Below are 57,671 nucleotides of genomic sequence, written 5' to 3'. Positions count from 1 at the left end.
AGCTGAGTTAGATCGTATGTTCAAAGAAACTGGACATCAAAATGCGTATTTTCCTTTGTTTGTACCGAAAAGCATGTTTGAGGCGGAGGAGAAAAATGCAGAAGGATTTGCAAAAGAATGCGCGGTTGTAACGCATTACAGATTAAAAAATGACGAGGAAAGACCAGGCAAATTAATGGTTGATCCGAATGCAAGATTAGAGGAGGAGCTTATCGTTCGTCCGACAAGTGAAGCTATTATTTGGTCTACATATAAAGGATGGGTTCAGTCTTATAGAGATTTACCTTTATTAATTAATCAATGGGCAAATGTGGTTCGTTGGGAAATGCGTACGCGTTTGTTCTTAAGAACTGCTGAGTTTTTATGGCAAGAAGGGCATACAGCTCACGCTACAAAAGCAGAAGCTATTGAGGAGTCTGAAAAGATGATGAATGTTTATGCTGATTTTGCTGAGAACTTTATGGCAATTCCGGTTGTGAAAGGTTTTAAAACCGAAACAGAGCGTTTTGCTGGAGCAGATGAAACATATTGTATCGAAGCGTTGATGCAAGATGGAAAAGCATTGCAAGCTGGTACATCTCACTTCTTAGGACAAAACTTTGCAAAAGCATTTGATGTTAAGTTTGCAAATGCTGAAGGAAAACAAGAACACGTTTGGGGAACTTCTTGGGGAGTATCTACTCGTTTGATGGGAGCGTTAATTATGACGCATTCTGATGATCAAGGATTGGTGCTGCCTCCAAATTTGGCTCCAATTCAAGTGGTTATTGTACCTATATATAAGACCGATGAACAATTGGCTCAAATTACAGAAGCAGTTAAAGATTTGACGGCTAAATTGAGAAAATTGAAGATCACGGTTAAATTTGATGACAGAACAACTCAAAAACCAGGATTTAAATTTGCAGAGTGGGAATTGAAAGGAGTTCCTGTTCGAATTGCGGTTGGTCCAAAAGATTTAGAAAACGGAACTTTTGAAGTGGCAAGACGTGATAATTTGACAAAAGAGGTTGTTGCTAGCGAAAAAATCGTTGAACATGTTAATGATCTTCTAGAACAGATTCAAACGGACTTATTTACTAAAGCATTGGATTATCGTAATACTCATATTACGGAAGTAAATAATTTTGAGGAATTTAAAGAAGTTTTGGAAGGAAAAGGAGGCTTTTTATCTGCTCATTGGGATGGAACTGCTGAGACAGAAGAGAAGATAAAAGAATTGACAAAAGCGACAATTAGATGCATTCCTTTGGACGCTGTTGAAGAGGCGGGAACCTGCGTGTTTACTGGGAAACCATCCTCTAAAAGAGTGCTTTTTGCTAAGGCATATTAAAAAAAGACATATTTTTTTGCATTAGGTGTTGCGCAAATAAAAAATAGATGTATCTTTGCATCCGCAATACAGAAGCACGGTCCGTTCGTCTATCGGTTAGGACGCCAGGTTTTCATCCTGGTAAGGGGGGTTCGATTCCCCCACGGACTACAAGTTATAATATATATTGAAAAGTTTCCAACTTAGGAGAATTGAGGTCCGTTCGTCTAGGGGTTAGGACGCCAGGTTTTCATCCTGGTAACAGGGGTTCGATTCCCCTACGGACTACAAAATTAGTTGTAAATAAGTTTTGTAAAACAAAAATTGGTGTCTCGGTTTTTGTTTTATTAGTTAAAACCAAAGTGATTGTTTTACAGTTGTGGGAGGTTTTTCTTTTTTAACTAGTATTTATAATAATTATTACATCTAAAATTAAAAGAAAATGGCAAATCATAAGTCAGCATTAAAAAGAATCAGAAGTAACGAAAAGAAAAGAGTTCTTAACAGATATCAACATAAAACTACTCGTAATGCTATCAAAGCATTAAGATTAGCTACTGATAAATCTGATGCTGCTGCTAAATTATCTACTGTAATCTCTATGATTGATAAATTAGCTAAAAAGAACATCATTCATGATAATAAAGCTTCTAACTTGAAGTCTAAATTAACAAAACACGTTGCTAAATTGTAATTAAAACAATTTACTAAAAATACAAAAGTCCTCCAAAAGAGGACTTTTTTTGTTTTAATTCAGTAAATTCCAATAAAAAATAAATTCCAAACCCCAATTTTTATAAATAGTTGGAATTTGGAATTTTGTTATTTAAGAGACTCAATATTTTAAGCCTATTTTATGTATTCAGATTTTTTTGAATTTAAAACATTGGAATTTAAATTTTATAAATCAATTTTCTTTTTAAGATATTCCAACATTGGCTGGGTAATAGGTTTAGAAAGAAAATCTATTATAATAGGATATTTTTTTGCTTTGGCTAGATCTTCTGGGTCAATTGTAGAAGATAATACGATTACAGGAACCATATTGAATTCTCTATAATCAGGAGAAGTAAAATGATCTAAGAATTCCCATCCACCCATAATTGGCATGTTTAAATCTAAAAAAATTAATTCAGGCCTTTTCTTTGCTTTGTCGTTTGTGTATTTTAAGACATTGAAATGATGAAGGGCTTCTTCGCCGTTTTGAGCTGTAACAACTTCATGTGAAAATGAAGATTTTGAAACGACTTTTTTGCATAACATTAATGTGATAGGGTCATCATCAATGCATAAAATCTGCTCAAGCATAATAATTAATTTTTAAATGTTATCGTAAATGTTGTTCCTTTGTTGACTTCGCTGTCGATAGAGATTGTTCCTCCCATTGTTTCTACCTGCGATTTTACAAGATATAATCCTAAACCTTTGCTGTCAGGATAATTATGAAATCTTTGATAAAGTCCAAATATTTTGTCGCGATTTCGTTCAAGGTCAATTCCGATTCCGTTATCTTTGAAAGTTAAGATTGTTCTTTGTTCTATCTGTTCTGCTATAATAGATATTTTTAGTTTTCTGTTTTCCGATTTGTACTTTATAGAATTGGTTAGAAGATTCAATAAAATGCTTTCAATGTAAGCTTTGTTTGTAATAAGTTCAGGAACTTTATCAAATTTAAGTTTAATTATTGGTTTGTGTAATTCAATTTGAAACGAAAGTTGACTGAAAACATTTTCGAAAACTTCTTTTAAAGACACTTCTTCTTTTTGCATCGAAGGATTATCTTTAATAATAATAACTTTTACTAAATCATTGATGGTTTCATTTAGCAAATGTGTTGATTTTGTGAAGCCGGCTAATATTTCTTCAAGCTCTTCGTTTTCTATTGGGATATCTTCTATTAGATTTAAAAGTCCGATTAAATTAGAAAGCGGCGCTCTAAGATTGTGCGATGTAATGTAGGAGAATTGTTTTAAATCCTTATTGTTTTGAGTTAATTCTCGAATTAGATGTTCTTTTTCGGTTTCGAGCTTTTTCTCATCAGTTATGTCTCTTTGTATTGAGATCCAATGCGAAATCACTCCTTCGTTATTAAAAATAGGAATCATAGAAAAGCGTACCCAATATTCTTCTTTACTCTTGGTGTAAGTAATGGTTTCAATTAGGCATTCTTCTTCATTTTTTATCGCTTTTAGGAGTTTTTTTAATTCATCCGAATCAGATTTTGGGCCTTTAAAAATATTTGGCGATTTTCCAATAATTTCGTTCGATTGATAACCCGACATTTGAGAAAATGCTGGATTCACGTAAACTATTTTTGGTATTTTTCTTTCAGAAGAATTGGCCTCCGTAATTAAAATAGAATCTTTGGATTGTGTAATTACAGTTTCTAAAAGCTTTAATCGTTGCTCTTCTTCTTTTTGCTTTGTAATGTCCTGAATAGCCCCAATCATTCTGATAGCTCTTCCATTTTCGTCTTTCAACAAAAAACCTCGATCCAAAACATATTTATATGACCCGTCTGCACATCTAAAACGATATTGATCCTGCCACTTCTCCGTTTTTTGTTCTATAAAAGAATATAGTTTTATTGACATACGGATACTGTCTTCCGGGTGAATTTTGTCAAACCACCATTTAGAAGTTTTCCCTACTTCTGCTGGATCGTAACCAAAAACACCTTCAATTCCTTTATTCCAATTAATACTGTCCTCTTGAATTTTCCAATCCCAGATTGTATCGCTCGTCGCTTTTGCTACAATGTCATATTTCTCATTCGATTCTTTTATTTCTTCGTTGGTTTGGTTTAGTTTTTCAAAGATGGTTATGTTTCTTTTTTTGTTTTTTGAAAGTATAAACCTGAAAACCAGTGCTGTAATTAGAATAAATATAAAGTCTTTTACTAAAGAGAGATATAAATATTCTGAAGAAGAAAAGTAGGTTGTGAGTAATTTATGACATAAAAGAGCCATAATTATCGAGATGATTGTATAAATAAGAGTAATTTGGAGAGTTTTACTTTTCATCACCTCAAATATAGTTAATTTAACTATAACAGAACGTATCTTAATGTCATTTTGAAAACGATATTTTTATGATTTATATTAACTAATTGATTGTATATACGCAAACTATGACAGAAACATTTTTTTTTAAAAAATAAAGTGTACCTTTGCGCCCATTAAAAATCACAGATGGAATCTATTAGAAACATTGCAATTATTGCCCACGTCGATCACGGTAAAACAACTTTGGTTGATAAAATTATGTATCACTGTCAGTTATTTCGTGAAAACGAAAACACAGGTGATTTAATCTTAGATAATAACGATTTAGAGCGTGAGAGAGGTATTACAATTACTTCTAAGAACGTATCGGTTCAATATAAAGGAACAAAAATCAATATTATTGACACTCCTGGCCACGCGGATTTTGGAGGTGAAGTAGAACGTGTATTGAACATGGCCGATGGTGTATGTTTGCTAGTTGATGCTTTTGAAGGGCCAATGCCTCAAACTCGTTTCGTTTTGCAAAAAGCGATCGATTTAGGATTAAAACCTTGCGTAGTTATCAATAAAGTAGATAAAGAAAACTGTACTCCTGAAGAAGTTCATGAGAAAGTTTTTGACCTAATGTTCGAATTAGGAGCTACTGAAGAGCAGTTAGATTTCCCAGCTGTTTATGGTTCTGCAAAAAACAACTGGATGTCTGATGATTGGAAAGTTCAAACGCAAAACATTGAGCCATTATTAGACATGGTTATTGCTAATGTTCCAGCTCCTAAAGTTTCTGAAGGAACTCCACAAATGTTGATCACATCTTTAGATTTCTCTTCATTTACAGGCCGTATCGCTATCGGACGTCTTGAAAGAGGTACTTTGAAAGAAGGAATGCCAATCTCTTTGGTAAAAAGAGATGGTAAAATCATCAAATCTAGAATTAAAGAATTGCACACTTTTGAAGGTTTAGGCCGTAGAAAAGTAGAAGAAGTTGTTGCTGGAGATATTTGTGCTGTTGTAGGTGTTGAAGGTTTTGAAATTGGTGATACTATCGCTGATTTTGAAAATCCAGAAGCTTTACAAACTATCGCTATCGACGAGCCAACAATGAGTATGTTATTTACAATTAACGATTCTCCTTTCTTTGGTAAGGAAGGTAAATTTGTTACTTCTAGACATATCCGTGAGAGATTAACAAAAGAGCTTGAGAAAAACTTAGCGATGAAAGTTGGAGAAACTGATTCTGCTGATAAATTCATGGTGTTTGGTCGTGGTGTACTTCACTTATCTGTTCTTATCGAAACAATGAGAAGAGAAGGATACGAGCTTCAAATTGGTCAGCCACAAGTTATCATCAAAGAAATTGATGGTGTTAAATGTGAACCAATTGAAGAATTAACAATTGACTTGCCAGAAAACCTTTCAGGTAGAGCGGTTGAATTCGTAACTATCCGTAAAGGAGAAATGCTTTCTATGGAAGGTAAAGGTGAGCGTATGATCATTAAATTCAACATTCCTTCTCGTGGAATTATCGGTTTAAGAAACCAATTGCTTACTGCTACTGCTGGTGAGGCTATTATGGCACACCGTTTCATTGGGTACGAACCATACAAAGGAGAAATTCCTGGACGTAACAACGGTTCATTAATCTCTATGGAAAACGGAAAAGCAATTCCTTACTCTATCGATAAATTACAAGATCGTGGTAAATTCTTCGTTGATCCAAACGAGGATATCTATGAAGGTCAGGTAATTGGAGAAAATACTCGTAGCGATGATATGACTGTTAACGTTACTAAAACGAAAAAACTTTCTAACGTACGTTCTTCTGGAGCTGATGATAAAGCTAGAATTATTCCAGCTATCAAATTCTCTTTAGAAGAAGCTTTAGAGTACATTCAAAAAGATGAGTATGTTGAAGTTACTCCAAAATCTTTACGTTTAAGAAAGATTTATTTAAGTGAAACGGATAGAAAAAGATACAAAATCTAATTCGATTTAAATTTCAATATAAAAAATCCCAAATTCCAATTCAGGAGTTTGGGATTCTTTTTTATGTATTAACAATCGTATTGGAATTTGAAATTTCAGAATTTGGAATTTAAAAGGTTATCTTTTTAAAGAAAAGTGTCCTTTCACGTTTTTTCCATTAACGAAAAGGAGCGTAAACCAATAATCATCAGAAGGCATTTCTCTTCCATTAAAAATTCCGTTCCAGCCTGAGCCGTTTTGATTCATTTGTTTTAATAATTTTCCGTAGCGGTCAAAAATCGAGATGGTATAGTCTGGCATTTGGTCAATGTTTTTAATTGCCCATAAATCATTGTATCCGTCTCCGTTTGGAGTAAAGAAGCGCAGATAATCCAAAACATATATTTGAAATACATTAGACGGACCACAACCATTTTTGTCTCTGGCAATTGCATTGTAGATTCCTGGACTTATTTGTGTGAAAGTAGGATCGTCTTGAAAAGTGTTTCCGTCAAGAGAAAACTCATAATTTCCAACTCCAGTATACAGAATTTTTACAGAATTATCTATTCCAGAAAAATCTTTTACATCTGCTCCCGTAATTGTAGCTGGTTCAGATAAAATTACTTTGAAGGTTTTGGTTTTTTTGCATCCGTTTACATCTGTTACTGTTACAGAATAGTCTCCTGCGCTATTAACGGTAATTGAATTTGTTGTGCCTAAGTTATTGGACCAAGTATAACTGCTAAAGCCAGTGGCAACGGATAATGTTATCTCATCTCCTTTGCAAAGATATTGCGTTACATTTTCAAAATTAGGCGGGTCAAAAGTATGTACAATCAATTCGATCGGAGTTATGTCATAACAGTTTGAGCCATTAGCAGCACGAGCGTAGATAGTTTGGCTATTTGGCGTAGTATTTTTAAAAATATTGGGCAGCTGATTTGTTTCTGTAACTGCATCTGAAGCTGTTAAAAAATAATTGACTACCAGTCCAGCAGGCAAACCTGTTAAAATTTGAGGAGTGACCTCTTGTTCTAAATTAAATTGATACAAACCGTCTTGTACTTCATCTTCGTCACATTTTGCAATGGGAGCCTGATCTGGAATTACAGTATTAGAAACATTTAGTGTAATTTGAGGTATCGCACTACACCCAAAAGCATTTTCAATTCTAGCAAAAACGATTTGATTCGGAGCTTTGTTTGCATAACGCTGCGGATTTAAAATTGGATTTGTTTTTGCCTGTGCATCCACCAAAGTTTCGTAATAACCTTGATTGATAATCTGCGAGTTATTGTTTTTTACAATATTAGCAACTTTGGTTAAATCAAAAATGGTGAAACCGTCTGCATCGTCATCACATTGCAATAAAGAAGTATTGGTTGATTGAATTTGAGGCGTAAACTCAATTGTAATTTCTCCGGTAGAAATACAAGATGTACCAGTCAAATTCGCTTCTACTTTATATGTTCCTGTTGTTTGTACAGTATAAGATGAAGAAGTTGCTCCAGTAATCTCAACATAATTGTTGGAAGCATCTTTTTTGAACCATTTAAAAGTGTAAGCTGTTGAGCTTATATTGGTGTCTAAAACGTAATTTTCGCCAAAACAGATCGGATTGTTGTTTGCTACAGTTCTATCTTCACCAAAATTTATTTTCGTTACAAAACTGCCTGCCTCAATAAAAACTGCCGAATTATACTGTCTTGTAGCATCATCGGCAACAACCAATTTTAAATGGTATTTTTTATTTGGAATGACATCTGTATAAGCATTCATAACTACAGTTTGACCTGCATAATTAATAGGGCTAGAAGCTGTATTGTATCCATTAAAGTAGTTTTCATTAACAGCAGCACACCCAATAAGTGGTTCTCCACCCGCGCCATTCATGTTGTCAATTTTTGGATGGACTGTTGTTGCTGAAACTGGTGTCGTAGTATTGGGTAAAACAGCAAGGTTTTTATAGTTTTCACTGCTTCCAGCTTCTTTAATCAAAAAGGCAAATCCGTCTGAATATATACAAGGGAAATTAAGTTGATATTCATTCGAAGCAAAAATATAATTAAAGCTGATAGAGTTGGTCAATGCTATAAAATCAAATTCCAAAACTGTCGCTTGTGTACTATTGTTAATGCCCAAAGCCTGATTAAGATCCGCATCGCCATTCCATCCGGGAACTTCTACTCCCTTAGATTCTTGTTGCTTATACGGACCTTCTGCTTTTTTGCTTGGGGAAGTGCTTAAAACGATTCCACTAGAGAATGGAAAATTTGCACCTCCCGAAAAAGAACCATAACTCTGCTGGTTTGGTGTTGGATTTCCTGATGCATTTGCACTCTCAGTATCAATACAAGAACTATTTATTAAAACATTCTGAATTAAATCGACTGGTGGCACAGTAGAATTTACAGTAATGCCCTGCGCGTTGATTTTGTTATAAAAACAGCACAAAACGAAAATTAGGAATAAAATTCTTGAAGGACTCATAGTAGCAAATATACTACAAATCTCTATTTTTTAATAATTTGTAAGAAAAATATATAAATAGAAAAGTCCAAATTAAAACGATAAAAACAGCAAAATAATCTACGCTAAAATCAGCATCTGTTTCAATTCCCATTTGTGTGCCAATATTTTTTACAACAGATAATCTTGGACCCGGATTGACAATTAAATTAGACATGGCTTCTAACGGGAAAAATTGCATGATTTTTTGATTAGTGTTGCTGTCGGGAAAAACTTTGAATGCTAAAATAGCTTTAATAATACCTTCAAGAATGTTCCAAACCAAAAGGAAACCCAATGCAAAAGCAGAACGTTTTACTAAGATTCCTAAAAATAAACAGTAAGAGAAGAAACCAGTCAGTTTTACAAAAAAGGCTAAAAGATAATCTAAGTCGCTAAAAACAATACTAAATTCGGTGTAAGAAGAAAAGCAAAATCCTAAAATTAAACTCATTACAAAAACAAAAACCGTTGATGCAAAAGCAAATAAAACTACAGTTAAGAATTTAGATAGAATAAATTCTTTTTTACTAAGACCATCAATTAAGTTTTGTTTTAAAGTCCCGTAACTATATTCATTGGCCATCATCGAAACAATAACAATAGCTAAAAAGAATTTCATCCAAGCGGCAACATAAGTGTTAAAATGCCAGATAAAAGGAAAATTAAAAATCCCCATTTCTGCCAAATGGAATTTGAAAGGTCCTATGTCAAATTTTATAGCTGCAATTAAGGCTATAAAAGAAAGTAAGATAAAATAAGTTAGCGTTAATATTTTACTGGCTTTATTCATCCAGATTTTTTGTAATTCTATAGAAAGAAGTCTTTTCATGGTTTAGTTTTTTTGAGCAATGGCGTTTTTGGTTAATTCTAAAAATTGAGCTTCTAGACTGTTTTTGCGTTTTACTAAATGGCTTAAAACAATGCTTTTAGAAAATAAAAACTGATTTAATTCAGAAGCTGATAAATCAGATTTTAAGTAAACCAGAACTTTTCCATCTTCTTCAGAAATTCTATCTACAGCAGGATGTTCAAGTAAAGCTGTTTTTAAAGCTGAATTGTCATTTGACTGCAATTCGAAGAAACCTTCGTTTGAAGACATTCCGTCAACAGAACCAGAATATAAAACCTCTCCTTTTCTTAAAACAATTACCTGCGAGCAGACTTTTTCTACTTCGTCCAATAAATGAGAAGCAAGTAAAATAGTAGTTCCTTGCGAAGCAATTTTTTTAATGATATCTCGAATCTGATGAATTCCCTGCGGATCTAATCCGTTGGTTGGTTCATCTAGAATTAAAATTTCAGGATCGTTTAATAGTGCCGATGCAATAGCCAGACGCTGTTTCATTCCTAATGAAAAAGTACTGAATTTGCTGTCTTTTCTTTCGCTTAAACCAACTAATTCCAGTTTTTCATTGACTTTAGAATAGTTGATGTTTTTAATTTTGCAAACCAATTTTAAGTTTTGCTCGGCCGTCATGTACGGATAGAAATTGGGTCTTTCTATAATGGCGCCAACTTTTTTTAAGGCATCGTGAGTTTCAACATTGCCATCAAACCAGCGATAACTGCCAGACGATTTATTAACAACATTTAATACAATTCCTAATGTAGTCGATTTTCCGCTGCCGTTTGGCCCTAGAATGCCATAAACACGACCTTTTTGTATTTGAAAAGATACATTTTTCAAAGCCTGGATTCGGCCGTATCTTTTGCTTAAATTCTCAATGGTTAATATGGTTTCCAAATTTTTCTGGTTTTAGTTTTTAGTATGACGAGTCAATTTGATTTTTGTTACTTTAAATTCTTACTTTAAATCGTATTGACGTAAATTTGTAATAAAGATATTCAAAATGAGCGAGCCTTTAATGGTTTTAAAAAAACCGTCTTTTCCTTTAACACAACCACTTTTAAGTTATTTAGAGAGATATGAGCGTATTTCTAAAGTTTCTGTGTTTTATGATGACTTGCTGCGTTTTTCGGGTTCGATAAATGTTTATGATAAAAATGATACTGACACACTTTGGATTCGGGTATATTACGGCGAATTTGAACGTAATGAAATTGATTTAAACCTGAAGAAAATATATTCGCTTTTGCATTCTGATGGAAATAACGAAATTATTCAATACCTGAATGTCGATGCAATTGATTATTGTACTTTCGGAAATTCGAAACCTTTTAGAATTAAAGTTCGAAATATTCTCAACGATAATTATGTCCATTTTTACATCAAAAAAGCAGACGCTTCTCGTATTTACGGACTCGAATTGGAAGATATTCTTTCACCAGATAAAATCAACTTTTTGGTTTATAAAGACACTTTGATCGAAGAGCATATTATCGGAATTCCTGGTGATGTTTTTATGGATACGCTCCTTGATAAATGCAGCGAAATGGAAAAAGCACAGATTGCCAAAGAGTTTGTCAAGTTTAATGAACGCTGTATGATTCGGCTTTTGGGTGACATGCGCGCGTACAATTATGTAATTGTCCCGATTCACGATTTTGATCAAGTAGTCTATAAAATCCGTCCGATTGATTTTGACCAGCAATGTTACGAAGGGAATTTTAAAGTGTATCGTCCGCAATTTTTCAAAGAAAATTTTCCGATGATTCAATTGATTAAAGAGAAACTGGAAGAGCGTTCAATCATTCAATATAAAGATGAAGAAAGAGCGATTTTGGCAAAACGTATTCATTCAGCCGAAACGAGAATCAAAAAATTGCTGAATATTATGTGTCACGATACCATCTCAACACAGGAACATTTACTGCAATTAAAAATGGAATTATACCGTTACACGAACGATATGAAATTTAAAAATGCAAAATCAATGGGGCACATCATGCACGCCGCATTTGAATTTATTACCCGTAATTTTAAAAACACTAACTTAGTTTAAATCATTTTCCCATATAAGTTATATAAGTTCATTTCAGCCAATCTTTTTAAATTAACTGATATAACTTATATGGTTTAAAAAAATAGTTTTATGAAAAAATCATTTTTAGTAGCCGTTTCTATTGTTTTACTAGCTTGTCAGAAACAATCTGGTTCTGATTTGAAAGAACTTTATTCGCTTCCGAAAAAATTAAAAGAAGTCTCTGGAATAACTTATTTTCCTGAAATCAAAACCCTTTATACGTTAGAAGACAGCGGAAATAAAAATGCGATTTATGCAATCGATCATAATGGGAAATTAGCTAAAACAATCACGATTTCAAATGCCACAAATGTAGATTGGGAAGACATTACGAAAGACAAATCGGGAAATATCTACATTGGGGATTTTGGAAATAATGATAACGAAAGGAGAGATTTGTGCATTTATAAAGTGGCAAAAAATGAATTGAATAATGATTTAGCTAAAGCTGAATATAAAATTTCATTTTCGTATCCTGAACAAAAGGAATTTCCTCCAAAGAAAAAAGAAATGTTCTACGATGTTGAAGGTTTTTTTGAGCAAGGCGGCTATTTCTATCTTTTTACCAAAAACAGAAGTAAAGGTTTTGATGGCACTGCTTTTATCTACAAAATCAAAAATGCTGCAGGAACTCAGAAAGCAGTAAAAATTGGAGAATTTAAAACTTGCAGCAATTACAATCACTGTGTACTAACAAGCGCAACGATAAGTCCAGACGGAAAAAAAGTAGCTTTATTAAGTCATGATAAAGTGCTTTTGTTTAAAAACTTTAAAGGAGATTTATTTCATAAAGGAACTCAAACAGAATTAAATTTAAATCACTTTTCGCAAAAAGAAGCAATTGTTTTTAAAGATAACAACACTTTACTTATAGCAGACGAAAAAACAAACAAAATAGGTGGAAAGCTCTATGAATTTAGAATCTAAGATTCTAAGCTGCTAAGCTACTAAGTTTTAAAGCAAAAAAAGTTAGCCACGAATTACATTAATCTCCACGAATTATATTTAAATAAAAATTAGTGTAAATTAGTGTAATTCGTGGCTAAAAAACTTTGTTACTTTGAGTCTTTGCAACTTTGAACCTACAGCTAGAAGCTGTAAGCTGCTCCAAAAATCAATCTTCCAATTTCATCAGGAGATTTAAAATATGAGATTCTTGCGGTAATGACATTTATCGCATTCAGCCAAAGTCCGCCGCCGTAATCTTGGTGCCATTTTTTAGAATCTTCGCCATCAAGCCAAACTCTTCCGTAGTCGAAACCACCTAAAATTCCGTAAGTAAAAGGAACAATCGTTTTGCGGATTTTTCCAATGCTTAAACGCAAATCAGAACTTTGAGAGAAGTACGAACTTCCTAAGAAACGTTCGTTTCTAAAACCGCGTAAATCAGTATCGCCGCCGAGAGAAGCACCTTGATAAAATTCGTAATTATTATTGAAAATCGCTTTTCCTTTTACGTAAGTTGCTAATATCAATTTTCCGTTGTGATCAATTTTATGCGTAAAACCTAAAATACTTTCAAGTGTTGGAAAATTCTTTTTTGTCTCGTCAAGATTTGTTGTCCAAGTTCCTGCAACCATAAAATACATTCCTAGTGTAGGTTTTGCAGCAAAATCTGAATTTTTAAAGACATACTTAACTTTTAAGCTTCCGAAATTCTGGCTGTCAAATACCTCTGGATTTACAATTCCAGGAATATTGATATATCTGTTTTCAGTATCTTCTACGGTCATTCTCTGGAAAATGGGTTGAACGCTAAATTCACTTCCGTAACGGCCAACATGACGAATAGCGCCAGAAGCATTAAATTTTCTAATTCGAACACGATTATAATCCATTCCTAAATCGTCATCGTATTGGGATTCATTTCCGTAACCAAAATAGTTCATGGCAAAATTTGGAGTTGTATACAATGATTCGACATCAATAACCCATTTCCCTAATAAACCTGGAAAATGCGCTGCATAATTAAATTCTAAACCGCCTGTAGCAAAATAGTAGAAAGCATTAAAAATATGTCTTTGTGTGTATGGATTTTGTTTAAAATTATTAACGGTATAATTTACGTTGACTCCAACTTTTACACCATCATCCGGATTATAGCCAATGTTTGGAAGCCCAGAAACTACATTATACTTTGGTCTTTCATAATTGTATGCATTAACTTCGTAATCGTCTGTAAGTTGTGTTTGTGTTTTAGAATCAAGATTGTATGTGTTTTCTTTTGATTTAAAATCATAAACAATAACCTTTTTTCCGTTTTCAATGTTATAAGTGTCGTTGTTCTGACCTCCAATCAAACGAATTTTAATGTTAGATTTTTCGTTTCCTTTTACTTCAAAAACATCATTATCATCTAATCCGTAAATCCAAAGATTTTTGGTCTTAGCATCAGTTACGTTTTTGGTGTAAAGCAATTCATCTCCGTCTTTTTTAATTCTGAAAACCTGAATTTCAATACCTTTCTTTACATTATGATTTAAAACAAACTTGTCTTTTTTGTCTGTTCCCGCAATCATAACGGTTCTATCTAACACTTCAGAATACTCGCGAGCATATTTCTGAAGATCTTTTTTTCTGCTTTTTAGTTTTGCTTTGATTTCATCAACCGTTTCGTCTTGAACTTCTTTTGGCATGTTTTTGAAAGCCAAATCAATATCTGCATCAGTTAAGTTCTCCTGAATATATTTGGCCTGTTCAACCCATTCTTTTTCTCCGGCAGTTTTTAGAAATGCCAAATCCATTGGGTAAGGTTCTCTTCCAAGCCATTTCACGTTGATTCTGTCTCCTTTGAAAGTTCGCATATGACGAAGCGGAGGCATATTCATTATAAGTGAAAGCAAAGCGCCATCATATTTTACAAAAGCCTGATCACGGTCACGCGGAATAGGTCTGTAAATTACTTTTCCATCTTCTTTATATTCAGCCCAGCGCCATTGATCGCTGTGACGATCCCAGTCTCCCAAAAGAATATCAAACAAACGCGCTTTGATATATTCTTTTTCATCAACAGTATATTTTTCATCTTTATGAAGATTCAGCATCATATCATCAGTCCCGATGATGTTACTTGGTTTGCCAAAATTTTTGCCATCAAGATGATTGTCAGCAGGCCTTTCTTCAACCATGTATAATTGGTCACCAAAACTCGCATTAAATTCGCCTAAACCATTTTGTTTCGGAATATAATATAAAATAGGATTTGTATGTCTTAGTCCAATCTGATCAGACATGCTGCCAATTGCAAAAGAAGAATAAGGGTGAGAAGTCGTATAAAAATCAAATAAGAAATCTTCTGCGTATGTCTTTTCGAATTCATTTACCACATATTGATCTTTAAAAGCTACCGACTGTAAAAATGTCGTTGCACTTTTCTTCATAGCACGCATAACATATTCGCGGCCTTGAGGATCAGACATTCTCAAAGAAATAGATTGATGTCCTCCGCCTTCACGAATTGGTTTTAAGCCTCCTTTTAAAGTGTCAACCGTAGCAGTTGTCGCTTCAATTGGCATACTATAATATTTTCTATAATGCTGACCGAATAAAAATCTATGAAACGCACTTTTTTGAGTCATTTTGGGAGAATAAATAGAAGTGGTCACGGTTGAAGGAAACTTATTGGGAATATCTGAAGCCCAGTTAATTTCTTTTGCTTTTATAATTTCGCGTTCAAAAAGCAGTTTTTCTTTGCCGTTTTCATTTCCATAAAAAGAAACTTTTGCATCTCCGCTTTTAAACATAGTTAGTGTAGCATAGCCATTTCCTCCATACGAAAAATCATAAGGGTTGATCGCTCGTGCAGCCTCAGATTTTGAACCTGCACCACTGATAATCTGCTGGATATTTTCTTTGCTGATATATTGCAGATTATGATCGTGACCAGAAACTACAATGACATTTTTTTGCTTTTGCAAAAGCGTTTTAATTCTTTTAGTATAAATCGTATATTGTTTGTTCTGAATATCTTGCGGATTTACACCAGAAGTTTTTCGTAATAAATTGATAAACGAACCAATTATCGGAAGCGGAATTTTTTGCTCTAAAGGAAATAATTGTTTTTCTAATGAAAATTGTCCGCCATGTGTTCCGTTGCTTAGTAAGGGATGATGGATAGCAAGGACAACTGTTTTCTCTTGATTTTTGTTTAAAAGACCTTCAAGCTCTTCAAAAAAAGCTTCTCTGGTTTTAATTTCGCAATTGTCATTTATCGTAGGATGGTCGTTCCAATCTTCAAGAAACCATTCACTATCAACAGCTATCAAAGTAGTGGTGCTGTCAATTTTTACGTTTTCAATCGGACAGGATTTTCTTGGAAGAAAACCTTTTTTATCATTTAAATATTTCGTTACAAAATCAGCCTGACGCTCTAGGCCTTTGATGCCGCTGTACCAATCATGATTTCCTGGAATTACGACTGTTTTTCCTTTAAAACCTTCAGTTAATTTTAATTGATTGGTTAATTTGGTTTCTGCTAAAGCCTTGTCTTCTGGATGCTTATCGCTCGGAAAACCCTTCGGATAGATGTTGTCTCCTAAGAAAAGAAGCGTCGATTTTTTACTTGCTTTTTTTAGTTTTTGGTGCAAAAGTTCCAGCGTTTGTTGTGCTTGTTCTTCGTCTGCATTTCCAGCATCACCAACCAGAAAAAAAGTATGTGCAATTTTTATGGTATCTGTCGCGTTTTCTGTTTCGTTGGCACTTACATTTTTTCCGTATTGCGGTTTTCGCGTTGCGCAGGCGTAGACAATGAATAGGGCAATAATTGCCAAAGAATAGTTTTTAATCTTAGCAATAAAATGATTATCCAAAAACAATTTCATAATTTAGTGGTATAAAAATATTCTTTATGAATCTAATAGAACAATCCGAAGATTTCGTGAGTAATTTACTCAAAGATAAACTTTCTAATTTATATTCTTACCATAATTTTAATCATACTTTTACAGTTGTTACTGCAGTTAGGGAACTTTGCAAAAAAGAAGATGTAAGCGGTGAGGATAAGGAAGCACTTTTGGTTGCTGCATGGTTTCATGATACGGGATATATTGAAGGGTATGAAAATCATGAAAAAACAAGTACAAAAATTGCTACTGAGTTTTTACGAGAAAAAGGAAAATCGGAAGAATTTATCGCGCTTGTTTCGAGTTTGATTCTAGCTACTGTAAAAGAATATGAGCCTAGAACGCACTTAGAAAAGATTATTCGTGATGCAGATTATGCTCATTTAATGGGAGCTGAATATGCGACAACTTGCGAATTATTGCGTTTGGAATTAAAAAATGCAGGAATTGTGAGTTTTTCTAATGAAGAATGGACTAGAGAAAACCTGAATTTTTTATTGAATAAACACAGATTCTACACAGATTATGCCTTGAGAAAATGGCAGCCTCTGAAAGAAAAAAATCTTTTGTTGATTCAGAAAAAAATCAATAAACAGGAATTGAAAGCTGCCGCAGCACTCGAAGAAGAAAATAAGAAGAGAGAGAAAGCTGAAAAAGCTGAAAAACCAGATCGCGGAATTGATACTTTATTTCGTGTCACACTTGGGAATCATACGCGTTTAAGTGGTATTGCAGATAGCAAAGCTAATATTTTACTGTCTGTAAATGCCATTATTATTTCGATAGCTTTATCATCTATTATTCCAAAACTAGATAGTCCGAAAAATGCGCATTTGGTCGTGCCAACCTTTATAATGCTGATGTCAAGTGTAATCACGATTATTTTTGCGATTCTGTCTACGCGCCCAAAAGTAACATCGGGATTTTTTACGCGAGATGATGTAGAAGCTAAAAAAGTGAATTTGATGTTTTTTGGAAATTTCTACAAAATGCCTCTCGAAGATTATGATTGGGCAATGAATGAAATGATGAAAGATCGTGATTATCTGTATTCAACCATGATCAAAGATTTATATTATTTGGGATTGGTTTTACAGCGAAAATATAATTTACTTCGAATTGCCTACAATTTTTTCATGTTTGGAATTATCATAACGGTAATTGCATTTGTGATTGCTTTTAAGTCCATTTAAATTAAAATTTTAAACACCATAGAAACATAGATCTTTTTGTGTAAAAAAGAATAGAGAAAGAAGCTAATTTCTCACACATAGCGCAAATACTGAAAACTTTGTCAAAGTTTTTTTCATATTAGGTGCGACTATGTTTTTTCAAAAAAAATGAAATGCCTTTTATCGGTTTTCAAAATCTATGTTTCTATGTGCTTAAAAACAAAAAAAGCTCAACTATTTAGTTGAGCTCATCTAGTAAATCCTGATAGGTTATTTTCTTAATTCCTGGGTTTGAACTATTGTTGATTACTTTCACACGAATCGCTCTCAAACCAGAAACTCCTTGAAGATCTTCAACTTCAAATTGTTCAATAGAAGGTTCCAAAATTTTCTTGTGCTGCAGGTATTTAATGTATTTTAAATATTCTGCTTCTTCACTATTTTGAGAATAAACAATTGTAATTTTCTCTTTTTCAGTAATTCTTTCGTTTGTTCCTTTAATATGCGATTTGTCAATTCGTTTTTTAACAACTTCATATCTCGCATTATAAGTTCCGTCAACATCAAAACGTTTTTCATCCATTCTGAAACGGATAGAAAGCGCAGAACTGAAAACCAGAATTAGCGAAGTAACATCCAATTCGTATGGCAGAGATTCTTTAAGCTCATGGTGTTCCAATTCCATTTCGCATAAAGTCTGCAATTGCCACAAACGAAGATTATGCAGATACATAATATCGAATGGTTTTGTTGGAGAAATCGAAGCTCCAATATATAAATTATGTTCAACACCATCTGTCTTAAAACGTTCGTAATAATGCGGATAAATCTGTTGAGCTTCAACTTGCTTTCTGTCTAAAACCGTTGCAAGTCGTTTATTGATAATTGACATAGCATTGTCAAACTTCTTTCTTTCCTGATAAAACATTCCTGTTTTTTCATCTAGATTTCCAAAGTATAATTCTATCAGCTTTTCGCTTTTCGCATTACCTTGAGTATTTTTCAAGATTGGATGAATTTCTTCTTCAATATAACGCTGTACATGCTGTTCTGTATCTGCTTTTAGAGGAAAATCTAGTTCACTTCTAAGCGATTCCAATTCAAATTTTCTTTGCTCCAAAAGAACAAGATTTGAGTTTGGTTTCTGATTGTCGAAAATTTCTAAAAGCGCAGTCAACTGGCTTTTTAAATCAATTTTTACCGTTTCATTTCGATGTTCAGACGAACCTTTTATATCTATTTGACCATATAACGGATATACATTCTTAAAAACAATTTCTTTAAAAATATAATCTTTTGTATGATTCATATTCTGAAAGTAGTTTTGCGATTCTCTCTTAAACTTCCAGTATACGCTCGGGTGAATCGTAGTATATTCACGCTGAATAATAGCCTCAATCTGATGCTGCATGTCTGTATTGTAACGATCAATCGTATCAGTTAAATATGGCAGAACCAAATCGAGTTTTGTAGCATTTACACTGTTCAGATCTCTTGCATTTTCTGAAACCAGTTCCACAACGCCCAATAAATGTCCGCTTTTAATTACCGGAGCAAAAATACAGCTCTGAATATTTTGCGATAGTAAATGTTCGCCTAGTCTTTTATTTGTAGATTCCTCAGTAAATTTGCTGACATTCGAAATAACAAAAGGTTCTCTATTGTCCAGTAAATTTTCGAAAGAACATCCAAAAAAAGCATTTTTGCAATCCACTTCCTGATCATCAGAAAGTAGAAAGCTTTTCATATGATTTTCGTACTTCGCAGGTCTGATAAATTTTTCTTCCTCAGAATTATATATAATAAATCCGACTTTTAAGTTTGAAAGATTAAAAATCGACTGAAAAATATTGGAAACTTCTTGGTCTGTTGTAACTGTTTTTGGGCCAGGTTTCAGCAAATTGCTTTTTAGAATAGAAATAGCGCTTTCTGTGGTCGCATCAAACAAAGAAACGATTCCAAAACCTCTTAAAATCCAGCTTCCTTTCGGGAATTTAGATTTCCATAAATTAATATCATTATAATTATCAATTAATTGATCGATATCTTCCTGAGTTAAATGTACCGCATTTTCAGTAGGAATAATTTCCATGAAATCGGCATTGTACAAAATGCGATAATGTTTTTCAATACCATTTTCGTCTGGAATATCATAGAAAAAAGGCTGATTAAAATCGATATGCTGCTTATAATAACTGCTCAAAATTAAACAGCAGTTATTGATATAGAATTGATGGTCGCTAAAGTCACGAATTTCCATATAAAATTCGTCTCCCGCATTTTTTAAGATTTTCTTGAAACGCTCTGTATAATTAAAGGAGATATTTTGAAATGGAATTGTTACCGCTTTTATTTCGTTATGTGTCAATGCAGTTGGAAACAAATCGGCTAAAATATTTTTGATTAAAGCTTCGTTGTTTTTGATAACTGAATAATCCTGGATTCCAGTCCTAAGTTCCGGAATTAATTCAATTTGTTCTAAAATCGCTTTGGCATAGTTTGATCTGTAATCAACATCTGATTGAGCAATTTCTTCAAAAGATTCAATTAGCTTATGAAATGAAATTATTGTGGTAAAAGGACTTTCTTTAAAAAATTGAATATCCATCTGAGTTATTTTTTAATGCAAAATTAAGCATAAATTAAGAATACTCGACATTTTTCAATTTCTTTCCTCTATAGTTAAATAGTTGTTTCCCTTGTAATTAAAGGTTTTTGGGAAGAGCTTTTCTTTTTTAACTAAAAATTAACATTAACAATAATGGAACGATCGTTCCGTTATTGTATCTTTGTACCATAATAATTGAATAATCAATAACTTAAAAAACAAATAACAATGAAAAATTTAGAAAACAAAGTTGCAATAGTAACAGGCGGTAACAGTGGAATCGGGTATGCGGCAGCAGCTGATTTAGCAGCAAAAGGTGCAAAAGTAATTATAACAGGAAGAAACAAAGAAGCTTTGGCAAAAGCCGAAACAGAATTAAACGTTACTGGAATTGTGGCTGATCAATCGGATTTAAAATCAATCGACAATTTAGTTGAAGAAGTAAAAACAAAATTCGGAAAAGTTGATATTTTATTTTTAAATGCGGGAATTGCAGCTTTTGCGCCAGTAGATTCAGCTTCAGAAGATCATTATGACAGTATTATGAATGTGAATGTGAAAGGAGTTTATTTTACAGTTCAAAAAGTGCTTCCAATTTTGAATGACGGTGGCTCAATTATCTTTAATACATCTGTAAATGCTCATGTCGGAATGCCAAATTCTAGCGTTTATGCAGCGAGTAAAGCAGCAGTATTATCCTTAAATAAAGTTTTTGCTGTAGAATTGGCTTCAAGAAAAATTAGAGTAAATGCAGTTTCTCCTGGTCCAATTGAAACACCATTGTATGGAAAAGTTGGTTTAGAAAAAGAAGAAGTAGAAGGTTTAGGATCTGCTTTAGGAGAAAAGATCTTATTGAAACGTTTTGGGCAATCAGCGGAAGTTGCAAAAACAGTTAGTTTCTTAGCTTCAGATGATGCTTCATTTATTACTGGTTCAGAAATTGTCGTTGACGGCGGACTTATCGTAAACACTGTTCTATAATTTTTTTGACTAATTCGGGAACGATTGTTCCGTATTTTCGTATCTTTGTGAAGAATTTAATTTGAATGTCATGGCTAGAACGAAGGAATTTAATGAAGATCAGGCTTTAGATAAAGCAATCGAGATTTTTTGGCACAAAGGTTACAACGGAACTTCTGCGCAAGATTTGGTAAATCATTTAGGATTAAGCCGCTCTAGTTTGTATGATACTTTTGGAGATAAGCAAAAACTATTTGTAAAGTCATTAAAACGATATCAAAAGCAAAATCTAGACAGTCTTACTGAGCTTTTTGAAAATGCTGAAAACATTAAAACTGCATTGACCGAAATATTCAAGCAAGCGGTTATAGAAAGCCTTCAAGATCGAATTACAAAAGGCTGTTTTATGGTAAACTCTGCTGTAGAATTGGCAATGCATGATCCTGAAATTGCAAAAATAGTTCACGATAACCAGAAAGTAGTGGAAGACATTTTCTGCAATGCTGTAAAAAAAGGGCAGGAGTCAGGTCAGATTTCAGATAGACAAGACGCAAGATCACTTGCAAGATTCATCTTTAATAATTATTCTGGAATTAGAGTTTTGGCTCGCGCAGGAGAAAAAGACAAACAAGTTTACGATGATATTTTAAAAGCAATATTTTCTTTGTTTTAGAATATAAAATCTATCAAATAAAAAACGGCGGTTACATTTGTAATCGCCGTTTTTTGTATTAAATAAGTAAGTAATAGAAAATGAAAACTTCTTAGCTTTTTTCTTCTTTGTTGAAGTAAACTAAGTAGTAATACATTTGTTTTTCTTCATCCCAGCCTTTTTCAACAAATTTTTCTGCACTTTCAGGATTGATAAAATCCATTTTAATCTGAATGTGAGTATCTAAATTAATAACGTTTTTAATCGATTTTCTAGCGTCAGAAACTGCTGCGTTGGCAATAGGGAATGAGGTAACATCTTCGATGCTGTATTTTTCTCCTTTATCAACTTTATAGTTTTTAAATTCAGGAATCAAATCAGGATTGTCTAGTACTTCATTCAAGAAATTCTGCTCTTCAAACTGATCGTTTTTAGCGAAATAATTCACAGATCGGTTCATAAACATTACTTCCTCTTTCTTGTCTTCTGCTGGCAAAACAACGTCTTTTGCGAAGTTTTGACAGAATTTTAAATATTTTTTAGTGATGAAATTTTCATCTTCAAAAGCATCAACAGATAAAAAGTGCTCTAACCAGTAACGCGCATCATAACGGTTGCTGTCTACTGTCAGAATTTTGTATCCTTCTTCTTTTTTGTAGTTAAAAATCAAACATCCTTTATCTAATTTACTCAAGTTGATTCCTTGTTGTAAAATCATTTCAAGATTGCTTCCGTTTTCTTCAAACTGTAAAAAGTCGGCTTGTAATTCGCTTTTAAAAATTCCGATTGCATCAACAACATTATTATCGATACTTAGGTTTGTCAAATACGTTACATATACCTCACCATTTTTAATGTGCGGGTGATTGGACTGCTCAAATAAATGTTTTGTGATGTTTTTAGAAACCTCATGAACATTAGCCGGATTAGCAAAAATCTCAGTTGCATATTTAAACATGTCGTTGTAGTCCAAGTCCACTTCGTGTGCAAACTGATAGTAGTTTTCTTCTTTTTCTCTAAAAGGTTTAAAAAAGAATTCTTTAATCAAAGGAACAATCTCGTCATTAAGATTAAAAGGCTGTTCCGATAAAAAAATAGCTTCGTTACGGCTTTTGTTTCCTACGCGGTGTATGGAAAGCGTTTCGATGTGGGTGTTGAATAAGTTGATCATTTTTTTGAGTTGCTGAGATTCTAAGTTTCTAAGATACTAAGTTTTTTAGATAGTGTCCTTTAATTTTTTAATTAACGACGCTAACATTCTCTCGATCTCTCGACTATCCTCATATAAAAGGTTAAATTCTTCTTCGCTTATGTAAATTATATTTTTTGCAATTTCAAGTTGGGTCTGCATTTCAAATAAAGAGCCTAGAGAAATATATAAAAATCGTAAAAAATCTTTATTACTTTCTCTTCCAGATCCTTCTGCAATGTTACTTGGAATTGATATTGAACTTCGACGTATTTGTGAAGTTAATCCAAAAGTCTCTTCTTTTGGGAAAGTTCTCGTTGCTTTATAAACTTTTGTAACTAAGGAAATTGATTTCTGCCAGACCAAGATCTTTCTAAAATGACTCATTAACTTATCTTTTAAATTAAATGTAAAAATAAGAAAAAACTGTCAAAATTTAAAAACTCAGAATCTTAGAGTCTCAGCATCTTAGCAACTTACGTTAGTTCCAATTCTCCTCAAATCCATAATCTTCGAAGCTGTCATCGCCTTCGAACATGTCAAGATCGTCTTCGTCTAGATCGTCTTCAAATTCTCCGTAGATATCGTCGTGCATGTCATCAGCTTCAAAGTTTTTTTCGTGAGCTTCGTCTGGCATTTCACCGTGAGAAAATAAAGTTTCTGGGTAAGTAACTCCAACTTGTTCATCTTCGATAGCAGCCAATTCAACTAAGAAAGTCCACATGCTGATGAAATCATAAACGTAGATAATCTTTGTATTTTCTTTGTCTAAAATACTAGATAACGGATAATCGTTCATGGTTCTCATTTCGCCAGGAACATCTCCTGTATCAAAAAGCGGAATTTCATCTTCTTGATTCCATGTATCATCACAAGTATAAAATGAAGCCACTTCTGATCCGTCAAAGCCAAAAGCGTTGAAGATTGCATTGTGTAAATCCTCAAGTGTATCTTCCTCTAGAATTGCAATGTCTCTAAAAATATCTTCTTCGGCGTCTAGAATAACTCTAAATTTATAAACCATAATCTTTGTTTTTATTGAGAGGTCAAAGGTAAAATATAAAAAATGAAATACGAATCACGAATTGCGATTTGTTGAAAAGATTTTAGAAAATTGATTTTCAATTAGTTTGTCTGGCTGAGCGAAGTCGAAGCCTTTTTCCAATAGGAATACCCTTCGACTCCGCTCAGGGTGACAAAAGAGAGTTGAAAACTGCTACTTTCTCGCCAGTCTTTTTCTAATTTTATGATAATGTTTATGATAAGTACTATGACTTGGATAACTTCTGCTTGAAGTAATATTATTAAAAATCAAAGCGATTACAAATAAAATTAAAACACCAACTAGAACTGGCGAAATCACATACATATAGCCTAAACCTTTTATTTGTGCTGAACCTGTAACTGCGATTAGCGCTGTCGCACCTCCTGGTGGATGCAGTGTTTTTGTAATCTGCATGAAAATAATGGAAAGAGAAACAGCAAGCGGAGCAGAAATCCAGACAATATCAGGCACCAGTTTATTTACCGTAACGCCTATAAAAGCTGAAATAAGATGTCCGCCAATTAAATTTCGCGGCTGCGAAAACGGACTTTGTATAATTCCGTAAATCAAAACACTGGACGCACCAAAAGAACCAATTAAAAAAAGAACATCACTTCCTGCAAATTGTGAAGCTTCGAGATAAGAAAGAATCCCAATGCCGACAAAAGAACCTAAAAACGACCAAAAATGTTCTTTATAGTCAATTAAAGTTTCCTTGTAAAGAATGTAACGTGTTTTGCGATAGCTTCTTTTTATTTTTTCTGTTGGCATTATTGTGGTATTATATTTTGCTCGTTATGTTTTTAAATATACTTTGCTGTATATTAGTTTTTATTGCTTTGTAAATCTATAGATTACTAGTTTGAGATTATTTAATTAAGCTTGGAGAATAACTATAAACGGTATACGGATAAATTGTTTTTGCAGTATATTTTGAAATCAAGCATACGACAAGAATTGGGAAAAACAAAGTATAATCATTTGTTAGACCGCAAACTAAGAAAATTGCTGTGAAAGGTGCATGAATACTGGCACTTAAAACTGCAGCCATTCCGATAACCATAAAATTAACCGGAATTACATTTACATGGAAAAAGCTATTCAAGACAGAAGCTACTAATAATCCTAAAAAAGCACCGATAAATAAACTAGGTGCAAAAACACCACCATCGCCACCGGAAGCGAGCGTAATTGAAGTAACAATTGGTTTTAAAATCAATATAGCTATAAAAGTTAAAGCCAAAGTCATTGTCATGATTTGGTTTGGAGCAATAAAGCTTGTTTTAATAGCGTGATAACCCTCGCCATATAATTGTGGGAAAAAGAAAAGTGAAATGCTTAAAATGGCAGAACCAATTATGATTTTGTAATAATGTTTGTTGATTTTTCCGAATTGTGATTTAATGAATAAAACACATTTAGTTAAGTAAACCGAATTCATTCCCGCCAAAATTCCTAAAAGAATAAAGTACGGAATCGCTTTTAAATTCCATGTCGTAATTGAAACCGCAAATAATGGTTCTTCTTTTAAAATTGTTAGCAAACCAAAAGCAATAGAAACCGCAATTAAATTTGAAATCACAAATGCTCGCGTTACTTTTCTTGAAATTACTTCGAAAGCAAATAAAACTCCCGCAATCGGACTGCTAAAAAGTGCCGTAACGCCCGCCGCAACGCCTGCGCAGATTAGTTCTGTTTTGTATTGGCGAAAAACATTTTCTTTTTCGTGTGCAACAGAACCAATAGTTGCTGTCGCGACAACGGTAGAAACTTCGATTCCCGTAGAACCTCCAAAAATAACCGTTAATAATCCGTTTATGAAATGTGATGGGATTTTATAAGATGGTAGGTTTTTAGATTTTGATGCAGTGCTTTCAAAAACTTCTTTGATTCCTTTGTTTTCTTTTTTCTTAAAAAGATATTGTCTTAAGAAATAAATTACCGACAGACCGAAAACTGGAAATATGATGTAAAATATAGGATGAACTGATACTTCATGAAAGAAGATTTCTTCGTAATATTCAGTTATTTTTTTGAGTGAAATTCCGAGAAAGGCAGAAAGAAAGCCAATTAAAATAGAAACAATAACTAATTTTCGGAGTTTGATTAATTGATGATTTTTTTTGATTTGCGCCGTTTTGTTCATCAGAAGTGAATTTGAAATCGCATTTTTTTTTGCGGATTACAAAATTAAGCATCAAATTCGGTTTTTTATAGGAAATCTTTAATTTAGTGTGTTAAAATGGGTATTAGTAAGAAAAGCTTTCGTGTTAAGGTTTTGCCACAAAGGCGCTAGGACACAAAGTTTTTTACTTAAGAAAACGACTAAACAGGCAGTTTGTCATTTCGACGAAGGAGAAATCTTCACAAGTAACTCCACAATCAAAATCGCCAATCTTTGTAGAGCTTCTCGCGGAGATTTCTCCTTCGTCGAAATGACAAAAAATGAGAGAAAACTTTGTATCTTAGTGCCTTTGCGGCAAAAAAAGCCTATCGCTCATAAAACTCAATAGGTAATAAATCAGGATCTGCAATAAAACTAAAACGCTTTTCAGTCGTTTCATCAATTCTAATTGGTTCTGATTCTATATTTTTTGAAGTTAAAAAAGCAATAGTTTCTTCCAAATTTATAACTTCAAAAGCTAAATGACGCAAACCAACCGCTTCTGGTCTTGAAGGTCTTTGCGGCGGATTTGGAAATGAAAATAATTCGACAACATAAGTGCCATTCAAAGCCAAATCTAATTTATAAGATTGGCGTTCTTCACGATAGATCTCTCTAATAATAGTCAGACCTAAAATCTGGGTATAGAAATATTTCGATTTTTCGTAATCGGAACATAAAATGGCAATATGGTGAACTTTATTAAGGGTAAGCATTATTTTTTGGATTCAGGTTCTTGATTTAATTTTCGAATAACTTTTGCTGGATTTCCAACAGCAAGCGAATTGTCTGGAATATCTTTTGTAACCACAGATCCAGCGCCAATCACACAGCCTTTTCCGATTGTTACGCCTGGGCAGATAACAGAGTTTCCGCCAATCCAGCAATCGTCTCCAATGGTTACTGGATATGCATTTTCTAATGTTTTTCTCAATTCAGCGTCAAGCGGATGAGAAGCAGTATAAATCTGAACATTTGGCGCAATAAATACATTCGACCCGATTGTTACAGGCGCGCAGTCCAAAACCACACAATTCACATTAAAATAAACATTTTCACCAGCAAAAATATTGTAACCATAATCACAGTGAAAAGGAGGTTCAATATAAAAACCAGCTCCAGCGTTTGGAATTAATTCCTTTAAAATTTCTTTTGCTTTTTTGGTAACTCGGTATTCTTTTACATTTAAGCTGTGCAAAAGGTTTTTTGCTGTGCGACGGCCTTTTACCAATTCTGGATCAAAGGCGTTATAGTATTCGCCAGAGATCATTTTTTCTTTTTCGGTTTTCATATTTTACATTTTCGTCTTGGCAATTTTTTCATGCATTTTCGGAATTTCCTGCAAAGATGCTGTACAATACCAAGGCGTTAATTCGGCTTCGAGTAAATTGGCTTTTATTGCCGGATCGGTGGCAACAAGCGCTTTGGCTTCATCAATCGTTTCGACATTAAAGATGTAAATGCCACGATAATTTCTATCATTTTTCATGAAAGGCCCAGCAACAACCAGTTTTCCTTCTTTGGCCAATTTGCCAATATTTTCCATGTGACCTGCGAAAAGCTTTTTGGTTTCTTCTTTAGAAGCTGTGGTATTACTCCCAGATTTTAAAAGGCAAAAAACATATTTTTTCATTCCATATTCGTCGGCATGAAGCGATTTGGCTAAGGCTTCATCGTATTTGGTTTCAGTTTCCTGAGAAAAAGCAATTGTAGTGAAGAATAAAGAAGCTATAAACAAAACAGCATTTTTCATAATATTATGTGTTTAATAACTTTTTTAAAATAACAATCTGTCCTAAATGATATACATCATGCTGAATAATTCCGTGAATGTGTTCGTAGTAAGTATGACCATTATTCACATAAATTTTTGCTAAATCTTCGTCATCAAAATCTTCAAAGAAAGCATTCCATGAATCTTGAGATTTTGCTAAAGTTTGAAGCGATTGTTCCCAAGCAGCTTCAGAAGGATCTATTACAGGAACAAAATAATTATGGTCTGGAGTTATGATTGTTTCTCCTTGCATGCGTTGTAAAATATTTCTTCTCCATTGAATCAAATGATTTACAATTTCCCAAATTGTATTAAGGTTTGGGTTTACTTTTTTATATGCCTGTTCAGCAGTTACATTTTTTAATGTATTGTCTAAATTGACTTCAAGCCAAGGATTTCCGTTATAAATAGACTGATATAGATTCGAAATTCGTTTACTTTCTGACATAAAATAATGATTTTGGTTTTCCTAGCTAAGATACAAATTAGTATTTTACAACTCATCCTCGAAAATCTACAATTGGGTTATTATATATTTTTTAACATGAATTGTTAAAATACATTTGCTTCATCAAAAACCAAAGATGACATGAAAACCAGATTATTTTTTACAGTTAGTTTTTTATTTTTTACAGCTTTAATTTTTGCTCAAAATACTATTTCGGGAAAAGTAGTAGACCAAAAAGGAAAACCAGTTGCAGGTGCAAATATTTATATTGACGGAACTTACGATGGAGCAACAAGTTCTGAAACTGGAGATTTTTCTTTTGAAACTACAGAAACAGGAAACAAGTTTCTAGTGGTTAGTTTTTTACTTTTTGAAACTTACAAGCAAGAAATTGATGTTGCCAATTATAAAGATCAAACGGTAAAATTAAGAGAAAATGTTAATGCTCTAGATGCTGTTGTCATTACAGCGGGAACTTTAGAATCTGGGGATAAGGCGAGAGTTTCAGTTTTAAAACCTTTAGATATTGTTACCACAGCAGGTTCTGCCGGAAATATTGTGGCGGCATTGCAGACTTTGCCAGGAACGCAGACGGTTGGAGAAGACGGACGTTTGTTTGTGCGTGGAGGTGAGGCGAGCGAAACTCAAACTTTTGTGGACGGAATTCGTGTTGCACAACCTTATGGGGCAACTACAAATAACTTGCCTACAAGAAGCCGTTTTTCTCCTTTTTTGTTTAGCGGAATTGCATTTTCTACAGGTGGTTATTCTGCAGAATATGGTGAAGCTTTATCAAGTGTTTTACTTCTAAATACACAAGATGAAGAAGATCACGAAAAAACAGATATCGGGTTAATGACAGTTGGTTTGAGCTTGGGAAATACGCAAAAATTCAAAAAAAGTTCGTTGAGTGTAAATATGATGTATGTGAATTTAGCGCCTTATCAGGCGGTTATTCCTCAAAATGTAGATTGGAACAATCCGTATCAGTCACTTGGGGGAGAGACAGTTTACAGATACAATTTTACAAACGGAATATTTAAACTGTACGCTTCATTTGATTCTGAAAAATTTGATTTGAATCAGAAAAACGTCAATTTCGAGAATCCGATTCGAACTGACATGAACAACAATAACTTCTATTTGAATTCATCTTACAAAGGAAGTTTTGGAACAGGATGGCAGATTACTTCTGGAGTTAGTTACGGTTACAGCAAAAACAAACTGAAATACGATATTACAGGAATTGACAGTCAGGAAAATGCAGCACAACTGAAATTGAAGTTCAGTAAGAAATTTTCAAACTATTTTAAGTTGTCTTTCGGATCTGATTATTTCATCACCAAATACGATGAAAACGTGGCAGACAATATTGCTCTTGATTTTACAAATGGTTACGATTCTAACATTTTTGCAACTTACACAGAAGGCGATATTATGTTTTCTAAAAAATTAGCTTTAAAAGTTGGTTTAAGATATTCAAACAATAGTTTATTAAACGAAAATAATATTGCGCCAAGAGCTTCATTAGGATACAAAGCCTCAAAAAGCAGCCAGTTCTCTTTTGCTTACGGAGATTATTCTCAAACGCCAGTTGTAGATTATATTAAATTTTCTAAATACCATCAGTTTGAAAGCGAGAAAGCAAGACATTATATTTTAAATTATACGTTTACAAGACCAGGACAAACATTGAGAGCAGAAGCTTACTACAAAGATTACAGCAATTTGGTGCAGTACGATACGAGAGATATTCAGTACAATTCGGTTTTCAATAATAACGGATCAGGTTATGCAAAAGGATTGGATTTATTTTGGAGAGACAGCAATTTGTATAAAAACTTAGAATATTGGATTTCATATTCTTATATCGATTCAGAAAGACAGTATAAAAACTTTCCAAACATGGCAACTCCAAGTTTTATTGCCAACCATAATTTATCTGTTGTAGCAAAATATTTTATTACAGACTGGAAATCTCAGGCTAGTTTAACAAATAGTTTCAGCTCAGGACGTCCGTACAATGATCCGAACCAAACGCAATTTATGAACGGAAAAACAAAATCATACAATAGTTTAAGTTTTAGCTGGGCTTATTTATTAACGACACAAAAAATCCTTTACTTCTCTGTTTCAAATGTTTTGGGAACTCAAAATATTTTCGGATATGATTACGCCAAAACACCAGACGCAAGCGGAGTGTATCAAAGACAAGCTGTAGTGCCAACAGCAGATAGATTCTTCTTCGTAGGTTTCTTCTGGACCATTAGTCAGAATAAGAATGAGAATCAGTTGAAAAACTTGTAGTTCGTGGTATAGATTCTAAGTTGCTAAGATGCTAAGAGAAAAACTTAGAATCTTAGCAACTCAGAATCTCAGAATCTTAAAAAAAACAATTCAGTAACCAAAATCAACAACTCAGTATCATTTAATTTTAAAAGACTAAAAGCCAGCATACTTTTGAAGTGTAAATTAAAAGGAACAAAGAAACAAAGCGACAAAGGTTCAAAGTTTTTAAAACATTATTAGTAAGAAAATGAAACCTTTATCCCTTTGCAACTCTGAACCTTTGAACCTTTAAAAAAAAGAGTTTTAATCATCAATAAAAAAAACTTAGAATCTCAGAAACTTAGAACCTTAGTAACTTTAAAAAATAGAAATCATGACCAAAATTATTACAATAACTATTTTATTTATCTGCAGCTTAATGTCTGCTCAAAATGCAAAATTAACTGTGACTGTTTCAGGTTTAAAAAACGACACAGGAGTGGTTAAAGTAGGATTATACAATTCAGACGGAACGTTTCTTAAAACAACTTACAAAAGTTTGGCTTCGGAAATTAAAAACAACAAAGCGGTTGTAACTTTTGATAATCTTCCAGCTGGAGAATATGCAATTTCTACTTATCATGATGAAAATAGCAACGGAAAGCTTGACAGAAACGCAATGGGAATTCCTTCAGAAGAATATGCAGCTTCAAACAATGCAAAAGGATTTATGGGACCTCCATCATATCAAGATGCTAAATTTAGTGTCAGCAAAGATTCAAAAGTTGAAATTGTATTCTAAAAAATAACTAATCCATATAAACAAACCATTAAATAAATTGTAAAATGAAAAAAATCATCACTTTAGTCGCACTATTTGTAGTAGTAATAGGTTCAGCTCAAACACAATTTGAACAAGGAATGAATAAAGCTTTCGGACTTTGGAAAGAAGGAAAAAATGCCGAAGCTTCTGCATTATTTGAAAGAATTGCTGCGGCTGAAAAAAACAGTTATCTGCCAAATTATTACGTAGCTTTAATTAATGCAACGGCTGTTTTTACAGAAAAAGACAAAACAAAAATCGATTTGTTATTGACAAAAGCACAAGATGCCTTAGATCTTGAATTGATAAAAGACCAAGCCAATTCAGAATTGTATGTAATGCAAGCTTTAATTTATACGGGTTATGTTGTGGCCGACCCAATGACAAACGGAATGAAATATTCTAGTAAAGTGATGGAAGCTTATGCGAAGGCTAAAGCATTAGATCCAAATAACCCAAGAGCAGTTTTTGGAGAAGCAGATTATCAATTAGGAGGAGCAAAATGGACAGGAGTTGACACTAAACCTTTGTGCGCACAAGTTGATAAATCTATTGAACTTTTTAATACTTTTAAACCAGCTACGCCTTATTCGCCAAAATGGGGATTGGATAGAGCATTAGAAATTCAAAAAACTTGTAAATAATTCAGTATTATAAATATGATGATATTAAAACCTAATTTGTTAAAAGCATGCTTAGTCGGAGGAATAGTATTTTTGTTTTCTTTTCTAATTCGGTTTGCTTCTTTAGGAACAGCAGTCTTTAACAAGAATCTTTACATTTATTTCTTGTACTGCATGCTTTACAGTGTGGTTTTATATATCGTAAATGTAGTTCTTTTTGATTTTTTAGATAGGGTTTTCAGAGAAAATCCATATTCGGTAAAGAGAATTTTAATTGGTTTTGCAAGTTCTTTTTTAGTCTCAATGATCGTAATTGGAGTATTGCGTTTGTTTACAAGTGTAATAATTGAGAATAAGACTATTATCGGTTTTCTTGCCAATGAAAGGGCAGAAAATTACATAGAATCTGCAGTAATGACTTTTATTGTTTTATTGTTTTTTCATGGACTTAATTTTTACAAACTCTATCAGGAAAACAAAGTAACACAGCAGAAAATTATTGCAGGAACTGCAAATGCCAAATTCGAAAGCTTAAAAAACCAGATCGATCCGCATTTTCTTTTTAACAGCTTAAATGTTCTTAGTTCTTTAATAGAAGAAAATCCAGATAATGCGCAGCGTTTTACTACTTCATTATCTAAAATTTACAGATATGTTTTAGAACAGAAAGACAAAGAATTGGTTTCGGTTGAAGATGAATTGTCATTTGCCAAAACCTATATGAATCTTCTGAAAATGCGTTTCGAAAATAGTTTGTTTTACGAATTGCCAACAGAAAACATCAATCCAGAAGCCAAAGTAGTGCCACTTTCTTTACAGCTTTTATTGGAGAATACCGTAAAGCACAATGTAGTAAGCGAGCAGAAACCGCTTCATATTAGAATTTTTATTGATAAAGATTATCTGGCCATTCAGAATGATCTTCAAAAAAAAGAAGTCTTGCAGGATAGACAAGGTGTAGGACTGCAGAATATTGTAAACAGATACGGAATTATAACAGATAGAAAAGTGAAGATTGAAGAGGATGGAAAGAATTTCACAGTTAGAATTCCAATTTTAACCAAACAAATTGCCGTTATGGAAATGAGTGCAGAATATACAGATGAAGCAAAAGCTTATTATAGAGCCAAAAAACGAGTAGAAGAACTAAAAGGATTTTACGGAAATATAATTTCATATTGTTGTGTAATTCCGTTTTTGATTTTTATTAATTTAAAATTTTCGCCAGGATTTCAATGGTTTTGGTTTTCGGCTCTAGGTTGGGGGTTTGGAGTTGCCATGCATGCTTTTAAAGTTTTTGGATACAGCTCTGATTGGGAAGAAAGAAAAATTCGCGAGATTTTGGAGAAAGATAACAACCAAAAAACGTGGAAGTAATGGAAAAAGATTTCACAGAAACAGTTCGTTATTATGATGCTCAGAAAAAAGTAAAAGAAATAAGAGGATTTTACGAACATTTGACTGTCTACGCTTTATGCAACCCGATTGTGATTGTTGTAAACTACATGACTTCTCCAGAATACCTGTGGTGGATATGGTCTGTAATGGGCTGGGGAATAGCAATTATTTTACATGGACTGAAAGTTTTTAGTCTGCCGCCTTTCTTCAATAAGAAATGGGAAGAGAAAAAAATTAGAGAAATTCTAGAAAAAGAAAACCAGCAACGTTTAGAAAATAATCATGGAAACAAATTTGAATAATGATCAGGAACAAGTAATGCTGGAAGAATTAGCCAGTAAAAAAGTAATTCAGCTGAAATCTTTTTACAAGCATTTGTTCTTTTACACTATTGCATTGATAGTTTTTCTTTTAAAAGAATACACGAATTTGCCATTGCAATTTTTTCCAATTAAATATATCAATTGGGTGATTGTAATTATTTGGACAGCTGTAATTGTAGGTTCTGCAATAGATTTGTTTGCTTCTTATAAAATTTTTGGACAAGAATGGGAAGAACGAAAACTAAGAAGCATTTTAGAAAAAAAATATAAAAAACAAAAATGGGAATAGTTATGGAAAGGAATTTAAGCGACGAAGAAAAATATATCCAAGCCAAAAAAAAGGTTGAAAACATTAAAGGATTTTACGGAAATCTTATATCATACATTTTAGTAAATGCCATTTTAATCTTTATCAATTTATATACATCGCCTCAATATTTATGGTTTTTCTGGCCATTGTTATGGTGGGGAGTAGGAGTCGTTTTTCACGGATTAAAAGTCTTTGAAGTTTTTCCAGGAATGGGTAAGGAATGGGAAGAACGAAAAATCAAAGAGTTTATGGAGAAGGAAAAACAGAATAAAAACAAGTGGAAATAATCAAAATATAGTTATGGGACGTTTTAGAAGAGAAATGTACGAAGATTACGCAAGACACCATTTTGGAGAGTATACAGACGATCCAAATTACAATGCAGCTTATAGAAGAGTAAAAAGGCTTAAAAGATTTTACTCGCATTTGAAGATTTTCATTATTGTAAATATTATCATCATTGTATCAAGCTTGACTCGAGATAAATCTGCTGGTCTACTAGTAATGGATTTAAGCGGTTTAACAAAATGGCATACTTATTCTACTGCGTTTTTTTGGGGAATCGGTCTATTAGCGCACGCATTATCTGTTTTTGGTGCTGATTGGATTTTTGGTTCAGATTGGGAGAAAAGAAAAATCCAAAAATACATGGAAAGAGATGCCGCAAATAAAAATAAATGGGAGTAACTTTGAATTTATAATTTTTTCAAATTTCACATTATAGTAAATGATCACATTAATTATAGAAGACGAAAAACCAGCAGCAAGACTGTTGCAGAGAAAACTTGAAAAGCTAGATGTAACTGTAGAAACCATGCTTCATTCCGTTGAAGAATCGGTTCATTGGTTTGAAAATAATCCGCATCCCGATTTGATTTTTCTGGATATCCAATTGTCAGATGGTTTATCGTTTGAAATCTTTGAAAAAATAGACATTAAAAGCGCTATCATTTTTACAACGGCATATGATGAATATGCTTTAAAAGCGTTCAAATTAAACAGTATCGATTATCTTCTAAAACCAATTGACGAAGATGATTTGGAAACTGCTGTTTCAAAATTCAAATCGCGTCTTCCGAAAGCAGCTTCAGAAACTTCAAACCTGCAATTGGATTTTGAACAGATTCGACAAATGTTATCCAATCCTTTTGAGAAAACTTATAAAAAAAGATTTACAGTTAAAATAGGACAGCATTTAAAGGTAATTACAACTGAGGAAATTGAATGTTTTTTTAGTGAAAATAAAGGAACTTACATTCATACTTACGACAATCGCGATTATTTGATCGATTCGACTTTGGAGATATTAGAACAAGAACTCGATAAAAAGGATTTCTTTCGCGTAAGCAGAAAATTTATTGTTCCGCTAAAAGCAATCAAAGAAATTCAGGTTTATACTAATTCTCGACTTAAAGTGATTCTTCCAACTTATAAAGAAGATGAGGTAATTGTAAGCCGAGAAAAAGTACAGGATTTTAAAGCTTGGTTGGGATAAAATCTTTTATTAAAATAAGAAATTTAGCAGATTTTAATTCATCTGATTAAAGTCGATATCATAAAAAAAGAGCCTTAATTTTAAGGCTCTTTTTATGTTTTAATATTTTTCGTTTTATTTGCTCAAACGGTGTAATGTATATGTCATAGCACTTAAAAGGAAAAACGCCATAATTTGGTGAATTAATCCTAAAGCCAATGGCACGCTGTATAATAAAGTGAAAACGCCAAGCAAGAACTGAATGAAAACAAAAACAACTAAAGTTTTGATTCCGTTTGATTGAGTGTTAGTAAGCGTATATTTTTTGCTTTTGAAGAAAAGGAAAAGAATAATCGCGACAACAACATAAGCAAAAGTTCTGTGTACAAATTGAACACCGCTTTTTCCTTCAATTAAGTTTTTCACTAACGAAGATTGTTCAATAAAAACCGATTCGTGAATAAATTCTCCGTCGCTCATTAAAGGCCAGTGATTGTGAATTAATCCTGCGTTTAAACCTGCCACAAATCCGCCGTAAATAATTTGGATTAATAAAGCTGCTAAAGCATAACGCGCAATATTTCTAAGAGGTAAAATCTTGTTGATATTTCTTTCGGGATAAATCAAATCCAATGCTACCCAAAGTGTGTAAGCGAAAGTGATGAAAGCAAAAGTCAAGTGCAGTGAAAGTCTAAAGTGGCTTACATCTGGATTGTCGATTAATCCGCTTCTTACCATAAACCAACCTAAGAATCCTTGGAAAGCTCCCATTGCCAAAAGGACGATGCATTTTTTAATGGTTGGAGTATCTAATTTCTTTTTAGCTAAAAAGTAAACAAACGGCACAAAGAAAACCAAACCAATAATACGGCCAATGAAACGGTGAAACCATTCCCAGAAATAAATGAATTTATAATCGGCTAATTGAAAATCGTTGTGAATATTTATTTTCTGATATTCAGGAAATTTTTTGTACTCGTCAAAAGCAGCTTGCCATTTGGCTTCTGTTAAAGGTGGAAAGGTATCGGTTACCAAATGCCAGTCGGTCATTGATAAACCTGAATTGGTCAAACGGGTGATTCCGCCCACAACAACCATTAAAAATAATAAAATACAGCCCGATAGTAACCAAATGATTACTGATTTATTCTCTTTTTTCATTTTATTAAATAATACTTATTTCTCAACTTTTTTTAAGCCTAGTTTGGCAGCTCTTTTAATCACAAAATCATAAGCCGCCTGATATTCATTTGGAATATCTCCTTCAAGAATTGCTTCTTTTACCGCTTCTTTTAAAATTCCGATTTCGCGTGAAGGTTTTAAATCGAATATTTCCATAATTTCTTCTCCAGTAATTGGCGGTTGAAAATTACGAACATGATCGCGTTCTTCTACTTCTACAATTTTCTTGCGAACGAGTTCGAAATTCTTATGATATTTTTTGAATTTTGATGGATTTTTGGTTGTGATATCCGCCTCGCACAAAGTCATTAAATTTTCAACATCTTCTCCAGCATCAAAAACCAAACGACGAACCGCACTGTCAGTCACAATATCCTGAGCTAAAACAATAGGTCGCGAACTCATAATAACCATTTTCTGAACGAATTTCATTTTATGGTTTAAAGGCATGTGCAAACGTTCGAAGATTTTTTTTGCCATTTTTCCGCCCAAGAATTCATGACCGTGAAAAGTCCATCCTTGTTTTTTAGTAAAACGTTTAGTTGGTGCTTTTCCGATATCGTGCAATAAAGCCGCCCAACGCAACCAAACATCATCTGTGTTTGGACAAATGTTATCTACAACTTCAAGCGTATGGTAAAAATTGTTTTTATGTGTATGACCTTCAATTTCTTCTACCTGATTCAACGCAGTTAATTCAGGTAAAATAATATCTAAAAGTCCAGTTTTGTATAAAAGTAAAAATCCTGTCGAAGGTTTATCGGTCATGAGAATTTTGTTTAACTCATCAACGATTCTTTCACCAGAAATTATTTTGATGCGATCTGCATTTTTTGTGATGGCATTTAATGAATTTTCTTCAATTTCGAAATTCAATTGAGTAGCAAAACGAATGGCACGCAACATTCGCAAAGGATCATCAGAATACGTAATATCTGGATCCAAAGGCGTTTTGATTGTTTTGTTTTCTAAATCTGTTAATCCATTAAAAGGATCTAAAAGATCTCCGAAATTATTTTCGTTTAATGATAAAGCCAGCGCATTGATTGTAAAATCACGACGATTTTGATCGTCTTGCAAAGTTCCGTTTTCCACAATCGGATTTCGGCTATCGCGAGTGTACGATTCTTTTCGTGCGCCAACAAATTCGATATCGGTATCTTCAAAACGAAGCATAGCAGTTCCATAAGTTTTAAAAACCTGAACTTTTGGTTTGTTCGGGAGTAAATCGGAAACTTTAAGAGCCAATTCGATGCCGCTTCCAACAGCAACTACATCAATGTCTTTTTTTGAACCTCGATTTAAAAGCAAATCACGAACAAATCCGCCGATCACATAAGAGTCAACTTTTAATTCCTGAGAAGCTTTCGAAATGATATCGAAGATTTTGTTTTGTAAAGCAGTTTTATAGTTTGTTTGTATCGCCACGAATTCGCTAATTTTTGAGTAAAAAAGCATTTCTGATTTCAATTGAAATAAAATGCATGCAAATTTACAACATAGAAAATGCCTATTATAATCTAGAGCTCACTTTTTTGAACAATTTCACATTTTGTTGCATTGATTTTTATGAATTGAGAAAGGGTTGCCACGAATTTCGCGAATTTTCACGAATTTATTTTTTCTGCCACTCCCGATAGCTATCGGGATAAAGGATTAAAATGATTAAGAAAATCTCTCAATCTTGATCTATATGTAAATAAATATTATTTACCACAAATTACACAAATTTTCACAAATTGATTTTAATTCTGCTCTAGATTCCAGAATTAAAATGGTTGAAAAATCTATGTAAATCTTTTAATCTGTGACAAAGAAAGTGAGAGAATAATTTGTGAAAATTTGTGGTGAAAAACATTTATACAATAATAAAACAAATCAATTGCAAATAATAATTTTTAAATTTTCAATTTGTATTTTTGAAACATAGAAAAAAGCACACATGAAAATTGTTATATCTCCAGCGAAATCATTGAATTTCGAAAAAGAATTGCCAACATCTCAATATACAGAACCTTCATTTTTAAAAGAAGCAAGAGTGGTTCATAAAGTAGTAAAAACAAAAAAGCCAGCTGAATTATCAGAACTAATGTCGATCTCAGACAAACTGGCTGATTTAAATTGGAAAAGAAATCAGGATTGGAAAACACCTTTTACACCTGAAAATGCACGCCCAGCGGTTTATACTTTCGATGGTGATGTGTACACAGGTTTGGATGCTTATACCATTCCGTTAGAAAAATTAGATGTTCTTCAGGATAAACTGAGGATTTTATCAGGCCTTTACGGACTTTTAAAACCATTAGATTTAATGCAGGCATATCGTTTGGAAATGGGAACTAAAATGCCTGTTGGAGAATCTAAAAATTTGCATGAATTTTGGAAACCAACAGTTACTAAAGCTTTAAATAAAGAATTAAAAAAAGATGAATTATTCGTGAATTTAGCAAGCAACGAATATTTTTCTGCTGTTGATGTAAAAGCTTTAAAAGTTCCTGTAGTTACTCCAGACTTTAAAGATTACAAAGATGGAAAATTAAAAATGATCAGTTTCTTTGCCAAAAAGGCGAGAGGTATGATGGTGCGTTATATTATAGATACCAACGCAGAAACTATTGACGATTTAAAGGGTTTTAATTACGAAGGATATCAGTTTGATGCGAATCTTTCAAAAGGAAATCATTTGGTTTTTACAAGATAGTTTTTTGAGGTGCTGAGGTTCTAAGATGCTAAGGGACTAAGTTTTTTAACCGCAAAGGCGCAAGGTTTACGCAAAGTTCGCAAAGGTTTTACACAAAGCTTTGCGAACTTTGCGTTTTTATCGACTCTTAGAAATAAAATCTTTGCGTCTTTGCGGTTAAATAGAAAAAATAAACGCCGAATTCTAAATGATGAATTCGGCGTTTCTGCGTATTATAAAATTATTATTATTAATGCATTGCGTCGGCTGCACTAATTTTGTTCTTCCCTTTTTTGATAAAGAGAATAATCGGTATGCAACATAAAAACATAATTCCTAGATAAAGGAAAATATCCATATAAGCCATTACGGTGCTTTGCTTCATAACTGAAAGTTCTATTGCCTGATATGCTTTTTTCAAAGCAACATCTGCACTATATCCTTTTGCCATAAAGGCGTGTTGCATTCCTGCAATACGCTGCTGTACGTCAAATTTAGCAGGATCTAGGTTATTAATTAAATCTACTCTATGAGATTGACTAAAACGTGTGATGAAAGTGGTAATAATAGCGATACCAAAAGATCCTCCCAATTGACGCATCATTCCAGTAAATGCTGCTCCTTCACCAATTTGTTTCCCTTTTAATGTTGAAAGCGAAAGCGTTGTAATAGGAACGAAAAGCAACCCTAAACCAATTCCTCTCAAAATTAAAGGCCAATACATATGTTCAACTCCTGTGTCAGGTGTCATACGGCTATACATCATGAAAGTGAAGAAGAAGAAAATTAAAAATCCAACTCCAACCATGTATCCCTGCGGAACACCTTTCTGAATCATATTACCCACAAATGGCATCATAAGCGCTGTGGTGATAGATCCTGGAATCAATAACAACCCCGCATCTGTAGCGGTCCATCCTAAAATAGATTGCGTGTAAATTGGGATAATTAAGGTAGAACCATATAATCCGAAACCGAGAATAAAACACATTACCGTTCCAATTCTAAGATTTCCGTCTTTTAAAACGCTAAGATTTACAATCGGATATTCGTAAGTAAGCTCTCTCCAAATAAAAAGAACCAATCCTAGAATAGTAACAACACTTAAGGCTACAATTGTTGAATCATTAAACCAGTCATCTTGCTGTCCATGCTCTAATACGAATTGTAAAGAACCAATAAAAGCACTCAGTAAAATGATTCCCCACCAGTCAACCTGATTGGCTTTTAATTTTTCTCCATATTTCGGACTTCTAACAAAAGTTAAAGCCAAAATCGTAGCAATAATTCCCAACGGAATATTGATATAGAAAATATAAGGCCAAGAATAATTATCTACTAAATATCCTCCCAAAGGCGGACCAAGAGTTGGACCTACAATTACACCCATTCCGTAAATAGCCTGCGCCATTCCACGTTTTGCTACTGGGTAACTTTCTGTAATAATCGTTTGGGCTGTTACCAGTAATGCTCCTCCACCCATACCTTGTACGAATCGGAAGGCTACAAGTTCCCAAATATTTGTGGCATTACCACACAAAAAAGAACAGACTGTAAATATTATAATGGAAGCCACAAAATAATTACGTCTTCCAAATTGCTGCGATAGCCAGCTCGTCATCGGGATTACAATAACATTCGCAATTGCGTATGCTGTAATTACCCATGCCACATCAGTCAAGGTAGCACCAAGACTTCCGCGCATGTCAGTCAGCGCTACGTTTACAATCGTCGTATCTACAATTTCCAGCAGTGCACAAAGTACTGCTGTAATTGTAATGATAACGCGTCTGAAACCGTATTCTACTAAATCGTCGTCTTGTACTGCTGTTGCCATTTATTTTATTTCAAATGTACATCTACGTCAACGTTCATACCTGGTCTTAAAAGTTTTACTTTTTCAGGATCGTTTGATTCGTCTATGGTAATTTTTACTGGTAATCTCTGAATTGTTTTTACGAAGTTTCCTGTTGCGTTATCAGGAGGCAATAATGAAAAACGAGATCCTGTTGCAGGAGAGAAAGAAGATACAGTTCCTTTAAACTCATAGTTTGGATATGCATCAACTTTTAAGCTTACTTTTTGTCCAACAACCATTTTGTTTAATTGTGTTTCTTTAAAGTTAGCTACAACCCAAGCTTCATTATTGTTGATAATGTAGAATAAAGATTGTCCCGGTTGAACTAATTGTCCTGGCTGAATATCAACTTTAGAAACTTGACCGTCAATTGCAGCTGTAACTACTGTATAAGAAAGGTTTAAGTGAGCTACATCAAGCATTGTTTTTGCTTTTTTGATGTTTGCAGCAGCAACCTCAGTTTGCTTGTCAGAAACTTTAGATTTTGATTGGATAACCGATTTTTGGTAAGAACTAGCTCTTTGTTGCTGTTCTAAAACACGTACTTGGTTTTCAGCTTCTTCTTTTGCAGTTAAAGCCTGCTCATATTGCTGTTTTGTAATAGTATGTGTCTTGTACAAGTTATTGTAACGGTTATAATCGTTTGTAAGCTGTCTCAATCTAATTTTTGCACTTTCGATAGAACCAGTTGCAGATTTCATTTGAGCATCAGAAACTGAGATGCTTGCATTTGCACTTCCGATATCTGCTTTTGCCGCTTCGTATTGTCCTTCTGCGCCCAATAATGCAGCATTAGCTTCATCAATCTTTAATTGATAATCTCTCTTGTCGATTGTAAATAAAGTATCTCCTTTTTTTACATAATCATTATCTTTCACATAAACTTTGCTGATATATCCTGAAACTCTTGGGATAATCGGGTTCATTCTTTTCTCGATCTGAGCATCATCAGTTTCTTCGTGAGCTTGTCCGTGTAGGTATTTAGATATTCCGTAAGTTCCGCCTCCTAAAATCAGAACTGCAAGTATGATGATGAATTTTTTATTTGTTTTTTTCTTTTCCATGAGAGCTATCGATTATATTTTAGAAAGATTGAATGATTGTGATAATTGTCCTGATACTGAAAGTAATTCGTAATATTTTTGAATAATGGTTGCTTTTGCTACAGCAGTGTTAATTTTAGCGCTTAATTGTTCAACATCGGCTTCAACCAAATCATTGGTGTCGGCAAGACCATTGTCAAATTTATCTTTTACCAATCTGTAGTTTTCGGCTGCTTGCTGAAGCGCTTCTTCATAAACCACACTTTGATTAATTGCTAGGTCATAATCTTCAATAGATTTTTGAACCTCTACTTTAATGCGGTCTGTCATAATTGCTTCGGTATTTTTTACTTCCAAAGCTTTGCTTTCTGCTTCTTTTACGTGAACATTATTTTTTAGAATTCCCGATAAATCATAAGATAATCCGATTCCAAAGTTCATTGCATATTTTACAGTTACAATGTCTTTAAGGTCAAATGCAGTGTAACCACCTAAAAGTGAAATTGAAGGATAATATCCAGCTTTTGCAATTTTGACATTAGCTTCAGAAGCTTTGCCTTGTAATCTTATTGCTTCTAAATCTTTTCTGCTTTCAAGTGCAACAGCATCAGATGTTATAGAATTGCTTGTTTTTAGATTAAAGAAATCCTCTTCATTTACCTGAATTTTTACATTAGGATCTAATTTCAGCAAAGTAGTAAGATAGAAGTTGATATTATTGATATTATTGTTAGCTTCATCAATAGATAATTGCGTTTTAGAAACTAATAATTGCGCTTTCAATAAATCATTTCTCGGAATAATTCCGTTTTTCTCCAATTCAGTAAAATCAGTAACACGCTGTTTTGCGCTTTTTTGATTTTCGTTTAAAACATCTAAAGTCTTTTGAGCCTTGTATAATGCTGTATAATAAGTGATTGCTTTTAAAGCAACATCTTCTTTCGTTTTTGCGGCATTAGCAGTTTCTGCTTCATACATTCCTTCATAGGCATCTATGCTGTTTTGAATTTTAAATCCAGCAAAAATAGGAAGGCTTAAATTTGCCATTCCAAGCATTGCACGGTCTGGAGAGGCTAATGAAGCACTTTCGCCTTGATTAGGCATATCAATAGATGCTTTTGTAAGGCGCTGATATTGACCAGAAATTTTAAGATCTGGGTACTGATTATTTTTTACGGTTTTTAATTCGTATTTTTTTGTGTTTACCTTAGTGTTGGCAAGCGTAACTTCGTTACTCTTTTCCCAAGCCATTTGCACGGCCTCGCCCAAGGTTAAACTTGTTTTTTCTTGTGCTTCTATTGAAGATATTCCGATGAAGAAAACTCCAAAGAGCATTAATTGACTAATTTTCATAAACAAGTAGCGCTTTTATAGTTTGTTGAATGTGCTTTGTAAGATCGTTTTTAATGTAATTGTTAAACATTTCTTCTGTTTTTAAATCAAATAATTCTTCGAAGAAAGAGCGATTCATGTGAAAGTGAAAAAAGGTTCCGATAATCGTAGGCGTAATAAGTTGGATATTAACATCTTTTCTAAAAACTCCTTGGGCTTGACCTTGTTTGATAATGCTTTCAACCGATTTTAAATTTCCTTTTTTAAGTTCAGTAAAAGCTTGAAGGCTTTTTTCTCTCTTTTTATTGTAAAGTTCAAAATGTAAAACCCTGTAAATCCCTTTGTTAAGGCAAATTCTGTTGATGTAAATTTCGATTAATTTATTGACTTTTTCAAGAGGTTCTATTTCTTCTTGCAATAAATTTTCGAGTTGTAGTTTTAAATCAACAGTTTTGTGAAAAATAAGAGCTTCAAGTAGCCTTTCTTTTGACCCAAAATAATAAGAGACCATGGCAATGTTAATTTTGGCCTCTTTGGAGATATCCCGTATCGATGTTCCCTCAAATCCTTTCTCAGAAAAAAGCCTTTCTGCAACATTAAGAATCTGAATTTTTTTATCGTTCAATTCGATGTGTGACATGGTATTGTTTCTAATCGGATGCAAAATTAAACACTTGTTTAATTTAAACGCTTGTTTAATTTTATTTTAACATAATATTAACATAAAGCGTTTTCGATAATTTATGTTAATTTGTTCTTTAATTAGTTAAAATAAAAAAGCTGAAACACTTTAGTATTTCAGCTCTTAAGGAGTTTATTTGTCTAATTTTATTTTGATCGGATTTTGTCTGGTGTCAAATACGTTGGTAACATACACAACATTTCTATATTCATCAATCCAGTAAATAATTTTATAATTTTTAAAAACTAAATATCTAAAATTCTGAATTCTTTCTGATAAAAGTTCTTCTTTCTGGCCACCATAAGCATTATATTCAAGAGAAAGAGAAGAATCTACCAAACCATCTATCAATGCTTTTGCAACTTTTATTCCAGCTTTATATTTATAATATTCAAAAATGTCTGTTAGTTTATCCTCAGCAAATTGAGTCCAGTAAACAGTTAATCCCATTTTTGAATTCTTGATTTTAAATCTTTAGCTGAAGTAATTCGACCTTGAGCAACATCATTTATAGATTGATCAATTTCATTATTAAATTGATCTAAACTCATCGGTTTCATTTCCAAATCCAATAATTGAACTTTTTGTTCATGAAGCAATTTTTCGAGCTGATTTACTATTTCTTCATTTTGCAATCTAAGAAATTCTTGTACAAATGATATTTTACGAGCTTCTAAATCCATAATATTTGATTTTATTCAAAGGTATAAAATATTTGAAGAGGTTATGCTTACAGATTCTTAAAATTAAAAAACGGTACTTAAAAATTGTTTTTAAATACCGTCTATGATATGATTTATATATGTTATCTATCGAATCCCTCCAACAAACTCAGCAATTTTTCCGCTTCCGTTTTCTGCTAAGTGTTTAATGAAAGCACTTCCAATAATTGCACCTTTAGCATATTTAGTCGCCTGATTGAAAGTTTCTTTATTCGAAATTCCAAAACCAACAATTTGAGGATTTTTCAAATTCAAATTAGCGATTCTTTCAAAATAACTTTCTTGTACATCACCAAATCCAGATTGAGATCCTGTAACACTTGCAGAACTAACCATATAGATAAATCCGTTTGAAACGCTGTCAATAAAACGAATTCTTTCGTCTGAAGTTTGAGGCGTAATCAAGAAAACATTGATCAAACCATATTTTTCAAAAATTGCTTTGTATTCATCAGCATACACATCAACTGGAAGGTCAGGAATAATTAAACCGTCAATTCCGATTTCAGCACATTTCTGGCAGAAAGCTTCAACTCCGTATTGTAACATCGGATTAAAGTATCCCATAATAATCAACGGAATTTTTACGCTTTCGCGAATGTTCTTCAGTTGATCAAAAAGGATTTGAGTTGTCATTCCGTTATGAAGCGCCTGTGTAGAACTTGCCTGAATTGTCGGTCCATCTGCCAAAGGATCGCTAAAAGGAAGTCCAATTTCGATTAAATCAACGCCGTTTTTTTCTAAATCCTGAATAATCTGCACGGTATCATTTAAGTTCGGATATCCCGCAGAAAAATAGATCGAAAGGATCTTTTTATCTTCTTGTAACTTTTGAGTTATTCTGTTCATTTTTAATATTTTTTATCCTAAAAGGTTTTCAAAACCTATTAGGTATGTTTATGTTTTGCTTTAGCCAAAGATTAAAAGTTTATTTCACGCAGATTTAAAATGATTTAAGCTGATTCAACAGATTTATAATTTATATCTGCTTTAATCTGCAGCATCTGCGTGAAACAAAAAAATACTTATAGTAGTCGGTTAATCTATGGCATTATATTTTAAAATTTTACAATTCGACTTTCCCAATAGTCACCTTGCTTTTCAACCAACAATAATCCAGAGTCAGAGTCATTCATTTGAGCAACTAATTCGCCTTTATTATTCCAAAAAGCGCTTTGACCCGCTGAAGGAGATCCCCAAGATTCTCCACTGAAATTAGACATCAAAATATTCATTTGATGTTTTTCAGCATAATTCTGTAAATCTCGGTACGCATTCGGAATTCCGTTTGGCGAAAAGAAAATGCTCGCAATATAAATGTCTGCGTTATTTTTTGCAGCATTTTCAGGATGTTTCGGATTGTCAATATCAGCACAAATCGCAAATGCAATATTCTGATTTTCAATCGTGACCATCGGATTGTTATCAAACGTAGACTGGAAATATTCGTCTTCACCCTCATGCAAAAACTGCTTTGTATAAATAGAAACTGAATCGTTGGGCGCAATAATATATTCGCCAATAAACAATTGATTTTCAATTAAAATTGGAGCGCCAGCAATAATGACAATATTATTGTCGGTAGCCAAATTTTTCAGATGATCTATTCTGTAATCATCTTCGGCGAAAGCCAATTCCAAAGCATTTTCTCTCTCATATCCAGTAATTGACATTTCAGGAAAAGCGATTAATTGAGCTCCATTTTGTGCCGCCAATTCAATAAGCCTATAATGGTCTAATAAATTTGAAGCAATATTTCCACGTTTTGGTTTAGTCTGTGCGGCTGCTAAAATCATGTTTTAATTATTTATTTTCAGTATAAACCCAAGCAACTGTTCCTGATTTTAGTTTAACCTGAATTCTTCTGTACGAATTAGATTCGAATAAATCTACTTTTGCTAAATCTGCATTAGAAACATTAAAAACAACACCATGAATGGTTTCTGCTGCATTTTCGCTTGGTATCGCAACCACATAATCAGCCATTCCAAATTCTTCTTCTATTTGCAAACTTTTCAGTTTGTGGCCAAGAAGCTGATCTGCAGTTCCTGTTAATACTTTATTGAAAATCTGCATTTGAATTTGTTTAGATCGTAATGTTCCGTATGAAAATAATTTTTCCATAATTATTATTTTTCTCGTTAGTAGTTTTGATTTAGAATAAAATCCTGACCCGCTCAAGCGGTAACACCAAAAGTATAACTTTTATTACAATTTAAAATATTCAATATAATTATCTAAATCTTTATCGCCACGGCCAGAAAGACTAATTACAACAATATCGCTTGGTTTGAATTTTTTCTGGTCTAAAACAGCAAATGCGTGCGCACTTTCAATCGCTGGAATAATTCCTTCCAATTTTGTAAGCTGTAAACCTGCATTCATAGCATCATCATCGGTTACAGAGAAAAATTCGCCACGTCCAGTTTGTGCCAAATGTGCGTGCAAAGGTCCAACTCCAGGATAATCTAAACCTGCTGAAATAGAATATGGTTCTGTAATTTGTCCGTCTGGTGTTTGCATTAAAAGTGTTTTACAGCCATGGATAACACCAACTTTTCCTAATTTGCTCGTTGCAGCACTATGACCGCTGTCAACTCCTTTTCCAGCTGCTTCAACCGCAATGATTCCAACTTCCGGTTCGTGTAAAAAGTGGTAATAAGTTCCCGCAGCATTACTTCCTCCGCCGATACAAGCCACGACATAATCAGGATTTTCACGTCCTTCTTTTTCTTTCAATTGCCATTTGATTTCTTCTGAAATAATGCTTTGAAAACGCGTCACCATATCTGGATATGGATGCGGTCCAATTGCAGACCCAATAATATAATGTGTATCAACAGGATTATTAATCCAATCACGGATCGCTTCGTTCGTGGCATCTTTTAAAGTTCTTGAACCTGAAAGCGCTGGACGAACTTCTGCGCCTAACATTTTCATACGCGCAACGTTTGGTGCCTGACGAGCAATGTCGATTTCACCCATATAAACGATGCATTCAATTCCCATTAATGCGCAAACCGTTGCAGTTGCTACACCGTGCTGTCCAGCTCCAGTTTCGGCAATAATTCTTTTTTTGCCTAGACGTTTTGCTAATAAAATCTGACCAATCGTATTATTTACTTTATGTGCTCCTGTATGATTTAAGTCTTCTCTTTTTAGATATACTTTGGTGTTGTATTTTTCAGATAAACGTTTTGCAAAATACAACGGACTAGGGCGCCCAACATAATCTTTCAGCAATTGGTTGAACTCAGCTTTAAAATCAGGTTCATCCATTATACTTAAATACTTCTGACGTAATTCTTCTACATTCGGATAAAGCATTTCAGGAATATAGGCTCCTCCAAATTCTCCGTAATATCCTTTTTCGTTAACGTTAAAACTCATTTTTTTTAAATTTTAAAAGTTGGCAACATCAAATTTGCGTTTGAAATTGCTAAATAAATTTCTGTTTTTTAGCCCTGGTTCAATTTCAAATTTACTATTTACATCGACAGCGTAGATTGGTAAATTGGTTTTTGAAATTTCTTCAATAGCTTTTAATTCCTTCATTCCGATTCCACCGCTCAAAAAGAAAGGTTTTTTGGAATTGTATTTTTTTAATATGGTCCAATCGAAAGTTGTTCCGTTTCCGCCAGGCAGTTTTCCTTTGGTGTCAAACAAAAAATAATCGCTGACTGGCTCAAAAGGTTTTATAACTTCAAAATCAAAATTTTCATCGGCAGAAAAAACTTTTATGATTTCTACTTTTTTAGGCAATTGTTCTTTTAGTTCTGATAAAAATTCAACGGATTCATTTCCGTGTAATTGAACGGCTTGTAAATTGTATTTTGCGACTTTTTCAAGAATTTCTTCCTGACTTTGATCTACAAAAACGCCTACTTTTTTGACTGTTTTTATAAGTTCAGGAATTGTTCCGTTAAAATATCGCGCGGATTTTTCCCAGAAAATAAATCCCATATAGTCAGGCAAAAGTGCGCCTACTTCGAGGATATTTTCAGGATATTTCATACCGCATATTTTGAGTTTCATTTTTTTATTTGTTTTGCCACGAAGGCGCTAAGACACTAAGTTTTTTTTCTTTGTTTTTGTTGCAAAGGCGCTAAGACACTAAGTTTATTATTTTATAAACTCCCACAAATTAAATTTGCGCCTTTGTGACTTTGTGGCAAACCTTTATTGACTTAAATTGCTAATAAATTCTGCTGCAACCTTACCTGCGTTGTCGGTTTTCATGAAGTTTTCTCCAATTAAGAAACCTTTGTAACCGTAAGGTTTTAGTTCTTGGATTGCTTCGATTGAAGAAATACCGCTTTCCGAAACTTTTACAAAATCATTCGGGATTTGTGAGGCTAATTCTTTACTGAAATCTAAACTTACTTCAAATGTTTTTAGGTTTCTATTGTTTACGCCAATCATGTCTAAACTTGGCATAATTGATTTTTCCAATTCTTCTTGATTGTGAACTTCCAATAAAACTTCTAAACCTAAATTTTTAGCAAATTCAGATAATGATTTAATTTCTTCTCGGGTTAAAACCGCTGCGATTAATAAAATTAAATCGGCTCCGTGAGCTTTTGCTTCTAAAATCTGGTATTCGTCTACAATAAATTCTTTTCGCAAAAGCGGAATATTTACTGAAGCTCTTGCTAAAAGTAAATCGTCAAGAGAACCTCCGAAATATTTTCCATCGGTTAAAACTGAAATTCCGCAAGCGCCAGCATTTTCATAACCTTTAACTACTTCTTCAACAGTAAAATTATTGTTGATGATTGATTTTGATGGTGAACGGCGTTTGTGTTCTGCAATAATCCCAGAATTGCTTTCTTTTAATTTCTGGCTTAGAGAAATAGTCTGTTTTCCAAAAAAAACTGAAGCTTCCAATTGAGAAACTGGAATAATTGATTTCTTCAGAATGACTTCTCTTTTTTTGTCTATTATTATTTTATCTAAAATGTTCATTGTTGTTGTTTTGCCACGAAGTCACAAAGGCGCAAATTTAATTAGTGCTAATTCGTGAAATTTGTGTTTGTTTTTTATTTACTTAATTCTTGTAGTTTCTGTAAAGCTTTTAATCCTTTTCCTGACAATAGACTTTCTTTTGCGATTTCAAATCCTTCTTTTGGAGAGCATTTTGTAACTGTTGCAATTGCCATTGCTGCATTGGCACAAACTACATTATTTTGAGCTTCGTTTCCTTTTCCTGAAATAATATTAGTAAAGATTTGTGCTGATTCTTCGATGGTTTTTCCACCTTCGATTTCTGTTTGAGATAAAAGATGAACACCAAAATCTTCTGGATTCAACATTCCTTCCATATGGTTCGAAATTGTTTTTGTTGGGCCAGTTAATGAAATTTCGTCATATCCGTCAAGCGAATGTAAAATGGTAAAATTTACATCGGTATTTTGATATAAATAAGCGTACATTCTTGCCAATTCTAAGTTGAAAACCCCAACCAATTGATTTTGCGGGAATGATGGATTTACCATTGGTCCTAACATATTAAAGAATGTTTTTACTGCCAATTCTTTTCTAATTGGGCCAACATTTTTCATAGCTGGGTGAAATAGGGGAGCGTGCAAAACACAGATTCCAGCTTGATCAATACATTTTTCTAAAAACGAAGGGTCGTTGCTGAATTTTATTCCCATTTTTTCCATTACGTTGCTTGATCCAGAAATAGATGAAACTCCATAATTTCCATGTTTTGCCACTTTTATTCCTGCTCCTGCTGATACAAAAGAAGCTAAAGTTGAAATATTGAAAGTATCTTTTCCGTCACCGCCCGTTCCGCATAAATCGATTGTGCTATAGGCTGATAAATCGACACGAATGCATAAATCTAACAAAGCTTCGCGAAATCCCGAAAGTTCGTCAATTGTTATGCTTCGCATCATAAAAACAGTCAAAAATGCCGAAATCTGACTTGGATTATACTGACCGCTTGAGATATTAATCAATACTTGTTTTGCTTCTTCTTTAGAAAGCACTTCGTGGTTGATTAATTTATTTAATATAGTTTTCATTTTTTTAAAGTTGCTAAGGTTCTAAGATGCTGAGATTCTAAGTTTTTTACTGTGACTGTAAACTGCGACTGAACACTAAAATTCTGTACACTGATTATTAACTCTTTATCCAATTCTCCAAAATCCTTTTTCCGTTTGGTGTTAAAACGCTTTCTGGGTGAAATTGAACACCTCTTACATCATAATTTTTGTGACGCAAAGACATGATTTGTCCATTTTCATCTACCGAAGTGGCTTCTAAATCTTCGGGTAAATTGCTGTCAACTACCCAAGAGTGGTATCTTCCAACTTCGAATTCTTTTCCTAAACCTTCAAAAAGAATTTCGTCGTCTACTACTGTTTTCACATTTGTAGCCACTCCGTGATATACTTTATCAAGGTTTGAAAGCGTTCCTCCAAAAACTTCACCGATTGCTTGTTGGCCTAAACAAACGCCAAGAATACTTTTTGTTGGACTGTATTTTTCGATAACTGCTTTTAACAAACCTGCTTCGTCTGGAATTCCAGGTCCAGGAGAAAGTAATATTTTCTCAAAAGAAGCGATTTCATCGATATCAAATTCGTCGTTTCTGTAAACGGTTACTTCGCAGTTTAAATCTTCTAAATAGTGCACTAAGTTGTAAGTGAAACTATCGTAATTGTCTATAACTAAAATCTTTTTCATTTTTTTAAGGTGCTGAGTTGCTAAGATTCTGAGATGCTAAGTTTTTTGCTAAAAACTAAGACTGAGACTGGCAACTAAATTTTATTTTTCTCGAACGTATTTTTCTACGATAACACGATCTACTCCTAATTTTTCTACTTTTTCTATTCCTTTTTGAATTAGAGTGTCGTTTTGAACTTTCACCACAAATTCAAATTTGTTGTCTTCCCAATCGCGGTTGTTGAAGAACTCTAAATGTTCTGTATAAACACTGTCTTTTAAAGTATATTTTCCGCCTCCGCCAAAGAATAATGCTGCTGTTGTATCTTTTCCGTGTTTTAAATCATGATTAAAAAAAGCAAAATGTGTATTGTTAATAATCTTAATCATTTTTGTTTTTGAATTGAAAGTCGAGAACGTTGAATCTTTCTCAGTCGTTTCAGCCGATATAAGACGCCAGGTTCCTTCAATCGGATTTTGCTTTTTTTCTGAATTGCAAGAACTAAGGGTAATGATTAAAACTAAAAATGATACTACTTTTTTCATAGTTTGTGGTTTTTATGGTTTGTTTTTAATTGTTTAAGGTTTAACGTTTCAGGTTTCACGTTCCAATAACTTGAAACATGAAACTAAAAAAACTTGAAACTAAATCTGTTCCGCCATTTCTAAGGCTGTATTCAATGCTCTTAATTTATTGTAAACTTCCTGCATTTCGCTTTCTTCGTCAGAACTTGCTACGATTCCAGCCCCTGCTTGACAGTGCAACTGATGGTTTTTAGAAAGGAAAGTTCGAATCATAATGGCGTGGTTAAAGTTTCCGTCAAAATCCATAACACCGATTGCACCTCCATAGAAGTTACGGTTTGTTTTTTCGCATTCTTCAATTAATTGCATCGCTCTGTGTTTTGGAGCACCGCTCAAAGTTCCTGCTGGAAAAGTGTCTGCTACGACTTGCATCGTTGTCGCTTTATCATGTAAATGTCCTGTAACTTTCGAAACCAAGTGAATTACGTGAGAGAAAAACTGAACCTCTCTGTATTTTTCTACATTTACATCGTGTCCGTTTCGGCTTAAATCATTTCTAGCCAAATCTACTAACATTACGTGTTCACTATTTTCTTTTTTGTCTTCTGAAAGCTCTTTTGCTAAAAGTGCATCACGTTCGTCGTTTCCTGTTCTTTTGAAAGTTCCTGCAATTGGGTGAATTTCAGCTTTTCTGTTTTTTACGATAATTTGAGCTTCTGGAGAAGAACCAAATATTTTGAAATCGCCGTAATCAAAAAAGAATAAATATGGAGAAGGGTTGATGCTTCTTAAAGCTCTGTACACATTAAATTCGTCTCCTTTGAAACCTTGTGTAAATCTTCGAGAAAGAACTAGTTGGAAAACATCTCCACGGTAGCAATGTTTTTTGGCTAAAGCCACATTTGCTTTAAATTCTTCATCAGTTAAGTTAGAGAAACCTTCTCCTTCTTTAGAAAATTTATAAGAAGCTATATTTCTTGATTGCAATAATTGTTCGATTTCTGCAATGTTGTTTTTGTTATCTACACTATGGCAGAAGATGTAAGCTTCATTTTTGAAGTGGTTAATTGCAATAATGTTTTGATAAACAGCATAAAAAACATCTGGAATAGAAGTCGCATTGTCTTTTTTTGCAATTGAAACTTTTTCGAAGTAACGAACAGCATCATAAGAAATGTAGCCAAATAAACCATTGTTGATGAATTTAAAATCGTTCTTTTCTGCTTTAAACTGACTTGAAAATTCTTGAATTACTTGCGGAATATTAGTTGAAGCATCAATAGCTGTTTTCTCTGAAGTTCCGTCAGGAAAAGTTTTAGAAATAACTTCGTTTTCGATTTTTATAGTAGCAATAGGATTACAGCAGATGTAAGAGAAACTGTTGTCATTTCCGTGATAATCACTACTTTCCAGCAATAAGCTGTTTGGGAATTTATCTCTGATTTTGAAATAAATGCTCACTGGCGTAACCGTATCTGCCAGAATTTGTTTGTAATGTGTATTAAGAATAAAAGGTTTCAAAATATATAGTTTTTATGTGTTGTTAATTTATGTTTCGGTTTTGATCAAAAAAAAAGGGCTTGTCGTGATGACAAGCCCTTTATATTTTTATATTTCTTACAATACCATAGGAAGCTTCGTTCACGACGTCTGACGTAAATTGCTCCACCACCAAGTATTGTTTAAAATTGTTCTCATTTCTTTATTTTGATGTGACAAAGATATAAATGTAATTTTAATTAGAGTACATAAAATTTGAAAAAAAACTTTTCGAATTTTTAAAATTTGTTAAATTTTGATTCAGAATTCTTCTATAACTCCTTAGTTTCCACTTGCTATCGTGTTGTTTACGTTTAATCTAAAATCTGGATTTCCTTTGATGTTTGGAAGCGAAAATAGCTCGTTAAGTTTCATTTTTGTGTATTCTATTCCGTAAGTTGGATTGCCATAATAGCTTTTTATACCTGGAATATTGCTTCCAGATTCACTTTCAATTTCACCTGTACAATTGTTTGCCACAACGTTTTTGAAACTAATTTTAGACAAATTAGCTTCACCGTTTCCGATATTTCCTTCCAATAAAATAAAAGGAGCAAAACCTGAAATCACACTATTCGTTAAGTTGAAAAATGTATTTTCTTTGATGTAAGCAGATTCTCTAACCAAACCTTGGTTGTTTTCTTCTAAATTAACCAATGTAATGTTGCTTGCATTGATTTTAGTCATCTTTTTGGTCATGTCCGTAGAAGCAACTTTTTCATATGAATCTACCTCAAAACATCTCGAACCTGAAATATCTGAAGAAAACGGATGGCGAATTGCAATACTGTTTGAGATATTAATTTGAGCTCCTTGCGTAAAATCAAAATCATCATCAGTTGTTCTGTACGAAACTAAATTACTTAGATTCAAATCGCCTCCATAACATTCAAAAGAATCATCATTTGAGTAACTGATTTGAACATGGCTGATAGTTGTTTTTCTTCCAACACCAGCAAGAGAAAGACCGTTTAATTCTTTAGAAGCGCTTAATTTTCTTCCTGCATATTCGATTCTCACATATTTCATAATTCCTGAATTATCCTCAGAATCTTGACCTCCGTAATGATTTAAAGTTGGATCTAAATCGAAAGGCAAAGTGTGAATTCCTCCTAAAGAATTTATCGGAGCTTTTCCTAAAATAATAATTCCGCCCCAGTCACCTGGTTTTCTGTTGTTTATTTCATTTTCAGAGGTAAAAACAATGGGGTCAGTTTCTAGTCCTTCTGCCACTATTTTAGAACCATTTGTGATGACAAGAGTTCCGCAAGTTTTATCATCACCCCTTATAACCGTTCCAGGCTCGATCGTTAGAGTTGCATTGTTTGTAACGTACACAACACCAACTAAATGATAAATATTACGCTTTACTAATCGAGTGTCTTTATCAATAGTTCCAGCAATTATATTTGTTGCTTCTCCATAGTCATTGCCAGCAGGTTTAAAGCTCGTCCAGTTAGTCATCCAGTTTGAAGAACCAATAATTCCTTTTGGCTGTTGCTGAGCCTGTACGAAAAAGCTGATAATGAAGATTATGCATGCAAAATGTAATTTTGTTTTCATAACTCTAATTTTAATTTCTAGTTTTTGACTTTTTTTGATTGTCCCAAAAATAGAAGCCGTATGTTAATCAAAGTCCTGATGCTTATTACGAAAGAGTTACTATATTATTAAGAATGTTAAGTTTTTGAAAAGGGTTAAGGTCTTTTTTTGTACTAAAAGTCTATTTTAAAATTATTTGCAATTAAATTTTCATTTAAGGATAATTTGTAACTTTGATAAAAATAAAAGAAATGGATTTAGATACTCGAAAAGTGATTTTTATTAGAGACTTTCTTAAACTTGAAAGTGAGAAGGCAATTTCTCAGTTTGAAAAATTGCTAAAAAAAGAAATTAAAGAAGATTTAGAATTAAAACCAATGTCTATTTCTGAATTTCATAAAAGAATTGTTGGCTCTTTAGACGATTCTAAAAATGAAAGAATAACAGATGTTGATGAGTTAATTTCTGAGATTGAGAAATGGAGTTGAAAATTTATTGGACTGATTTTTCTAAAAGTGAATTAAAAAAGATTTTTGATTATTATAAGGAAGAGGTAAGCCTAACTGTTGCGAAAAAGATTGTACTTGGGATTACGAAAGAAACTCTAAAATTAAAACCAAAGCCAACAAATGCAATAGGACAAAAAGAGGAACTTTTAGAAAGCTACTCTGAAGAAATACGATATTTGGTTTATAAAAATTATAAAATTATTTATTGGATTAATTTAAAGAGAAATTCAATTGAAATTTTGGATGTTTTTGATACAAGACAAAATCCAATAAAAATTACAAGAAGTACGTAAAAAAATAAACCCCAACAGTATAAAACTGTTGGGGTTTATTGTATTTCTGAATTAGTAAGCTTGAAATATTAGAATTTTAAAGCTACAGCTAATTCAAATTCGTCGTTGATAGTTTTATCTCCTAAACCGTCGAAGAAGCTACCTGAACCGTATTTAATATCATATTTAGTTCTGTCAACTTTGAAAGCAGTTGTAGCAGTGTTTCCTTTTACAGTGATATCAAAAGTTACAGGTTTAGTGATTCCTTTGATAGTTAAGTCTGCAGTTACAGTATAAACGTCAGCAGATTTTGCACCGATAGTTTTGAAAACTAATTTTGAAGTTGGGAATTTGTCAGTTCCAAAGAAATCGTCAGCTTTTAAGTGACCGTTTAATTTTCCTTGGTATTCTCCAGTTAAATCTGTAGAAGTTAATGAAGTCATGTCAACCGTAAAGTTACCACCAGCTAATTTTTTTCCTTTGAAAACAAGAGCTCCCTCTTTGAAGTTTACAGTTCCAGAGTGCTCTCCAGTTACTTTTTTACCTACCCATTTAATTGTAGATGCTTTTACGTCGATTTTTTTAGTTTGAGCGTTTACTGAGATTCCAGCTGTTGCTACGAATAATGCTATTGCAATAGTTTTTAAATTTTTCATGTTTTTAAAATTAAATTTGAATTTGATTAATAAATAATTATATAGTGATAAATAATTCCTCGTGTGATTTTCTAACTTTTTTGAAGTGCTGAGATTTGTCATCATCATGTCTGTAACCTACAGTTGCAATAACTGAAGCGTTTAAGCCTAATTTATCGAAACCTAAGATTTCATTAAATTGTGCTGCATTGAAACCTTCCATTGGAGTTGCATCAATTTTTAATTCAGCAGCTGCATTTAATAAGTTTCCTAAAGCTAAATAAGTTTGTTTTGCAGTCCAGATGTGTTTTGCGTCTTCAGATAAATTAGCAATTACATTTTTCATCATATCGCTAAATCCGCCTAAAGCCTCAGCTGGAAGACCTCTTACTTCGCTGATGTTGCTGATATATTTGTCAACTGAACCAGCATCAAGGTTTAAGTCATTTGCAAAAATGAATAGGTGAGAAGCGTCGGTAATTTGAGTTTGTCCCCAAGCAGCACCTTTTAATTTTTCTCTTAATTCTGGATTTTCAACAATAACTACTTTATAAGGTTGTAATCCGTATGAAGAAGCACTTAATCTAACGGCTTCTTTTAATGTATTTAAATCTGCATCAGATATCTTTTTTGAAGCATCAAACTGTTTAGTTGCGTATCTCCAATTTTGATTTTCTAAGAAATTG

57 protein-coding genes and 2 tRNA genes (2 of these 59 running past the window's edge) are annotated in these 57,671 nt (G+C 33.2%); 22 read left to right on the top strand and 37 right to left on the bottom strand.

Annotation, left to right across the window (positions count from 1 at the left end):
• The 4 genes from proS to rpsT all read left to right on the top strand — a co-directional run.
• Positions 1 to 1,333, top strand: partial view of a proline--tRNA ligase gene (gene proS / locus ACNRYB_RS22525; protein WP_129745190.1) — the 3' portion only. Its footprint begins 146 nt before the window's first position; the window shows 1,333 of its 1,479 coding nt (coding positions 147–1,479); the start codon falls outside the window, past its left edge; it ends in the stop codon at positions 1,331 to 1,333.
• Between the two features lie 78 nt (positions 1,334 to 1,411).
• Positions 1,412 to 1,483: transfer RNA gene (locus ACNRYB_RS22520), tRNA-Glu, on the top strand.
• 45 nt (positions 1,484 to 1,528) lie between these two features.
• Positions 1,529 to 1,600: transfer RNA gene (locus tag ACNRYB_RS22515), tRNA-Glu, on the top strand.
• Positions 1,601 to 1,754: 154 nt separating this feature from the next.
• Positions 1,755 to 2,006, top strand: coding sequence for a 30S ribosomal protein S20 (gene rpsT, locus ACNRYB_RS22510; protein ID WP_091492106.1), 252 nt, complete (start codon positions 1,755 to 1,757; stop codon positions 2,004 to 2,006).
• A gap of 206 nt (positions 2,007 to 2,212) precedes the next feature.
• Here rpsT and ACNRYB_RS22505 read toward each other — a convergent pair whose 3' ends face one another.
• A complete protein-coding gene (locus ACNRYB_RS22505) occupies positions 2,213 to 2,620 on the bottom strand; it encodes a response regulator (RefSeq protein ID WP_343707997.1) in 408 nt (135 codons plus the stop codon).
• A 5-nt stretch (positions 2,621 to 2,625) separates the two neighbouring features.
• Positions 2,626 to 4,335, bottom strand: a complete 1,710-nt coding sequence (locus tag ACNRYB_RS22500; protein WP_473728819.1) for a PAS domain-containing sensor histidine kinase — start codon at positions 4,333 to 4,335, stop codon at positions 2,626 to 2,628.
• A 168-nt stretch (positions 4,336 to 4,503) separates the two neighbouring features.
• Here ACNRYB_RS22500 and typA point away from each other — a divergent pair, with 168 nt between their 5' ends.
• Positions 4,504 to 6,300, top strand: coding sequence for a translational GTPase TypA (gene typA / locus ACNRYB_RS22495; protein WP_129745196.1), 1,797 nt, complete (start codon positions 4,504 to 4,506; stop codon positions 6,298 to 6,300).
• Between the two features lie 117 nt (positions 6,301 to 6,417).
• Here typA and ACNRYB_RS22490 read toward each other — a convergent pair whose 3' ends face one another.
• The 3 genes from ACNRYB_RS22490 to ACNRYB_RS22480 are packed head-to-tail and all read right to left on the bottom strand — an operon-like array spanning position 6,418 to position 10,537.
• A complete protein-coding gene (locus ACNRYB_RS22490; protein WP_473728818.1) occupies positions 6,418 to 8,772 on the bottom strand; it encodes a choice-of-anchor L domain-containing protein in 2,355 nt (784 codons plus the stop codon).
• Positions 8,773 to 8,785: 13 nt separating this feature from the next.
• On the bottom strand, positions 8,786 to 9,622 hold the full coding sequence (locus ACNRYB_RS22485) for an ABC transporter permease (RefSeq protein WP_473728817.1): 837 nt from the start codon (positions 9,620 to 9,622) through the stop codon (positions 8,786 to 8,788).
• Positions 9,623 to 9,625: 3 nt separating this feature from the next.
• Positions 9,626 to 10,537, bottom strand: a complete 912-nt coding sequence (locus ACNRYB_RS22480) for an ABC transporter ATP-binding protein (protein ID WP_473728816.1) — start codon at positions 10,535 to 10,537, stop codon at positions 9,626 to 9,628.
• A 106-nt stretch (positions 10,538 to 10,643) separates the two neighbouring features.
• On the opposite strand from ACNRYB_RS22480, the gene ACNRYB_RS22475 reads away from it, so the two are divergent.
• Together ACNRYB_RS22475 and ACNRYB_RS22470 are read left to right on the top strand one after the other, a co-directional pair.
• Positions 10,644 to 11,696 carry a hypothetical protein gene (locus tag ACNRYB_RS22475; protein WP_129745202.1) on the top strand — a complete coding sequence of 351 codons (1,053 nt, stop codon included), beginning with the start codon at positions 10,644 to 10,646 and terminating at the stop codon, positions 11,694 to 11,696.
• A 90-nt stretch (positions 11,697 to 11,786) separates the two neighbouring features.
• Positions 11,787 to 12,644 carry an SdiA-regulated domain-containing protein gene (locus ACNRYB_RS22470; protein ID WP_129745204.1) on the top strand — a complete coding sequence of 286 codons (858 nt, stop codon included), beginning with the start codon at positions 11,787 to 11,789 and terminating at the stop codon, positions 12,642 to 12,644.
• 161 nt (positions 12,645 to 12,805) lie between these two features.
• Here the strand turns inward: ACNRYB_RS22470 and ACNRYB_RS22465 are convergent, their stop codons facing one another.
• Positions 12,806 to 16,537 (bottom strand): metallophosphoesterase, encoded by a 3,732-nt coding sequence (locus tag ACNRYB_RS22465; protein ID WP_473728815.1) that lies wholly within the window; start codon positions 16,535 to 16,537, stop codon positions 12,806 to 12,808.
• 26 nt (positions 16,538 to 16,563) lie between these two features.
• Here ACNRYB_RS22465 and ACNRYB_RS22460 point away from each other — a divergent pair, with 26 nt between their 5' ends.
• Positions 16,564 to 17,751, top strand: a complete 1,188-nt coding sequence (locus ACNRYB_RS22460; RefSeq protein ID WP_129745208.1) for a Pycsar system effector family protein — start codon at positions 16,564 to 16,566, stop codon at positions 17,749 to 17,751.
• 217 nt (positions 17,752 to 17,968) lie between these two features.
• Here the strand turns inward: ACNRYB_RS22460 and ACNRYB_RS22455 are convergent, their stop codons facing one another.
• On the bottom strand, positions 17,969 to 20,338 hold the full coding sequence (locus ACNRYB_RS22455; protein WP_473728814.1) for a GAF domain-containing protein: 2,370 nt from the start codon (positions 20,336 to 20,338) through the stop codon (positions 17,969 to 17,971).
• Between the two features lie 228 nt (positions 20,339 to 20,566).
• Here ACNRYB_RS22455 and ACNRYB_RS22450 point away from each other — a divergent pair, with 228 nt between their 5' ends.
• Together ACNRYB_RS22450 and ACNRYB_RS22445 are read left to right on the top strand one after the other, a co-directional pair.
• A complete protein-coding gene (locus ACNRYB_RS22450; protein WP_129745212.1) occupies positions 20,567 to 21,319 on the top strand; it encodes an SDR family oxidoreductase in 753 nt (250 codons plus the stop codon).
• A 70-nt stretch (positions 21,320 to 21,389) separates the two neighbouring features.
• Positions 21,390 to 21,971 (top strand): TetR/AcrR family transcriptional regulator, encoded by a 582-nt coding sequence (locus ACNRYB_RS22445; protein ID WP_129745214.1) that lies wholly within the window; start codon positions 21,390 to 21,392, stop codon positions 21,969 to 21,971.
• 91 nt (positions 21,972 to 22,062) lie between these two features.
• On the opposite strand, the gene ACNRYB_RS22440 is transcribed toward ACNRYB_RS22445, so the two are convergent.
• The 9 genes from ACNRYB_RS22440 to ACNRYB_RS22400 form a co-directional block, all read right to left on the bottom strand.
• Entirely contained in the window at positions 22,063 to 23,121 is a 1,059-nt protein-coding gene (locus ACNRYB_RS22440; RefSeq protein WP_473728813.1) for a nucleoid-associated protein, read from the bottom strand.
• 45 nt (positions 23,122 to 23,166) lie between these two features.
• Entirely contained in the window at positions 23,167 to 23,526 is a 360-nt protein-coding gene (locus ACNRYB_RS22435) for a four helix bundle protein (RefSeq protein ID WP_473728812.1), read from the bottom strand.
• 94 nt (positions 23,527 to 23,620) lie between these two features.
• Positions 23,621 to 24,163, bottom strand: coding sequence for an IS1096 element passenger TnpR family protein (locus ACNRYB_RS22430; RefSeq protein WP_129745220.1), 543 nt, complete (start codon positions 24,161 to 24,163; stop codon positions 23,621 to 23,623).
• Between the two features lie 192 nt (positions 24,164 to 24,355).
• Positions 24,356 to 24,955 (bottom strand): HPP family protein, encoded by a 600-nt coding sequence (locus ACNRYB_RS22425; RefSeq protein ID WP_473728811.1) that lies wholly within the window; start codon positions 24,953 to 24,955, stop codon positions 24,356 to 24,358.
• A gap of 97 nt (positions 24,956 to 25,052) precedes the next feature.
• Positions 25,053 to 26,330 carry a chloride channel protein gene (locus ACNRYB_RS22420; protein WP_473728810.1) on the bottom strand — a complete coding sequence of 426 codons (1,278 nt, stop codon included), beginning with the start codon at positions 26,328 to 26,330 and terminating at the stop codon, positions 25,053 to 25,055.
• 344 nt (positions 26,331 to 26,674) lie between these two features.
• The gene (gene gloA2, locus ACNRYB_RS22415; protein WP_473728809.1) at positions 26,675 to 27,064 is read right to left on the bottom strand and encodes an SMU1112c/YaeR family gloxylase I-like metalloprotein; all 390 of its coding nucleotides are present in this window, start codon (positions 27,062 to 27,064) and stop codon (positions 26,675 to 26,677) included.
• Positions 27,064 to 27,639, bottom strand: a complete 576-nt coding sequence (locus tag ACNRYB_RS22410; RefSeq protein ID WP_129745225.1) for a sugar O-acetyltransferase — start codon at positions 27,637 to 27,639, stop codon at positions 27,064 to 27,066. Before ACNRYB_RS22410 ends, gloA2 begins: the two co-directional genes overlap by 1 nt.
• Before the next feature lie 3 nt (positions 27,640 to 27,642).
• Positions 27,643 to 28,101 (bottom strand): YciI family protein, encoded by a 459-nt coding sequence (locus tag ACNRYB_RS22405; RefSeq protein WP_129745227.1) that lies wholly within the window; start codon positions 28,099 to 28,101, stop codon positions 27,643 to 27,645.
• A gap of 4 nt (positions 28,102 to 28,105) precedes the next feature.
• Positions 28,106 to 28,570 (bottom strand): DinB family protein, encoded by a 465-nt coding sequence (locus ACNRYB_RS22400; protein ID WP_129745229.1) that lies wholly within the window; start codon positions 28,568 to 28,570, stop codon positions 28,106 to 28,108.
• Between the two features lie 141 nt (positions 28,571 to 28,711).
• Here ACNRYB_RS22400 and ACNRYB_RS22395 point away from each other — a divergent pair, with 141 nt between their 5' ends.
• The 9 genes from ACNRYB_RS22395 (at position 28,712) to ACNRYB_RS22355 (ending at position 35,810) form a co-directional block, all read left to right on the top strand.
• Positions 28,712 to 30,877, top strand: a complete 2,166-nt coding sequence (locus ACNRYB_RS22395; RefSeq protein ID WP_473728808.1) for a TonB-dependent receptor — start codon at positions 28,712 to 28,714, stop codon at positions 30,875 to 30,877.
• A 355-nt stretch (positions 30,878 to 31,232) separates the two neighbouring features.
• Complete coding sequence (locus tag ACNRYB_RS22390) at positions 31,233 to 31,640, top strand: DUF2141 domain-containing protein (RefSeq protein WP_202393927.1); 408 nt, start codon at positions 31,233 to 31,235, stop codon at positions 31,638 to 31,640.
• A gap of 44 nt (positions 31,641 to 31,684) precedes the next feature.
• Positions 31,685 to 32,305: a hypothetical protein gene (locus tag ACNRYB_RS22385; RefSeq protein ID WP_473728807.1), complete on the top strand. Its 621-nt coding sequence runs from the start codon at positions 31,685 to 31,687 to the stop codon at positions 32,303 to 32,305.
• Between the two features lie 18 nt (positions 32,306 to 32,323).
• Positions 32,324 to 33,661, top strand: a complete 1,338-nt coding sequence (locus tag ACNRYB_RS22380; RefSeq protein WP_129745760.1) for a 2TM domain-containing protein — start codon at positions 32,324 to 32,326, stop codon at positions 33,659 to 33,661.
• Positions 33,661 to 33,984 (top strand): 2TM domain-containing protein, encoded by a 324-nt coding sequence (locus tag ACNRYB_RS22375; protein WP_343707981.1) that lies wholly within the window; start codon positions 33,661 to 33,663, stop codon positions 33,982 to 33,984. The genes ACNRYB_RS22380 and ACNRYB_RS22375 overlap by 1 nt, the downstream gene beginning before the upstream one ends.
• The gene (locus tag ACNRYB_RS22370; RefSeq protein WP_129745237.1) at positions 33,965 to 34,294 is read left to right on the top strand and encodes a 2TM domain-containing protein; all 330 of its coding nucleotides are present in this window, start codon (positions 33,965 to 33,967) and stop codon (positions 34,292 to 34,294) included. Before ACNRYB_RS22375 ends, ACNRYB_RS22370 begins: the two co-directional genes overlap by 20 nt.
• Positions 34,285 to 34,602, top strand: a complete 318-nt coding sequence (locus tag ACNRYB_RS22365) for a 2TM domain-containing protein (RefSeq protein WP_129745239.1) — start codon at positions 34,285 to 34,287, stop codon at positions 34,600 to 34,602. The genes ACNRYB_RS22370 and ACNRYB_RS22365 overlap by 10 nt, the downstream gene beginning before the upstream one ends.
• 13 nt (positions 34,603 to 34,615) lie before the next feature.
• Positions 34,616 to 35,002 carry a 2TM domain-containing protein gene (locus tag ACNRYB_RS22360; RefSeq protein WP_129745241.1) on the top strand — a complete coding sequence of 129 codons (387 nt, stop codon included), beginning with the start codon at positions 34,616 to 34,618 and terminating at the stop codon, positions 35,000 to 35,002.
• 40 nt (positions 35,003 to 35,042) lie between these two features.
• On the top strand, positions 35,043 to 35,810 hold the full coding sequence (locus tag ACNRYB_RS22355) for a LytR/AlgR family response regulator transcription factor (protein ID WP_343707979.1): 768 nt from the start codon (positions 35,043 to 35,045) through the stop codon (positions 35,808 to 35,810).
• Between the two features lie 114 nt (positions 35,811 to 35,924).
• On the opposite strand, the gene ACNRYB_RS22350 is transcribed toward ACNRYB_RS22355, so the two are convergent.
• Complete coding sequence (locus tag ACNRYB_RS22350) at positions 35,925 to 36,950, bottom strand: COX15/CtaA family protein (RefSeq protein ID WP_473728806.1); 1,026 nt, start codon at positions 36,948 to 36,950, stop codon at positions 35,925 to 35,927.
• A gap of 15 nt (positions 36,951 to 36,965) precedes the next feature.
• Positions 36,966 to 38,429, bottom strand: coding sequence for a CCA tRNA nucleotidyltransferase (locus ACNRYB_RS22345; RefSeq protein ID WP_473728805.1), 1,464 nt, complete (start codon positions 38,427 to 38,429; stop codon positions 36,966 to 36,968).
• Between the two features lie 484 nt (positions 38,430 to 38,913).
• On the opposite strand from ACNRYB_RS22345, the gene yaaA reads away from it, so the two are divergent.
• Positions 38,914 to 39,672: a peroxide stress protein YaaA gene (yaaA, locus tag ACNRYB_RS22340; protein ID WP_473728804.1), complete on the top strand. Its 759-nt coding sequence runs from the start codon at positions 38,914 to 38,916 to the stop codon at positions 39,670 to 39,672.
• 229 nt (positions 39,673 to 39,901) lie between these two features.
• Here the strand turns inward: yaaA and ACNRYB_RS22335 are convergent, their stop codons facing one another.
• The 17 genes from ACNRYB_RS22335 to ACNRYB_RS22255 form a co-directional block, all read right to left on the bottom strand.
• The gene (locus ACNRYB_RS22335) at positions 39,902 to 41,488 is read right to left on the bottom strand and encodes an MDR family MFS transporter (RefSeq protein WP_473728803.1); all 1,587 of its coding nucleotides are present in this window, start codon (positions 41,486 to 41,488) and stop codon (positions 39,902 to 39,904) included.
• 5 nt (positions 41,489 to 41,493) lie between these two features.
• On the bottom strand, positions 41,494 to 42,573 hold the full coding sequence (locus tag ACNRYB_RS22330) for an HlyD family secretion protein (protein ID WP_343707976.1): 1,080 nt from the start codon (positions 42,571 to 42,573) through the stop codon (positions 41,494 to 41,496).
• Positions 42,574 to 42,585: 12 nt separating this feature from the next.
• Positions 42,586 to 43,905, bottom strand: a complete 1,320-nt coding sequence (locus ACNRYB_RS22325) for a TolC family protein (RefSeq protein WP_473728802.1) — start codon at positions 43,903 to 43,905, stop codon at positions 42,586 to 42,588.
• Positions 43,895 to 44,524 carry a TetR/AcrR family transcriptional regulator gene (locus tag ACNRYB_RS22320; protein ID WP_111363359.1) on the bottom strand — a complete coding sequence of 210 codons (630 nt, stop codon included), beginning with the start codon at positions 44,522 to 44,524 and terminating at the stop codon, positions 43,895 to 43,897. The genes ACNRYB_RS22325 and ACNRYB_RS22320 overlap by 11 nt, the downstream gene beginning before the upstream one ends.
• A 174-nt stretch (positions 44,525 to 44,698) precedes the next feature.
• Entirely contained in the window at positions 44,699 to 45,016 is a 318-nt protein-coding gene (locus ACNRYB_RS22315) for a type II toxin-antitoxin system RelE/ParE family toxin (protein ID WP_473728801.1), read from the bottom strand.
• Positions 45,007 to 45,249, bottom strand: coding sequence for a hypothetical protein (locus ACNRYB_RS22310; RefSeq protein ID WP_473728800.1), 243 nt, complete (start codon positions 45,247 to 45,249; stop codon positions 45,007 to 45,009). Before ACNRYB_RS22310 ends, ACNRYB_RS22315 begins: the two co-directional genes overlap by 10 nt.
• 126 nt (positions 45,250 to 45,375) lie before the next feature.
• Complete coding sequence (trpA, locus tag ACNRYB_RS22305; RefSeq protein WP_473728799.1) at positions 45,376 to 46,137, bottom strand: tryptophan synthase subunit alpha; 762 nt, start codon at positions 46,135 to 46,137, stop codon at positions 45,376 to 45,378.
• 209 nt (positions 46,138 to 46,346) lie between these two features.
• Positions 46,347 to 47,084: a carbon-nitrogen hydrolase family protein gene (locus tag ACNRYB_RS22300; protein ID WP_473728798.1), complete on the bottom strand. Its 738-nt coding sequence runs from the start codon at positions 47,082 to 47,084 to the stop codon at positions 46,347 to 46,349.
• A 7-nt stretch (positions 47,085 to 47,091) separates the two neighbouring features.
• A complete protein-coding gene (locus ACNRYB_RS22295) occupies positions 47,092 to 47,412 on the bottom strand; it encodes a gamma-glutamylcyclotransferase family protein (protein WP_473728797.1) in 321 nt (106 codons plus the stop codon).
• Between the two features lie 84 nt (positions 47,413 to 47,496).
• Positions 47,497 to 48,678 carry a tryptophan synthase subunit beta gene (gene trpB, locus ACNRYB_RS22290; protein ID WP_066033846.1) on the bottom strand — a complete coding sequence of 394 codons (1,182 nt, stop codon included), beginning with the start codon at positions 48,676 to 48,678 and terminating at the stop codon, positions 47,497 to 47,499.
• 12 nt (positions 48,679 to 48,690) lie between these two features.
• A complete protein-coding gene (locus tag ACNRYB_RS22285; RefSeq protein ID WP_354589311.1) occupies positions 48,691 to 49,323 on the bottom strand; it encodes a phosphoribosylanthranilate isomerase in 633 nt (210 codons plus the stop codon).
• Between the two features lie 144 nt (positions 49,324 to 49,467).
• Positions 49,468 to 50,253: an indole-3-glycerol phosphate synthase TrpC gene (gene trpC, locus ACNRYB_RS22280; protein ID WP_473728796.1), complete on the bottom strand. Its 786-nt coding sequence runs from the start codon at positions 50,251 to 50,253 to the stop codon at positions 49,468 to 49,470.
• Positions 50,254 to 50,327: 74 nt separating this feature from the next.
• A complete protein-coding gene (trpD, locus tag ACNRYB_RS22275) occupies positions 50,328 to 51,320 on the bottom strand; it encodes an anthranilate phosphoribosyltransferase (protein WP_473728795.1) in 993 nt (330 codons plus the stop codon).
• A 97-nt stretch (positions 51,321 to 51,417) separates the two neighbouring features.
• A complete protein-coding gene (locus tag ACNRYB_RS22270; RefSeq protein ID WP_473728794.1) occupies positions 51,418 to 51,984 on the bottom strand; it encodes an anthranilate synthase component II in 567 nt (188 codons plus the stop codon).
• An 81-nt stretch (positions 51,985 to 52,065) separates the two neighbouring features.
• Entirely contained in the window at positions 52,066 to 52,509 is a 444-nt protein-coding gene (locus ACNRYB_RS22265) for a lipoprotein (protein WP_473728793.1), read from the bottom strand.
• 99 nt (positions 52,510 to 52,608) lie between these two features.
• Entirely contained in the window at positions 52,609 to 54,009 is a 1,401-nt protein-coding gene (locus ACNRYB_RS22260) for an anthranilate synthase component I family protein (protein ID WP_473728792.1), read from the bottom strand.
• Between the two features lie 300 nt (positions 54,010 to 54,309).
• Positions 54,310 to 55,590, bottom strand: coding sequence for a hypothetical protein (locus ACNRYB_RS22255; protein ID WP_473728791.1), 1,281 nt, complete (start codon positions 55,588 to 55,590; stop codon positions 54,310 to 54,312).
• A 230-nt stretch (positions 55,591 to 55,820) separates the two neighbouring features.
• Between ACNRYB_RS22255 and ACNRYB_RS22250 the strand changes: the two genes are divergently transcribed.
• Positions 55,821 to 56,057 carry a hypothetical protein gene (locus ACNRYB_RS22250; RefSeq protein WP_473728790.1) on the top strand — a complete coding sequence of 79 codons (237 nt, stop codon included), beginning with the start codon at positions 55,821 to 55,823 and terminating at the stop codon, positions 56,055 to 56,057.
• Positions 56,048 to 56,371, top strand: coding sequence for a type II toxin-antitoxin system RelE/ParE family toxin (locus ACNRYB_RS22245; RefSeq protein ID WP_473728789.1), 324 nt, complete (start codon positions 56,048 to 56,050; stop codon positions 56,369 to 56,371). Before ACNRYB_RS22250 ends, ACNRYB_RS22245 begins: the two co-directional genes overlap by 10 nt.
• Positions 56,372 to 56,439: 68 nt before the next feature.
• On the opposite strand, the gene ACNRYB_RS22240 is transcribed toward ACNRYB_RS22245, so the two are convergent.
• A complete protein-coding gene (locus tag ACNRYB_RS22240) occupies positions 56,440 to 57,006 on the bottom strand; it encodes a YceI family protein (protein ID WP_473728788.1) in 567 nt (188 codons plus the stop codon).
• Positions 57,007 to 57,043: 37 nt separating this feature from the next.
• Positions 57,044 to 57,671 carry the 3' portion of an NAD(P)H-dependent oxidoreductase gene (locus ACNRYB_RS22235; RefSeq protein ID WP_129745285.1) on the bottom strand. 5 nt of this gene lie beyond the right edge of the window, so the window shows 628 of its 633 coding nt (coding positions 6–633); its start codon lies off the right edge, out of view; it ends in the stop codon at positions 57,044 to 57,046.

This window comes from Flavobacterium sp. CR10 (assembly GCF_055814415.1).
The sequence above is the reverse complement of the archived record's forward strand: the minus strand, read 5'-3'. Positions and strand labels throughout refer to the sequence as shown.

Bases quoted from the DNA above. Each gene is read 5' to 3' on its own strand.
- rpsT (WP_091492106.1), top strand. From the start codon at position 1,755: ATGGCAAATCATAAGTCAGCATTAAAAAGAATCAGAAGTAACGAAAAG.
- ACNRYB_RS22505 (WP_343707997.1), bottom strand. From the start codon at position 2,620: ATGCTTGAGCAGATTTTATGCATTGATGATGACCCTATCACATTAATG.
- ACNRYB_RS22500 (WP_473728819.1), bottom strand. From the start codon at position 4,335: ATGAAAAGTAAAACTCTCCAAATTACTCTTATTTATACAATCATCTCG.
- typA (WP_129745196.1), top strand. From the start codon at position 4,504: ATGGAATCTATTAGAAACATTGCAATTATTGCCCACGTCGATCACGGT.
- ACNRYB_RS22490 (WP_473728818.1), bottom strand. From the start codon at position 8,772: ATGAGTCCTTCAAGAATTTTATTCCTAATTTTCGTTTTGTGCTGTTTT.
- ACNRYB_RS22485 (WP_473728817.1), bottom strand. From the start codon at position 9,622: ATGAAAAGACTTCTTTCTATAGAATTACAAAAAATCTGGATGAATAAA.
- ACNRYB_RS22475 (WP_129745202.1), top strand. From the start codon at position 10,644: ATGAGCGAGCCTTTAATGGTTTTAAAAAAACCGTCTTTTCCTTTAACA.
- ACNRYB_RS22470 (WP_129745204.1), top strand. From the start codon at position 11,787: ATGAAAAAATCATTTTTAGTAGCCGTTTCTATTGTTTTACTAGCTTGT.
- ACNRYB_RS22465 (WP_473728815.1), bottom strand. From the start codon at position 16,537: ATGAAATTGTTTTTGGATAATCATTTTATTGCTAAGATTAAAAACTAT.
- ACNRYB_RS22460 (WP_129745208.1), top strand. From the start codon at position 16,564: ATGAATCTAATAGAACAATCCGAAGATTTCGTGAGTAATTTACTCAAA.
- ACNRYB_RS22455 (WP_473728814.1), bottom strand. From the start codon at position 20,338: ATGGATATTCAATTTTTTAAAGAAAGTCCTTTTACCACAATAATTTCA.
- ACNRYB_RS22450 (WP_129745212.1), top strand. From the start codon at position 20,567: ATGAAAAATTTAGAAAACAAAGTTGCAATAGTAACAGGCGGTAACAGT.
- ACNRYB_RS22445 (WP_129745214.1), top strand. From the start codon at position 21,390: ATGGCTAGAACGAAGGAATTTAATGAAGATCAGGCTTTAGATAAAGCA.
- ACNRYB_RS22440 (WP_473728813.1), bottom strand. From the start codon at position 23,121: ATGATCAACTTATTCAACACCCACATCGAAACGCTTTCCATACACCGC.
- ACNRYB_RS22435 (WP_473728812.1), bottom strand. From the start codon at position 23,526: ATGAGTCATTTTAGAAAGATCTTGGTCTGGCAGAAATCAATTTCCTTA.
- ACNRYB_RS22430 (WP_129745220.1), bottom strand. From the start codon at position 24,163: ATGGTTTATAAATTTAGAGTTATTCTAGACGCCGAAGAAGATATTTTT.
- ACNRYB_RS22425 (WP_473728811.1), bottom strand. From the start codon at position 24,955: ATGCCAACAGAAAAAATAAAAAGAAGCTATCGCAAAACACGTTACATT.
- ACNRYB_RS22420 (WP_473728810.1), bottom strand. From the start codon at position 26,330: ATGAACAAAACGGCGCAAATCAAAAAAAATCATCAATTAATCAAACTC.
- gloA2 (WP_473728809.1), bottom strand. From the start codon at position 27,064: ATGCTTACCCTTAATAAAGTTCACCATATTGCCATTTTATGTTCCGAT.
- ACNRYB_RS22410 (WP_129745225.1), bottom strand. From the start codon at position 27,639: ATGAAAACCGAAAAAGAAAAAATGATCTCTGGCGAATACTATAACGCC.
- ACNRYB_RS22405 (WP_129745227.1), bottom strand. From the start codon at position 28,101: ATGAAAAATGCTGTTTTGTTTATAGCTTCTTTATTCTTCACTACAATT.
- ACNRYB_RS22400 (WP_129745229.1), bottom strand. From the start codon at position 28,570: ATGTCAGAAAGTAAACGAATTTCGAATCTATATCAGTCTATTTATAAC.
- ACNRYB_RS22395 (WP_473728808.1), top strand. From the start codon at position 28,712: ATGAAAACCAGATTATTTTTTACAGTTAGTTTTTTATTTTTTACAGCT.
- ACNRYB_RS22390 (WP_202393927.1), top strand. From the start codon at position 31,233: ATGACCAAAATTATTACAATAACTATTTTATTTATCTGCAGCTTAATG.
- ACNRYB_RS22385 (WP_473728807.1), top strand. From the start codon at position 31,685: ATGAAAAAAATCATCACTTTAGTCGCACTATTTGTAGTAGTAATAGGT.
- ACNRYB_RS22380 (WP_129745760.1), top strand. From the start codon at position 32,324: ATGATATTAAAACCTAATTTGTTAAAAGCATGCTTAGTCGGAGGAATA.
- ACNRYB_RS22375 (WP_343707981.1), top strand. From the start codon at position 33,661: ATGGAAAAAGATTTCACAGAAACAGTTCGTTATTATGATGCTCAGAAA.
- ACNRYB_RS22370 (WP_129745237.1), top strand. From the start codon at position 33,965: ATGGAAACAAATTTGAATAATGATCAGGAACAAGTAATGCTGGAAGAA.
- ACNRYB_RS22365 (WP_129745239.1), top strand. From the start codon at position 34,285: ATGGGAATAGTTATGGAAAGGAATTTAAGCGACGAAGAAAAATATATC.
- ACNRYB_RS22360 (WP_129745241.1), top strand. From the start codon at position 34,616: ATGGGACGTTTTAGAAGAGAAATGTACGAAGATTACGCAAGACACCAT.
- ACNRYB_RS22355 (WP_343707979.1), top strand. From the start codon at position 35,043: ATGATCACATTAATTATAGAAGACGAAAAACCAGCAGCAAGACTGTTG.
- ACNRYB_RS22350 (WP_473728806.1), bottom strand. From the start codon at position 36,950: ATGAAAAAAGAGAATAAATCAGTAATCATTTGGTTACTATCGGGCTGT.
- ACNRYB_RS22345 (WP_473728805.1), bottom strand. From the start codon at position 38,429: ATGCTTTTTTACTCAAAAATTAGCGAATTCGTGGCGATACAAACAAAC.
- yaaA (WP_473728804.1), top strand. From the start codon at position 38,914: ATGAAAATTGTTATATCTCCAGCGAAATCATTGAATTTCGAAAAAGAA.
- ACNRYB_RS22335 (WP_473728803.1), bottom strand. From the start codon at position 41,488: ATGGCAACAGCAGTACAAGACGACGATTTAGTAGAATACGGTTTCAGA.
- ACNRYB_RS22330 (WP_343707976.1), bottom strand. From the start codon at position 42,573: ATGGAAAAGAAAAAAACAAATAAAAAATTCATCATCATACTTGCAGTT.
- ACNRYB_RS22325 (WP_473728802.1), bottom strand. From the start codon at position 43,905: ATGAAAATTAGTCAATTAATGCTCTTTGGAGTTTTCTTCATCGGAATA.
- ACNRYB_RS22320 (WP_111363359.1), bottom strand. From the start codon at position 44,524: ATGTCACACATCGAATTGAACGATAAAAAAATTCAGATTCTTAATGTT.
- ACNRYB_RS22315 (WP_473728801.1), bottom strand. From the start codon at position 45,016: ATGGGATTAACTGTTTACTGGACTCAATTTGCTGAGGATAAACTAACA.
- ACNRYB_RS22310 (WP_473728800.1), bottom strand. From the start codon at position 45,249: ATGGATTTAGAAGCTCGTAAAATATCATTTGTACAAGAATTTCTTAGA.
- trpA (WP_473728799.1), bottom strand. From the start codon at position 46,137: ATGAACAGAATAACTCAAAAGTTACAAGAAGATAAAAAGATCCTTTCG.
- ACNRYB_RS22300 (WP_473728798.1), bottom strand. From the start codon at position 47,084: ATGATTTTAGCAGCCGCACAGACTAAACCAAAACGTGGAAATATTGCT.
- ACNRYB_RS22295 (WP_473728797.1), bottom strand. From the start codon at position 47,412: ATGGAAAAATTATTTTCATACGGAACATTACGATCTAAACAAATTCAA.
- trpB (WP_066033846.1), bottom strand. From the start codon at position 48,678: ATGAGTTTTAACGTTAACGAAAAAGGATATTACGGAGAATTTGGAGGA.
- ACNRYB_RS22285 (WP_354589311.1), bottom strand. From the start codon at position 49,323: ATGAAACTCAAAATATGCGGTATGAAATATCCTGAAAATATCCTCGAA.
- trpC (WP_473728796.1), bottom strand. From the start codon at position 50,253: ATGAACATTTTAGATAAAATAATAATAGACAAAAAAAGAGAAGTCATT.
- trpD (WP_473728795.1), bottom strand. From the start codon at position 51,320: ATGAAAACTATATTAAATAAATTAATCAACCACGAAGTGCTTTCTAAA.
- ACNRYB_RS22270 (WP_473728794.1), bottom strand. From the start codon at position 51,984: ATGAAAAAGATTTTAGTTATAGACAATTACGATAGTTTCACTTACAAC.
- ACNRYB_RS22265 (WP_473728793.1), bottom strand. From the start codon at position 52,509: ATGAAAAAAGTAGTATCATTTTTAGTTTTAATCATTACCCTTAGTTCT.
- ACNRYB_RS22255 (WP_473728791.1), bottom strand. From the start codon at position 55,590: ATGAAAACAAAATTACATTTTGCATGCATAATCTTCATTATCAGCTTT.
- ACNRYB_RS22250 (WP_473728790.1), top strand. From the start codon at position 55,821: ATGGATTTAGATACTCGAAAAGTGATTTTTATTAGAGACTTTCTTAAA.
- ACNRYB_RS22245 (WP_473728789.1), top strand. From the start codon at position 56,048: ATGGAGTTGAAAATTTATTGGACTGATTTTTCTAAAAGTGAATTAAAA.
- ACNRYB_RS22240 (WP_473728788.1), bottom strand. From the start codon at position 57,006: ATGAAAAATTTAAAAACTATTGCAATAGCATTATTCGTAGCAACAGCT.